Raw genomic sequence first — 57,671 nt, 5'->3', positions numbered from 1 at the left:
CGTGGAGCTGGGCACCGCCGGCGATGGCGAGCAGTGCCGCCTGATCGTCGGTCGAGAGCGGTCCCTTGTCGGGCGTCGATGGTGCGGCGGCCTCGATGGGCTCCAGGGCTGCGAGCACCCTTTCGACTGCGGCGTCGCGCGCGTCGGCGGTTTCCTCCAGCTGGTCCACAGTGCGCTCGATGCGTACGAAGAGAGCACCGTCGACAGGGAATTCACCGCTCGTGAGCCGGTTGAGCAGCTTGAGGTAGAAGGTGACGCCGATCTGAGCGCTGGCCAACGTGCGATGCCGGTCGACCAGTTGGGCGTGCGGTTCGTCGAGGACGCCGCGGTCGCGGTAGGCCCACAGAGTGTCGATGTCGTGGCCGGTGACCGCTTCGATGCGGTGGTCAAGCTGCGTGACCGCACGCCGCACTGGTGTCGGCGCGGGTTGAGGGGGCATAGGCGACGCTCCGTGTTCAGCGGGTTCGATGATGTGCGGGGTTCTGTGCAGGACGGGGCAGACCCGGTGGTGTGGTGGCCGGCGGGCCGGGCCGGGGCACGGGAGCGCGGGTGGTCAGCTGCGGCGGGCGGGAGCGTGCCGCGTGGGTGCGGGCACTCAGCGGCCGACGGGCCATCCCCAGGCGGCGGCCGACTTCGTCGTAGACGTCGTTACCCGCACGCGGCCGGACCGCGACCACATGGATCTCCTTCGGGTGTGCGGACTCCGCGGGTGCCGGGCGGACGCCGTAGACGACGCGCCATTCCTTACGCGCGTCCACGAAAAGCTTCCGGAATCCCTGCAGGTCACCGTCGAGGCGCAGCCCGAAGCGCTGGGCGTTCACGACTTCTTGCAGGTAGCCGAGGGTGAGGTCGCGAATGTCGCTGGGGGCTTGGATGAGGTCGGTCAGGGCCCGCGGGTCGAAGCTCAGGCCGAAGGCGGGCTGCCCCTGTCCCGTGCTCATGACGTCGGGTCGTCCGGCTCGGCAGGCCCGGCGGTCTCTGCCGCGCCCGCCGTCTCCGTGCGCACGGACGGCGGCGGGCCCGGCAGGAGACGGTGGGCGGGACGGTCGGGTGAGGTCATGCACGCCGACAGCGGGCCGCCCGGGGCGCGGATCGCCGCGACAGCGTGGGTGAGGAAGTCCCGGTGCCACACGAACAGGCCGGAGAGACCGGCGTCGGGTTCCTTGTGCTGCTGGTAGGCGAGCCACAGGGCGTGGAGCCAGGCCACGACATCGTCGTGTTCCTGCCACTGCAGGCACCAGGGTGCCGCGGTGGTGACCTCCGAGCCGTAGACCGGGAGGAAGAAGTCGTCGACCCAGTCCGACAGGGCGTCGAGTTCGTCTTCCCGTTCCTCCCCGTCGAGTTCCAGAATCGGGCGGGTCTCGGGCGGGGTGGCGGGAGGCAGCCCGCCCAGTCCTGGCATGCCGAACGCGGCGAACGGCGATCCGCCCGGCTCCGGGGCGGACGCAAGGTGGTCGAGCTGCTGCGCCTGCTGCGCCGACTGCTCCATAAGCCGTCGGACGCTCGCCTCGATTCCCTCCAGCTGCGGATCCGGAACGCGAACCGGCTCCAACTCCCCGTCGTCTGCGGGCTTTGTGGATTCGGGCATGAAAAGTTTCGGCCTCCTACGGGACGCGGAAAGAGAGAAGGACGGAGGGGGCGACGCACGGACCGGACAGTGAGATACAGGCTCTGCTGTTCCGGGATTCCGCCAAGGCACCAGTCGCCTCGACCGGAAGCGCGGTCGCGGCTCAGACGGTGAGAACCACGTCGTCCTGGGTGAGGGTTTCGCGGACTGTCTCGGTGAGCCGGTCGGCCGCGATCGACGCGTAGTGCTCGGTCTTCTCCACACCGATGAAGTCCCGGCCTTCCAGCAGGGCGGCGACGCCCGTGGAGCCGGAGCCGGCACAGAAGTCGAGCACCGTGCCACCCGGCGCGGAGATCTTGACCAGCTCGCGCATCACCTCGACCGGCTTCTGCGTGATGTGCTGGCGATTGGACCCCGAGGGCTGCGACGCCGAGTACATACCCGGCAGGTAGACCGGGTTACGGGAACCGTCGATCGGCCCCTTGGACCCCCAGATGATGAACTCGCAGTTCTGGGTGAACCGGCCCTTCTGCGGCCTGGCCTGCGGCTTGTGCCAGGCCAGCACGCCCCGCCACAGCCATCCGGCCGCCTGGATCGCATCCGTTGTCGTGGGGAGCTGGCGCCAGTCGGTGAACAGCAGCGCGGTCCCGCCGGTCTTCGTCAGACGGTGCGCTTCGGTCATGATCTGCGTCAGCCAGAACCCATAGCTGCGCTGGTCCATGTTCTCGCCGGTGAAGTCGGCGAGGTCGTTCTTGGAATCGGCGGAGGTGTACTTCTGCTTGGCGGAGCGGGTGGTGCGCTCCTTCGCGGTCCGGCCCCCGGAGTTGTACGGCGGATCGGTGATGACGGAGTCGACGCAGTCATCCGGAAGGCCGGTGAGGACGCTGAGTGCGTCGCCCTGGTGCAGGGAAAAAGGCAAAGAGGAACCCCTATTCGGGTGTGGGAACGCGGAGCGAGATGGGACTCACGACCTCACGCAGTAGTCCTCGCGGGCTGGAATCGGGCATGCAGAAGCCCGGAGCCACAGACCGAGGAAGGTGAGGGGGAGTCCAAAAACTGTAGAGGCGAATCCGCCGACGACCAAGAAGTGCTCCGTTGAGGTATCGGATTCCGATACCTCACGCCGACCTTTTTGGTCAACGGCCGATCCGCGCCTACTGTTTTTGAACCGCCCGGCGCATACCGCCGCTGGTTACACCCCTCCGTGCCTCACGGAGGTATTCCCGCCCCTGGAACACCTAGTTCACGGACCGGCCACGCGTGGCGAGCGGCAACTCGCCCGTGCCGGCCCGTCCCGATCGCCCACCCCGGCTGCCGCGCCCTTCCACGACGCCTGGCGCACGTGGCACGCCGGACATCGCACCCCTCAAGGACACGTTCATGACGTCTCGCTACCCACCCATGCCCGAAAACGCTGACCGGCGAGCAATCCGCTCCGGTTGAAGGCGCTCGCCGCCGGCATCGGCGTCGTCTTCCTCTCCCCCATCCTGATCGCCGGCACCGGCATGATGCTGGCAACCGCCGCCGACGCCGTGCAGAGCACCGGCTCCCTCAGCAACTGCCTGACGGACATCGACACCGACAAGGTCGCCGAGCAGGTCGGCAAGATCCTCGACGGCGCATCCGGCGAGAACGTCGACATCGAGGGCCTGGACCTGCCTTCCGAGCAGGTTCCCAACGCGCAGACGATCGTGGCCGCCGGCCTCTCGCTCGACGTCCCCACGAAGGGCCAGATCATCGCGCTCGCCACGGCGATGCAGGAGAGCCGGCTGCGCAACCTAGGCTACGGCGACCGCGACTCCCTCGGTCTGTTCCAGCAACGGCCATCCCAGGGCTGGGGCAGCGCCCAGCAGATCCGCGACCCGGTCTACGCCTCCGAGCAGTTCTACAAGCATCTGCTCAAGGTGGACGGCTGGCAGCAGATGACCGTCACCCAGGCCGCCCAAGCCGTACAGAAATCCGGTCTGCCGGACGCGTACGCGCAGTGGGAGAACCTGGCCACCGCATTGCAGGCTGCCATCGCCAAAACCTTCCCCGGCGGCGAGACCGACACGGACCAGGCCATGCAACCGCCGACCCTGACCACCGGCTGCGCTCCGGGCCAGGACGGTTCCGGCTTCGGTCCCATCCCCGAGGGGAGGGTCCCGAAGGGCTACACCATCCCCAAGGACGCCGACCCGAAGGCGCGCAAGGCCATCGAGTGGGCGATGCACCAGCTCGGCACGCTCTACCAGTGGGGCGGGTCCTGCACCAACGCCCACGGACCCGACCCGATGGGCCGCTGCGACTGCTCCAGCCTGATGCAGCAGGCGTACGCCCACGTCGGCGTCCCGCTTACCCGCACCACGTATACGCAGGTCAGCGAGGGCAAGGCAGTATCGCCCGCCCAGCTCAAGCCTGGTGACCTGATCTTCAGCCGCGGCAGTGCCGCACGGCCTGAACACGTCGGCATGTACATGGGCGAGGGCCTCGTCATCGAGGCGCCGCGCACCACCAAGCCGGTCCGCATCACCCCGATCAAGGACTGGACGATTCTCGCCGCCCGCCGCGTCCTCTGACGCTCGCCCGGCACCGCGCCGGGCCGCCGCCGCCGCGGCCACTTCCGCACCCCGAGCGCACATCCGCCTCCGCTTCCCCTTTTCTGCCGGCCCTCGCCTGGCCCGCGTATGCAAGGAGCCCCACCACACCTATGTCCGTCCCTCTCGCAGACCGCGTCATCCACCTCGCCTACGACCCAGGAATCTCGCCCCAGGGCGGCGGGCTGCCCGGCCTCGCCGTGCTGAAGAACGTCGTCAACAGCATCAACATGTTCGGCATCATCGCCGTGGTCGGCGCCCTCGCCGTCTCGCTCGGTGTATGGGCCTGGGGCCACCACACCGGTGGCCATCAGGCCGAGGCCAACGGCAAGAAGGGCGCCACCGTCGCCGCCGGCGCCGCGCTCGGCCTCGGTGCCGCGAACGGCATCGTGGCCTTCTTCTCCAACCTCGGCTCGCAGGTGCACTAATGCGGAAACGATTCCCTTTCGTCTCCCCGTCGTATGGCGCGGGCTGGCCGGCCAGCAAGCGCATCGCGATCGTCGCGTCTGCCGTCGCCGTCCTCCTCGCCATCGCCGGGGTCGTCGCCATGATGACCGGCGGCGGCAACGGCCACCGAGCTGCGGCCCCCGTCGCGCCCGCCTCGACCGGCAGCCCGTCCTCCTCCGAAGCCGCCCCGGAGCCGTCCTCCGGGTCCGGTTCGGTGCCCAAGCCTCTGCAGATCGCCGAGCCGGTCGCCTACGCCAAGGCGGCGGCCCAGATGCTGTGGTCCTACGACACCCGAAACACCAGCCGCGACCAGCAGCTGGCCGATATGCACACCTGGATGACAGACGAGAGCGCGTACGCCGACTGGGCCTCAGTCTCCGGCCAGGTGCCCGATCCGGTGCTGTGGTCGCGAATGGCCGACCAGGAGCAGCACGCCACCGCCAGCGTCACCGAGGGCCACTTCCCCTCGGCGTTCAAGCAGGCGCTGGCCGATGACCCGTCCGCGATAACGAAGGCGTACATCTACGTCGTCACCGTCAACGGCAAGCAGCAGATCGCCTGGAAGAAGGGCGGCGGCGGAGCCGAGGAGCGGGCCGTGACCCTTGCCGTCCAGTGCCGCCCGAACCACGACTGCACCCTGGCCGCCATCGCCCCGAGCGTCACGCAGTGACCCGCGCCTGCAACAAGAACGGAGGGGTAACTCCTCGTGGGCTTCTGTGATCTCCCCCTGGCAGACAAGATGTGCGCCGTCGGCGACGCGGTGGACTTCGCCTCGGACCCCGGCAAGGCCATCGGTGACTGGATGGCAAAGTCCGCCGGCGAACTCGCCGCAGCAGCGGCCGACCTGGCCGCCGAGGCAGTCAACACCACCACGAAGGTGGACCTGAACGCCGGCTGGTTCGTCGACAACTACGAGATGCTGTTGCCGCTGGGCCTGGTCCTGCTGGTCGCCACGTTCTGCGCGCAGCTGGTTCGGGCAGCCATCCGGCGTGACGGGCAGGCCCTGACACAAGCGTTCACCGGCACGATGAGCGGCGTCCTGTTCGCTTTCTGTGCCATCGCGTTCACGACGGTCGCGGTTGAAGTGGTCGACGCGATATCCGATGGCCTGTTCAAGGCCGCGAACCTGAACATCGAGACGGCCGTGCGCCGGATCGTGAAGGTCAACCAGATCGGTGCCCTGGCCGGACTGGGCTGGCTCGTCCCGGTCGTCGCCGGTCTCGGCGCCGCCATCGGAGCGTTCCTCTACTGGTGCGTGATGATGGTGCGCAAGGTCGGCATCCTCGTCATGGTCACATTGGCGATCTTCGCGTCCGCCGGTGGTGGCTGGGAGGTCGCCCGGCGGTGGCGCAAGGGCTGGATCGAGGCCACCGCCACCCTCGTGGTCAGCAAGTTGTTGATGACCGTGATCTTCGTTCTCGGGATCGCCGCCATGGGCAAGACCGAGGCCAAGGACGGCATCGCCGCTCTGGCTGACGTCATGGCCGGGGTCGTGATCACGGTCCTGGTGCTGCTTTGCCCGTATGCGGTCTTCAAGTTCGTGCACTGGGCAGCCGACGGCACCGACGGCGAGTCCATCCACCGTGCCGGCGGCGCGGGAGCCCAGATAGCCAAGGCACATGCCGAGAAGGCCGCCCGAAAGGCCGCCTCGGCTGCGGCAACCGCCGGGACCGGCGGTGCGGCAGCGGGAGCGAGTGCCGCCCCGCAGGGCCCCGACGCCGGGGGTGGAGGGGGATTCCCCGGCGATGTCGCCGCCAACCCGACCGGCGGAGGCACAGAGGGCAAGGAAGGTTCACCATCCGGCGGCTCGGGTGTCTCGCCCGGTGGCGATGCCGTCAAGTCCGGTCTAGAGAAGGCCGTCCAGCCCGCGCCGACCAGCGTGTCCGACGACACCAGCGGCCAGGTGGGCGGGAGCCAAGGGCCCGGCGGATCGGGGGCGAGCGCCACGTCCGGCCAGGGCGACGGTTGGCAGTCCACCCCGCCGACCACGACCCCGCCGCCCCAGGGCGCACCCCCGTCCTCCGGCTCCCAGAGCGCCACGTCCAGCGGGTCGGCCACACCGCCGGCGGCCGGTCTCTGATTCTCTGCCCGACTCCCGGGGGCGGGGCCACGCGCCCCGCCCCCGGGTACCACCCGCGCCTCCAGGAACCGCCCCTTGACTGATCTCTCCGCCGCCCCGATCACGGTGAAATTCCCGCACCGGAGCCGCCGCGGCATCCTCCTCGGCCTCTCACTCCCCCAGCTCTCCTTGGCCTCGTGCACGCTGGCGCTCCTGCTGATGACGGTGATCTCCACGGGCCTGCTGGGCGCCGTCGCCCTGGCCCCGCTGTGGGCCGCCTCCGGTGCCCTCATCGCCATCCGCCGGCACGGCCGCTCCCTCATCGACTGGGCGCCGATCGTCACCCGCTACGCACACCGCCGCCGGACCGGCCAGACACTCTGGCTCGCCCGGCCCGTCACCCGCCCACGGCAGGACGGCGTCCTTCACCTACCTGGCGCCGCAGCCTCCCTCAAGGTGGTCACCCCCGGTGACTCCGCCAACGGCGCTGCGGCCGTGCACGACCCGCACCAGCAGACCCTGACCGCCATCGCACGCGTCACCTCCCGCGCCTTCGCCCTCCTCGACCCCGCCACCCAGAACCACAACGTCAACAGCTGGGGACGAGCGCTGGCAGGCATCGCCCGCACCGGCCACATCGCCACCGTGCAAGTGCTGGAACGCACCGTCCCCGACAGCGGTGACACCCTCACCCGTCACTGGACCCAGAACGGGCGCCCCCAGACCCCGGTCGCCGGACAGATCTACTCCGAACTGGTCTCCTCAGCCGGCCCCGCCGCCGCACCTCACGAGACCTACCTCGCCATATCCCTTGATATGAAGGCCGCCAAGCGGCTGATCGCGCAGGCCGGCGGCGGTTTGCCAGGCGCATTCACCGTCATGGAGCAGACGACCGCGTCCCTCGCCCAGGCCGCCCGGAACGCCGGTCTCATGGTGACCGGGTGGCTGAGCGCCCAGGAGATCGCCGCGGTCATCCGCACCGCCTACGACCCCAAAGCCCTCGCAGCCCTCCAGCAGTGGTCCGAGACCGGCCGCGCCGAAGCGGAACCCGCCGCCGCGGGACCTGTCGTCCAGTTCGAGGAGTACGACCGCCTCGCCACCGACAGCGCCCGGCACGCGACGTACTGGGTGGAGAACTGGCCGCGCACCGAGATGGGAGCGGGCTTCCTGCACGGGATCATGTTCACCGCCGGAGTGCGGCGCAGCCTGTCCCTCATCTACGCACCCCAGGGGCTCGAGTCCGCGCTGCGGGACGTCCAGCGAAGGAAGGCCGCGATCATCGCCGACGCGAACGAGCGCGCCCGCCGCGGCCAAGTCGATTCCGAAGAGGATTCCGTCGAGTACGCCGACGTCAAAACGCGAGAGCGTCAGCTCATCGCCGGGCACGCGGACGTGGCCCTGACCGGGCTCGTCACCGTCACGGCCGAGACCGATGCTCTCCTCGACGCCGCCTGCGCACAGATCGAGACCGCCGCCGTCACCGCCGGCGTCGACTTGCGCCGTCTCAACTACCAGCAGCCCGACGCCTTCACCGTCGCCGCCCTCCCCCTCGCCCGCACCACCTTGTAGCGGAGGAGTCCTCCATGGGCACATGGGGCACTGGCCCCTTCTGCAACGATCTAGCAGCCGACTACGCCTTGCTGCTCGACCGGTCAGACCTACCGAGTTTCTCCTGCGCCACGCCCTCTCCCAGCCGGACAGCACCAGGATCGAGAACTGGGAAGTGACGGTCGCAGCGGCAGCGGTGATCGCCTCGTCTTGTCCCGGTGGTAAGCCTCTCCACCCCGTGTACGGCCCACACAAGCCTCTACCTCCGTTCCCCCACGATCTGCGGGAACTCGCGGCTGCGGCCCTCGTCACCATCCTCAGCCGGCCTCCACAGACCTATGGATGGGTGAGCGAACAGCTCCTCACACACTGGCTCTCCAGCCTCGCCCAACTGCACGGGGTGCTCGCAGCGACGCCAGCCAAGCCGCCCCAGCCGGCTCCAGCCCCATCTCCGGCCTGTCTTCCCACCCCGAAGGCACCCGCTCCGCCGAAGTCATCCGACTCGGGCCCCCGTCGCCGCTGACCTCACCGACCCAGCAAGGATTTTCTTGAACACCAGTCCCGCGCACGAAGCACAGCCCTATCTGCGTGCCGCCACCGCCGGCATCCGCCACCACGCCCGGAGCCTTCCCGCCCAGGACCGAGCCGCCGACCGCGTTCACCTGGACGTGCTGCACGCCCACCTGACCACGCTGCACCAGCTTCTCGACCAGCTCGCAGACACCACCCGGCCCCAGAACCCCGCTGCCGGGCGCCACCTCGCCACCGCGCGGACCCGGCTGTGGCAGGCCGCCACCGAAACCCACGCCGCCTTCCACCAGCTGCCGACCACGACTGCCAACTCCACCGAGTGCCGCCCCGAACAGCTTCCCGAGGGACCGACAGTCCTCACGATCTGCCAGCGCCACCTCGCCGCCGGGCACATCATCCGGCGCAAGACCACCCCCACCGACCTCCGCGCGCACACCACGGCATGCGTGCGATGAGCACCACCCGCAGAATCGAGCGCCCCCGATGAGCCACCGGCCCGCCCGCCGCGCCCGCCGCGCATCCGCCAGCCCGCTGTTCACCCCGCATGGGACCGACCGGGCCAGCCGCAAGAAAGCCCGTCGCCAGCTCGCCGAAGCCACCGCCAAAGCCCGTGCCGAAGCCAGCGCCCACCAGACAGGCACCGCGCCCGCCGAGCACGAGACACCCGCACCGCTCTACCCGTCAAGCGGACGCCCCGGGCCCGCCTCCGCCCGCCAGAACCGGCTGAAACTGCCCGCCCACCGCATGACCACCGCTGTGGCCGCCGGCGCATACCCCTTCCTCGCCGAAGGCGGTCTCGGAGCCGAAGGCATCTACATCGGCCGCGACGTCCACGCCGAGGCCAGCTTCGTCTTCGATCCGTTCGCGCTGTACGGCAAGGTCGAGGGGTTCACCAACCCCAACCTCCTGCTCGCCGGAGTGATCGGCCAGGGCAAGAGCGCCCTGGCCAAGTCCTTCGCGCTGCGGTCGGTGGCCTTCGGATACCGCGTCTACGTGCCGTGCGACCCGAAAGGCGAATGGACTCCGGTCTCGGAAGCCCTCGGCGGCCGGTCCGTCGCCCTCGGCCCAGGACTACCGGGACGCCTGAATCCCCTGGACGCGGCACCGCGCCCACAGGGCGTCTCCGAGGCCGACTGGGTCGGCGAGATCCGCAAGCGACGCCTGCTCCTGCTCGGCTCCCTGGCCCGAACCATTCTGGGGCGGGACCTGATGCCCATGGAGCACACCGCCCTGGACGTCGCCCTCGACGCCGTCGTCACCCGTGCCGCAGGTGCCGGCCACACTCCGCTCCTCGGCGACGTCGCCGCCACCCTCAACAACCCTGACGCCCTGGACGAGGCAGCCGGGATGATGTCAGGACAGCTCGGAGACGCAGCCCGGGACCTGGCCCACGCCATGCGCCGTCTCGTCCACGGGGACCTCGCCGGCATGTTCGACGCCCCCTCCACCGTCGCCTTCGACCCGAACGCGCCCATGCTCACCATCGACCTCTCCCGCCTCGGCGGCTCCGGCGACGACACCGCTCTCGTCCTGGCGATGACCTGCGCAAGCGCCTGGATGGAGTCCGCCCTCTCCGATCCGTCCGGCGGCCGACGCTGGATCGTCTACGACGAGGCGTGGCGACTGATGCGGCACGTCGGTCTGCTGCAACGGATGCAGGCCCAGTGGAAGCTGAGCCGCGGCCTCGGTATCGCCAACCTCATGGTGATCCACCGGCTGTCCGACCTACTCACCGCCGGCGACGCCGGATCACAGGGCCGTGCCCTAGCCGAAGGGCTTCTCGCCGACTGCAGCACCCGGATCATCTACCGCCAGGAAACCGACCAACTCCATGCCGCAGCCTCCCTGCTCGGCCTCACCACTGTCGAGATGGACGCCATCGCCCACCTCAACCGAGGGCGCGGATTGTGGAAAGTCGCAGGTCGGAGCTTCATCGTGCAACACCTCCTGCACAGCCACGAACTCGCGCTCTTCGACACCGACGCCCGTATGCACTGAGGAACAAAAGGCCCGTGACACCCGACATCCAACGCGACCTGATACCGAGCGATGACGCACTCCACCTTATCGGCACGCTCAACGCGATGAAGGACAAACTGCTCAACGCCGCCGAGCAGTGGCAGCTGCTGGACCAGAACGGAGACGTTCCGGCCACACCCTCCTACCCCGCACTGCTCCAGCACGCCGCCGACGCACAGAACCTCTCCCACGACGTCCTCCGGCTGACCGCCGACTTCGCCCGGAGCCCTCACCACACCACCCGTGCCGGCAGCACCGTCCTGAGACATCTCGCCACGGCGGCGACCGTATCGAGCCACGCAGCCCCGCACTTCACCGAAACTGCGCAGTGTGCCCTGGTACTGCCCCGGTCTGCCAACCCGACCGACCGGCACTACCTCAAGAACCGCATGGTCATCGACCATGCCTCAGCCCGCGCCTTCCTGCGGCGCACCTCGGAATCCCTTCGTGACGCGGCCAAGGAACTCGATGACCACCTCGGCTTCCAGCGCTCAGTCGCGCCGCTCACCCGTCAGGAAGACCCGCCGCTGCCTCCGCCCCCCACGCCGGGCGGTCGCCGCCGCTGACCGCACGGAACCCGTAGCCCGATGCACCCACGTACCCCAAGGAATGCCCTGAACCGCCCCGCTCATTTCAGTGACGCCGACTGGGCCGAGTTCCAGCAGTGCCAGACCGAGCACGACGACCTCATAGCGCAGGTCGCCGACCGCGAAACCCATCTGGAACACGACCTGATCGCCACCTACGACGAGTACGAACTCGACTTCACCGCGCTTCCGAAGCTGAAAGCCGGCCCTGCCCGCCGGACACTTCCGCCGCACCGCTCACCGGCCTCCCGCAGGAGGAACCGTGGCCGCTGACGAGGACAACACCCCCGACACTCACCGCGCGACTCCCCTCGCGCCGCTTCCTGACCACCGCAACGTGAACACCCCGTGGTGGCAGGAGCTGTGGCGCCGCCACGCGCACATCACCACACCCCTGCGAGAGCGAGGGCTGGAGTGTGACATCGAGTTCGGTCTCAGCGCCTACATCGTGCGCGTGTCGCTCCCCGACGGCAGTTACCTGATCATCGGCCCGCCGCAAGAGCCGCCGTCCGAGCGCCCTCCCGGAGACCCGGAGGGCTGGATCGTGACCCGTGAGCGCAACAGCGACCGGTCAAGTTATTTCGAGCGCATCTACGACTCGGCTCCCCCCGCATACCCCGATCGCCCCGAGCAACCAGAGGCCCGCCACGGCGGCAGCGTCCAGCCCTTGATCGCAGCCCTCGACCATCACCTCGCGCAGCTCGGGCTGCTGCCCCACGCCGTCGCGCCCCACGAAAGCCCACCCGTGCACGCAGCTCATCTGCCCCACCCGTCCAAGGATCCGGACGTCACCGAGAGAGCAGACCGAACCACCTACGCCTACGGCGACGTGCTCCTCGCTCTCACCGACCAGCTCAACGGGACAAACTCGCACGCGGACGCCGCCGCTCTGCTCCACCAGATCCTGGAGCCGACCCACGGCCTGCTGGAGCGGCTCGGCGAATTCTTCGAGGCAGCCGCGGAGAAGGCGAAGGAAGCGGAACAGGACGACGGCTTCGATCTGTCGTACGACTTCGCCGACGCTGCAGCCGAGATCCGAAACGTCGGAGAAGTCCTGCACGTCGCCGAGGACCGGATGCGGGCACTGGATCCGCAACCGTCGGCACCCCGGACACCAACGGCCCCGCCCCGGACTGCGCCCCTCCCTCCGCCTGTCCTCCCACCGGCGCAGCAGCGGCACACGCGCTGACCTTCCCGCTCGAAGACCATTGGAGCCCACATCCGCATCATCCGTCGCCCCTTGCCGCTGATGGTCGGCGTGGCCTGTCTCGCCTTGGCCATGACTGGCTGCACCGACCACAGTCGCGCCGCCGAGGCCGAACAGGCGCCCCGGGCCAGCACTGCGCCGAAGCCGACGCCTTCCCCTGCGCTCACCCGCGCGCAGGCACGCGAGGCCCTCGCCCGCTACTCGAAGACCAACAACCTCGCTCGCCTCAGCCAGGATCGCGCCCTTCTCGACAGTGTCGAGGGCGGGCCCCGGTACGCGATGTCGCTGGCTGACATCAAGGAGGACGAGGCCCTGCCCGAGGCCGACCGCGAGCCGTACCGACCGTGGTCGTACGACCTCTCGGCCACCGACCTGTACATCCCGCGGTTGAAGGACGGGCAGCAGCGATGGTTCGCTGCCGTCACCCGTGCCGGCAGTCTGCAGCAGTACGCCCACGTCCTGATCATGGCGCAGAGCACCCAGTCGAAGCAGTGGGAGATGGTCGCCACCATCGACCTGGACGATCCCGAGCAGCTTCCGCGGATCGTGGTCGACAAGGACGGGTACGCCACGGCGGTGGACGCCACCTCGTCGTCTCTGGCCGCACCGGTCGGCGTGCTGCGCTCCGCCGTGACCGACAACTACGCCACCGGAGGCGAGCAGACCGGGAAGAGGGTCCTCGCCCCGTCGGAAGCCTCCCTACGGCAGATCAAGATGCACCACGAGACGCAGGGAAAGTTCGGCCCACGAGGTACCACCCGCTTCGCTGCCGCCGACCCGCAGTTCGCCGACGCCTACGCGCTGAAGACCACCGTGGGGGCACTCGTGGTCTTCTCTCACACTCACACCCAGCATGACGCGGTGAGCTCACCGGGCCTGGGGATCGTGCCGGAGAAGCAGGACCGGGCCTGGCTCGGCACCACCCCCGGCCCCGCCTTCACCTACACCTTCACCTGCTCGGACATCGCCGCCGTCCCGAACGTGCCCGAGCCCTCCAGCCTGCTGGGCTACGGCTGCCGCCGCACCGACGCCAAGGCTGCAGGTCCCAGCACCTCCGTCTAGAAGGACCCATGCCCCAGGATCCCGACTTCGAGTTGTACGACAACGTCGGCCGCGACGCCGACCAGATCGCCGCCGCCCGCTACGGCATCGCCACCCGCGGTGACCTGCTCCGGTGGGCGAGGCGGGACGCCAAGCCGTTTCTGGCCGAGCATCCCTTGCCGGACAAGCCCGTGCCGAGCCCTGACCTCGGCCCGTACCTGGCCGCGCTCGCCGCAGCACAGAGTCATGCCGAGGTCAGCGCCGTCACCCAGCACCTTCTGGATGCCGCCGAGCCCGCGCTCCGGGCGGTGAGCGAGTACCTCTACGCCACGGCCCAGTGGCGCGGTCAGCACCGCGGCGCGGTGAAGGGCTCGCCGCCCAAACTGCTGATGGAGGCAGCCAGCCGCAGCCTGTCCGTGGCGGCCATCGCGGACGAAGCCGATCTGGCAACCCTGCGCGCCACATACGATCCGGCGCCGGCGCCACATCTGCCGGAGCGAGCACCGACCTCGACCGGGCTTCCCCCGCGCCCACCGCACGCCCCGCCCGCCGGCCCCGCGCCCGGCCGGTAACCATCCACCCCCTTCGGAGGCCCTCTCTGTCGACCCGTTCCTTCATCGCCCGCCCCACCCCCACCGGCTACACCGGAATCCACGTCCAGCTCGACGGTGTCCCCAGCCACCACCTGCCTCTGCTCCTGGCCGCCTACCAGCACAGGTTCGGACGCAACCTGGAAGCCCTCTCCCGTCACCTCATCGACGACGTCGCCGTCGGCTGGCAGGAGCTGGGCACGGACCTCCTCGACGGCGCCCCGCCCTCGCTCATCACCGCGCTGACCGGCACAGAGCAGTGGCCCAGCCGCACGCTGGACCACCTGATCACTCCGGACGGCTCCCCACCGGTGCGCATGACGGTCACCGACCAGACCGCCGATGCGCAGGACATGGACTGGGGCTACGTCCTGCACCGGCAGGGCATCGAGGTGATCAGCCTGCTCCACGAGAACATCGGCCCGGTCGTGGACTGGTCCACCCACCCACACACCACCTTCAACGACCACCCCGGAGCCTGGTCCTCCCTCGCACCCCCACCGGGCATGCAGCCCGTACGCCGCACCCGGTCCCGGAGCGCTCCCGCCCCGGCCCCAGCAGATGCCAGAGCCACACGCCCCGCCACGGCCACGGACCCCCACCCTCGTCCCGGCAGCCCTTCCGCTCCCGCTCCCCGGCGCTGACCTGCTCCACCACCGACCATGTGAGGAGAACTCCGCCCTCTTGGACCCTGGCACCCACTTCGTCTTCGGTACCCGCAAGGAACACGGCTTCGTCGCCTCTTTCACCCCCTCCGTCTCTCCGCACCTCGCCCACTGGTTCCTGCTCCGCGAGCAGTTCGAACCCGTCCCCGACGAACCTGGACTGTTCCGGCTCAGCGAACCCGAGCGCGAGGGCATCCGCCGCACCCGGCAGGCCGTGCACGACCTGCGCAGCCAGGGATACACCGTGCAGGCCGACATCCCTCTCGACCCCGCCGCCTCTGCCGACCCACCACGGCCCGCCCCGTCGAACGGCCTTATGGAGCGCCGCAGCCGTCTTGCACAGGCCGCCGCCGGCCGGACGACACAACGGGGTACCGCGCCCGCCACCTCGCCACCGTCGGCCCGGCCGATCCCACCGAAGCCCTCCTACGCACCGACCGTCCACCTGAAGGCTTCGGGCGGGGGGCGGTCCCGATGACATCCGTGAACGGCCCCACCTCCCCCAGCCACTGGCCCTCGGTGGCCGACCTCGCGCACCGGGCCCGCGACTTCCGGCTGCGGATGTCCGTCATCGGCTGCGAGACCGAGACCGCACTCGACACCACACGCGACCGCTACGGGCGAACCGTCCACGCAGACACCGCCACAGCCGACCTGGCCCGCCGTGACCAGGCGGCCGTGGAGGCGTACGCCAAGCACCTCGCCCCGTACGCCGGCACACTGCTCGATTCCGCTCGCCACGCGCTGGACGACCTGCCGCCCGCCCGGCACCTCGCCGGATGGCGGACCGTGCTGGATGGCCTCGCCGCCTCCACCGCCGAGATCCGCCGGGCCCTCGACCAGCCCCCCGCTCCTGGCTCGGCAGCAGAACGCGCGCAGCATGCGGCGTTGTGGCCCCACCTCGCCACCTGGGCGGATCACGGTTACATCGCCAGCAACCTCGCCGACCAGCACCAGCGGCCCCACCACAAGACTCCGCTGAGCGGCGAGGAACAGCACGCGTGGACCGAGCGGGCCCAGGCGGCGCAGCGGCGCGGGGAGCTGGAGCTGACCGAGTCGTGGCACGCCGCTGACGGTCAGCCGATCACCCTCGCGTACCTGGTCGAGGACGACGACTCGACGGTGGTCGCCCTGCGAGGTGACCCGGATGCACCGGGCTGGCAGGTGATCGGTCACCACGTTCACGACTACGAGGCCGGGCAGGCGCTGCCCGCCGCGGTCCCGCCCGGTGTGCTGCGCGCGGACGTCTCCCGGTTCGACCGGCCGGCGCCCGCCCCCGAGGTCTCGCTACAGGAACTCGTCCGGGACGTCATCGAGGCCCAGACCGCCGGGGACACGTCCAACGCGCTACTCACCGCCACCCAGCGCGGGTCCAACGCGGGCCCGATGATCCGTCTCCAGGAACTCGTGGAGACCGCGAGCCAGTTCGCTTCCGCGCTGGAGACCGTGCAGGGCCAGCAGATCGCTGTCCGGCTCGCCGCGCTCGGCCGGCAACTCGACTTCCTCACCCGTGAAGTGCACGAGGCCGCCGAGGACCTCGGCGCGACCGTGGCCGTCCTGCCGCCGCACCGCACCCCCGTGCTGCGGGCCCGCCCACGCGCCGCCCCAGGGACAACACTTCCAGCCGCGCCGCCGCAGCGCACCACGCCAGCCGCGCGCCGCCCGTAGCCATCCCCGCACCCAGCCGGAGACACCCTGACTGCCGCCACCGCCCACATCACTTTGTACCTGAGCCCCGAGGACGGGCTCGTCGCCCTGCCCCACGGCCCCGGCGCCGACTGGGCCCGCACCGCACTGGACCTCTCCGCCCTCAACGAGCACCACGAAGGCATCTATGTCCTGGCGCTGAACACCCCGGCCACGGCGCAGAACTCGATCGACATCCTGTACCGCAATGCCCAGCACTTCGGAATCACCCTCGACATCACGCGCCGGCCCTTCCTCGGCGACGCCGCCCGCCGTATCGCCCAGGCACTCGACGGGACGTGGGAGGTGGAGATCGGCAACCTCCAGCTACCCGAGTCCGACGCACGCCAGCGCTTGCGCTGGGCATGGTCCGCACCTGACGACTCGCTGTCCTACACCGTGGGGGCTTACGGCGCGCAGATGTCGGCTGCGGCGTTCCTCTCCCATGAGGACGGGCGGGAACTGGTAGTGGCCGAGCGGCCGTGGGACAAGCAGCTCCTCGTCGGCGCCCTCGCTCCCCACGTCGACTTCCCCTCCTTGGGCGTTCGGCCGCCGGCCAGCATCGTCGCCCCCACCGAGCAGGCAGCACTGGAGAAGATCACCCGCACCCTGTTGCCCTCCTACGACCGCGCCCTGACCGAGGCCCACCTGCTGATGCTGGCCACCACGCTGGCGCGGGCGCGCGAGGCGCACAGCAGTGCGGAGCATGCCGACCTCAAGCCTCTGGCATCCGCTCTCCGCCAGCACGCGCCGTACCTGATCCGGCACCTGCGCAGCACACTTCCCGAACCTCTGGCCGCGCAGTCGGCCGCCGTCCTCGACCGTGCCGAGAAGACGTTCACCCTCGCGCCGCCTCCGAAGGACCAGGCCGCCAGTGAGCTACTCGACCAGTGGCTGGAGCACGGCACGCGCCTGACCGAGATGACCCGTTCGCTCGATCACGGCCTCATCGACCGGCCCTCCCCCTCACCCGCCCAGCCCGTGCTGCCCCAGCCTCCGAGCGGGCCCGCCTCGCCTTCGCCCAACACCCCACCACCTTCTCGCCACCACCGATAGGAGATCCGCCTTGCCCGATGCACCAGCAGAGCCGTTCACGCCGATCCGACACATCATCACCGGCGAGATCACCACCACCGGCTACAACGCCGCCGCCCGGCGGATCCTGCTCCAGGACGGCTTCGAAGAGACGCCAGGCTGCGCCTGCCGAGCGACGGAACCCGGTACGGAGCAGACGCACGAGCCTGCTCGGCAACCAACGAGCTGCTCGTCGCCGGCCACCCCGTGCACCTGCACAGAGCCTTCGGCCGGCCGGTGAGCGCTGGGGTTACACCGCAGTCGGCCCGGTCACCGATGTCGGCACAGTCCGGGATCCGCTCCGAGAGCGGCCCGCCTCTCCAGCGCGTCGTCAACCCCACCCGTATCCACACCTGTTGAAGGGCCCTCGTTTTGACCACACCCGGACCGCCCACCAGTCCAGTGCGCACCAAGGGCGGCGAACTGCGGGCCAAGGTGGCCCGACTGCTGGCCGACCGGCCTGCGGACACCCTCACCATCGGGGACATGGCCAGGCAGCTGGGCCACTCCCACGGCGCCGTCCGCAACGCGACCTTCACCCTGGTGCGGCGCGGCGAGGCCGACCAAGGCGGAACCGGACAACCGTCGTTCCGCGCGAACTCGAAGACCGCCGCAGCCGCGCAGGCCGCTGTGATCAGCCCGCCGGGCACTCATGCTCCCCGCGCCCAAGCGGCCACCGCCCGCACGACCAGCCCCGCAGCAGCCCCGCCCCCGCGGACCGGCCCGATCCGCCGGGCGGGGGGCCAGCTCTACCACCCCCGGGAGCTGGCCGATCTGCCCGACGTCGAGGCGCTGAACCGTTTGCGCGACGCCGACGTGCCGGTGCTGCTCTACGGCCCTCCGGGCACTGGCAAGACGTCTTTGGTGGAGGCGGCGTTCCCGGACCTGCTCACCGTCGCCGGTGACGGCGACACCACGGTCGGGGACCTGGTCGGCGAGTACACACAGGCCGACAGAGGAGGCTACGTCTTCCAGTACGGTCCGCTGGTCACCGCGATGACCGAGGGCCGCGCCCTGCTGATCGACGATGCCACTCTGATCTCGCCGATGGTCCTGGCGGCGCTGTATCCCGCGATGGACGGGCGCAGGCAGATCCAGGTCAAGGCCCACAAGGGCGAGACGATCAAGGCCGAGAAGGGCTTCTACGTGGTGGCGGGCCACAATCCCGGCGTCCACGGGGCGGTGTTGACGGAGGCGCTGTCGTCCCGGTTCAGCGTGCAGATCCAGATCGGCACGGACTATGACCTCGCCAAGGCACTGAGGATCGATGCCCGCGTGGTCCGGGTCGCCCGACACCTTGCTCACCAGGTCGAGCTCGGCGAGCTGGGCTGGGCCCCCCAACTGCGGGAACTGCTCAGCTATCAGAAGACCGAGGCCGTCCTCGGCACCACGGCCGCGCTCGCGAACCTCGTCGGCATCGCCCCTGTGGAGGATCGCGACGCCGTCGCCGACGCCATCATCAAGACGGTCGGCGTCAAGAAGATCGCGCCCCTCACCCTCGGCAAGCAGCTCCCCGCCTCAGCCGCCCGGCAGCCACCAGGCAGCACCAGCTCCGCGCACCGGGGCCGCTCGCGATGAGCGCCCACCACCACGTCCAGTCCTCCGCCACCACGCCGGACGACGACGCCAACCTCGCGCGATGGGACGACGACGGCGCCCCGCCCGCGCAACCCCGTTCCTCCCCACACGCGTGGCTGCGCGTGGGAGCCGAACTCGGCGACCGGCTGGTCGCCCTCTCCGGCCGCCAGGACCTCCTCGTCACCTGCCGCCCCGGCACGCGCAGCGGCGCACCGGCCGCCTATTTCCCCACCCTGGGCGAGGTCGAGTTCGACGCCCGCCTGTTCGAGCCGTTCCAGCCCCACGAGATCCATCCGCAGATCGTGGGCGACGAGGAGCGGTATCCCGCCGCCTGGGGAGTGTTCGTCCACGAGGCCGCGCACGCGGCCCACTCCGTCTGGACGGCGCCTGCCGGAGCGGACCCCCGGGTCGTCGAGGCCGCGCATCTGCTGGAGGAGAGCCGCGTCGAAGGCGCACACCTGATCACGCGGCCCACGGACCGCACGTACCTGCGCACCAGTGCCCGAACCCTGGTCATGCCCGACATCGCCCACCCCACCCTCCAGGGCATCGAGCACGCCGCCGGCGTGGCGGCCCTGGTCCTCGGCCGCCGTGACGTCGGCATCCTGGACGCCGGCGAGACCCGGGCCGTCGCCGATCTGTGCGAAAAGGTACTGGGCGCAGACCTGCTGGCCACGCTCACCCGCATCTGGACCGCAGCCCACCAGTGCGCCGACCACGACGCCACGGCCATGCTCGCGCACGGTCAAGCGTGGTGCGACGCTCTGGACGCCGCGGCGCCCGCCCTGCCCGTGCCGGAGAACCTGGCCAATCTGCTGTCCGGCGCGGTGGGGGTCGTCATGGACAGCACGGCCGCCACCGACGCAGCCGACCTCGCGGCACAGGCCGCAGCGGCCACCGCCAAGGCCGCGCAGTCCAAGGCGCAGGCTCAGGATCGTGCCCAGCGGGCCGGCCAGCGACGCAAGGCTGCCGCCACCGCCAAGTCGGTCTTCAACGCCCGTGGCACTGTCAACCCCGACGGCACACCAGCTCCCCGCAGCAGCCCGGTCACCGGCACCCGCAAACCCACCGCCGCCGAACAGAGTGCCGCCGCTCGCCTGAGCCGCGCCCTGCGTGCCGCCGCCTACCGCGAGCGGACCGAGGAGCGGACCTCCAGCCCCACCCCGCCCGGCCGCCTCAACATGGGCCGTGCTCTCGCCCGCGACGCTCAGCGCGCGGCCGGGTCGGTCCCCACCGCGGAACCGTTCACCCACACCCGCCGCCGGAACTCCCCCACCCCGCCGCTGCGTGTGGGTATCGCCGTCGACGTCTCCGGCTCCATGCGTGCCGCCTGCGCGCCCGTCGCGTCCGCTGCCTGGATCGTGGCACGCGCAGCAGCCCTGACCGACCCTGACTCCCTTACCGCCACCATCGCCTACGACCAGCACCTGACCGCATTGATCCGGCCCACCCACCGCGCACCGGAGCGCGTGACGACGTTCGATGCCATCGGCGGCCACCACAACCTCGGCGACGCCATCGACGCACTCGACCACGGCCTCGAACTCAGCCGCCCCGGCGCCGGCCGCCTCCTCGTGATCGTCACCGACGCCCGGTACGTCAGCGACGAAACCGCCGCGGCCGTCGCCCGCGTCAAGCGGCTCTCGACCGCGGGCTGCGCCGTACTCCAGCTCACCCTCACCGCAGAGTCCCGCCACTTGCCCGGGACCACCTTGCTGCACCTGCCCAAGCCCTCCAGCGCTCCCACCGCCATCGCCACAGCGGCCACAGACGCCATCCGCAGGACACGCTGAGACGACGCGGGCCACCACACCACACCCCAACAGAGAGGCTCTCGATTTGAAGCCGCAGAACAACCGCGCGACCTCGAACGCAACGCCCGTGAAACAGAATTACCCGGGAGTCCGCACGGAATGGACCATCGAGCACCTGTGCGGTGACTCGATCGTCCATGATCTGTCCGACCGTCCCGCCGACCGCCGCGCCGGCTTCGCCCGATGGCTTGCGGGCAGGAACTGCGCCGAATGCTGGAAGGCGTCGCGCGACAGCGACACCGAGTCCAAGGAGAAGTGGCTCGCCACCAAGCGCGCCGAGGAGCAGCAGGCCGCCGCCGAGTGGGCCGAGAAGTTCGACATGCCGCCGCTGGAGGGTTCGGAGCGGGCTCTGGCGTGGGGCGAGCGGTCCCGCCACCAGCTGATGACGCTCGCGCACACCGTGCTGGTCGTGGAGGGGAGTTGGGACGAGGCCGATTGGGCGGAGCTGGAGGAAAAGGCCCGGTCGATCACCCGGGCCGGGTGGTGGATCGACCAGCGCGACGCCGAGGGCACCGACGTGCCCGAACTCCTCGACGCAGCTGCCGAGACGGACCGCGGGACGGAGAACCCCTTCCGCTGATCGCGGGGAACATAGCCGGGAAACGCCGGTTAGCCAAACCGGCGTTCCTCCGGACCATTGTTCCTCCCACCCCGCCACCGATTGCGTGGAAGGAACCGCATGTTCCAGCCCCCGCCCACCTCGGCCTTCGCGCCGACCCCCGACCCCCTCACCCCCGACCGAGATATCACTCATCAGCATTTCCAGGCCGGCGACACCGTCGTCGTCCTCAAAGGGGTCGCCGCCGGTGAACTGTGGGGAGATTCGATGCGCGTCGTCGCTCCGTCCTGGCATACCCCGACCGACGAGGACGGATGGCGACTGCATGATGCGACCGGCGGCGCCCAGTCCTACGTCACCGCCCACCCCCGCTATCTCGTGCACCTCTCACGCCGCTGCCCGGACTGCCTGATCTACCTCCGGGCCATGGAGGACGCGCTCCTCGCGCGGTTCGCCGGCCGTGACGATCTGATCGACTGCGGCTGGTACACCACCACCGCCCTCGGGCATCTCGTCCACATCGCCGACGTCCGGAGTGGCCGGTGATCCCCCGCCTGCACGGGCGCTCCTACACTCCGCACGACCCGCTCGAAGAAGCGCTGGCGCGTCCCCTGTCACCGGACGAGAGTCTGCCGGATGCACGATCGTCGCTCGCTGGCCCGGTATGGACCGCTTCATCGCGGATGACGAGCAGAGGACCTGGACGTCGCTGCAGTAGGCCGATCACGTCGAAGAGGCCCTGTTGGAGCATCCGTTCGCCGCCAGCCCCGGTGACGACCGGGCGGCGATTCTCCATCTCGATGTCCGTCTGCACCCGGATGACCGGGACCTGACCGGGCTGGAGTGGGCCGAAGTCGCGCACCGGCTCGCGCGGACCGCCGGCATCGAGATCCCCGGCAAGGAAAGCGGCTGCGCGTGGATCGCCGTCCAGGCCCGGCCCGGGCGCCTCGACCTGATCGCCAACCTGATCCACCTCGACGGCGCGTGGCACGCTCCGCCCACCGACGTCCTTCGGCGCCTCGTGGACGAAGCCCGCCGCATCGAACAGGACCTCCACCTGATTTCCCCGGTACGCACCGGGCCCACAACGCGGCCTGCCCTCCGGATGGCGCCGACGGCTTCGGCCCAGCTCGCGAGCGTCCTCACCCAGCTCGCCGACGAACAGGCCGGTCCGCTGGCCGCAGCCCGCGGACTCATCGAGCACACCGCTCACCGGTTCGCCCGCCAGTCCGAAGCCGTCGACACCGCTCACCGCCTGGAGCTGCTCGCCCGCCGCCTGCTCGCCCTCCAGCAGGACCTGCACACCACGGCCGCTCAGGTGGCTCAGGCCCGGATCGCCGCCGTGCCACCCTCACCCCCGCGCAGCGTCCACCGATCACCGTAGGACGCGACAGCCGAGGCCACCGCCGACTTTCACGACGGGGTCGGCCAGGCAGCCGACCCCACGTCGCGCAGCGGGTGCGCTACCTCGCCGAGGGGCACCTGTGCGTCTTCCGCACCGACCTCTCTCCGACACCCGCAATGTTCTCGCCGACCGGCACGAGCCACACCCCGGGCCGCAACACCTGTAGCGGAGAGGTCCCCGCCACCGAAAGCGAGCGCTCCGCCGTGTGCGCCAGCCCGCCCCCGCCGCGCGCGCTACCTGCCCCACCGCCCCCGGTGGCCGCCGGACTGCGCCGCTGACTCCCACCTCGCCCAAGGACACCATGCACGACCACGACACCTCCGAGCGCCTCGCCTCCTACGCCGACGTCCTAGCCGGCGAACTCCCCGACACCTGGATCAGCTCCCCCGTCCCGGCCGACGCGAACAACAACCTCGCCGACCGGATCTGGGACCTGGACCTGATCGCAGACCTTCTCGCCGAACACCCTCTCCAGCAGGCCGCCGTCCTCAGCCGCCCGGACGGCGCCCAGCTCGTCGTCCTCGACCGGCATGACGAGCGCAACGGATTCCTCATCGCCGCAGTCGCCCCCAGCGCCCTGCCCGACGAGGCGTACCGCGCCGTGCCCGAACCCAACGGCATCGCCTTGACGGACGACCCGTTCCTGAGCGCCGAGCAGGTTGCCGGCGACCTGCTCCCCCGCTACGACACCGCGCTCGCCCAGGTGCGGCACAACGCCCTGGGTGGCATCCAGCACTCCCAGGCTGACCGGGTCGTCCTGACCTGGCAGCCGGACGGCAGCGTCGCCACCGCGCCTGTCGACGACCGTGCCGGAGCGGTCCTCACCGCCAACGGCTTCGTCCAAGACCCGCAAAGCGGCATCTACCGCCTCAACAGCGACGATACCCAGGCGCAGGCTCGTGCCCTGCGTGAGATCGGCCCGCAGCTGGAGGCGATCGGTATCGGGACCGCCCTTCAGCATCTCGCAGGCCGGGCCGCACCCACGTCCGCTCCGGCCGCCGTGCCGCCGGTGCCGGCAGGTACCCGCGCGCCGGCGGGCCGAGGGCGATGAAGCAGACGGCGGCCTCCACACCGCCGAGTCCCACCCGACCCCCAGCCTCCCGCCGCCGTTGAGCCCGGTACCAGCCAGCGCCAACTCCCGCTCGCACCGGCCCGTCGCGCACCCCGCAAAACCTGGTGGCCCGGCACGCTCCGGGGCCACCCAGCCTCGCTCGATTCCCGGAGAAACCCGTAGCCCGCACGCCCCCGCCCATCAGCCACCGGCTCAAGCCCCGCCTCGCAACCGCTCTGTTCCGCCGCTACCTGCGCGCCTGCATCCTGGCCGGCTCCGACCGCGCTTCTCCCGTGGCCGGCACTCGCCCTGAGACCGTCCTCGCCGAGACGCAGCGCGTCGGACAGCGCCACCACCACTGACCGTCCACTGACCCGGAGGAGCATGTCCCACCCCGCCCCCTACCCGGTCGAACTGGCCGACGACATCACCCGCCGGCTCGGCCAGCTCGCCGACCAACTTTCCCAGCTTCCCCCGCACCAGGCCGCGCAGGTCATCGCCCGCATCCTCGATCCGGATGCCGGAGTGCTCGGCGGCATCACCCACCTCGTCACCACCGGCAGTGTGTTCGCCAAGGACCAGGCCGAACGCGGCCTCCTGCCCCCGGAGGTGTGGCTCGCTCTGGGCCGCGCCTCGAACGAACTGCACGACATCACCCTCGACCTGGACGAACACCAAGACACCTTGCGGCAGGTCGGCACCCAGCCCTCCACTACTGCGGCAAAGCCTCCGGCCCCCGCACCGCTCGTGGTGATGCGGCGCCGGTGAAGAAGAGGAAGCAGTGGTCCGGCTGGGGTCCGGGTGAGCAGGCCGAGCAGCATTACCTGGTCCAGCCCCGGGCCCTGGCCGGCGGCGGTGACGTCCGGCACGTCTCGGAGTTCCTGCGCGCGTCGGGGTGGCGGGACAAGTCCAAGACAGGCGGCCCTCTGCACATGGAGAGCCCGGACCGCGCCCTTCGTGTCGCCTACGACCCCTACGTCCTGCCCGGGGGGTGGACCATCCACGGCAGGGCGGACGGGGCGAACGGGGAGTGGGCGGCTCACCTGGGCCGGCAGACGCCGGTGGAGATCGTCGCCGGTCTGACCGACGCGCTCACCCGTCCCCGCTCCGCCCACGCCCCCAACGTCTGGGCGCCTTTGAAGGAGCAGGAGTGGGACATGGGTTTCCAGGGCGAGCACTACATGGCCACCAGCCCCGACGGCACCGCGTGGATGCAGTACCACCACAGCCCCGACGGCTCGGCAATGTGGTGGACCGGAGCAAAGGACCAGCAAGGCAACGGCTGGACGGCCACCTTCACGCCGAACACACCGATGCACCTGGTGCAAGCCTTCTCGGCCGAACTCGCCGGGCCCGATCCCGTGATGCGCCCGCGCGGACGCGTCCCCATGAGCGCGCAGATCCGTACCTGGTCGGTCTCCGTCAAGCCCTCCCAGCTCAGTGCGTGGCAGCAGGCCCGCGTCACGGCTGCCCGCGCCGCCACCTGGGGCCGCAACAGCGCGCAAAGCACCCGGCCCCGCACCAACACCCGCCCGTACGCCCCGGCCGGCGGCGCCCGGATCCGCCGCTGACCCAACTCCCCGTTTGAAGGAGCCCGATGCCCGCACCCACCCCAAACACCATCCGCACCCTGACCGAAACGCTCGCCGACCTTACCGACTTCCTGCGCGATGACCCCGACCCCGAGGAAGCCCTCGCGCTCGTCGAGCCGCTTCTCGACGAGTACACCGGCGTCCCCGTCCAGCTCGCCGACGTCCTGCGCGCCCTGGCCCGCGCGGTACAGAGCCACCCCGACGACTCGCGCATCGCCGACACCGCCCTCCTCGTGGCAGAGCTGCGGACCGCCGCCTTGCAGCAGTCCGACCAGCACACCCTCCACTACATCGTCGATGACCTGCGTTCCCTGAATGAGGCGTACGACAGCGAGCAGGGGTGCAGCTGGTGCCGGTGAGCGAGCGGCAGCTCGCCGCCTTCACGCACAAGCACGCCACCCAGCTTCCGTTCGACACCAGCCCGCGTCACCTGGCCGGTCCCGGGGACGCCCGCCACGTCACCCACGGCCTCGCCGCCGCCGGATGGACCTGCACGTCCGACCCGCTCAGCCCCGAGATCGTGCTGCGCAGCCCGGATCACCGCTACAGCATGCAGTTCGACCCGCAGTCCGCCACCTCCGCATGGTGGCGGCTGCAGGCCGAACCCACCCGCACCGAGCGGGGCTGGTACGCGGAGTTCGGCGAACTCGTCCCCGCTGAAATCCTGGGCCGTCTCACCGACGCCCTCATCGCCCCGACGCCCACGGAGCACGTCGATCCGTTCCAAGTTCTGGAGTCGGCGGGATGGGTTCTCGAATCAGCGACCACAGCCCGCTCCCCCGACGGAATGTGCCACGTACATCGGCCAACGGACGAAGGCGTATGGCGGTCGTCCTGGCGGGTGGAGACCTGCCAGCCGGGATACGAGACGCCGATGGGCCCCCGGATCTGGCACGCCTTCATAGACGAGTCCATGCCCGAACACCTCGTCGGTGCCTTCGCCGCGGCACTCGCCGACCCAGCCCCGCTCCAGCGCGCCATGTACGACCGGACCGCCCACTACAGCGCCGAACAGAGCCTGAGCCGGTACACGCCCGAGGACGTCGTGGCAGCCCACAGCACCCGGCTCGACGCCATCCGAGTACAGGCCCGCACCGCCCGCCGCCAGCAACGGACCCAGCCCGCAGTCACCCCGGCCACGGCCCGTGCCGTTCGCCCGGCCGTTCGCCGCTGATCCCGACAGGACCCTCACCATCTCCGCCGACCACACCGCACACCGCAAGCTCCTCCGTCACCTCGACCACTACCTGAGCGACAGCAAGAAGATCCTCGACGCGTGGGACGTCTACTCCGACGAACACACCGACCTCGACGGCTGGCCCCACGACGACCACGCCTACGGAATGCGCGCCAGCCAGCGCGACGCCGACACCGCCGAAGCGTTCGAGGACATCCGCACTGGCGCCCGCCACATGCTGGCCACGGCCGAAGTGCAGCTCGGAAACCTCCCCCCCACCGCGGTGCAAAACCGCTGGGTCTACCAACTGGGCGTCCTCCAGACCGCACTCGACCGGCTCGACGAGCTGCACGAGCAGTGGCTGGAAACCCGCGACAGCCTCCCCGCCAACGCCCAGCCCGGAACCCCGGTCTTCGATGACGCACTCGCCGAGCACCACGCCGAATCGTGGAGCTACCTCGACGACTGGGCCAATCACGGCCAGACCCTGCGCGAGATCAACTCCGCCGCCCGGCACACTTCTTCGCCCCTGGCTCCGCCTCCGACCACGGTTCCCGCACCCGGCCGGCGAACCCCAGTCCGAAGGTGAGCGTGTCCCCGAGTCCCGAGACCGTCGAGGTCGACTTCGTCACCCCGCGCCACCTCGCCGGCGGCGGCGACCCCGCCTGGATCACCGTCCCTCTCCACCGGTCCTGCGGCTGGAGCTACGGCCACGATCCCCTGATGCCTCGCGTCCTTCTCTCCAGTCCCGACCAGAAGGTCCTCCTGCGCCTGGAGCCCGACCCTGCCGGGCAGTGGTGGACCTTGAGCCACGTCGCGGAGCCGAACACGCCCGCCTGGTATGCGAGCTTCGGCGCACGCACCCCCGTCGAACTCATCTCCGCCATGACCGACGCCCTCACCAACCCTGCCCCGTCGGCGGACGCCCCCTCGGATCCCTTTGAGCCGCTTCGACGGATCGGCTGGTCGCCCTCCTCTACGGACAACGGCCTCGCATCGCCCGACGGCACCGCGTACCTCCAGCGGCTGGGCAGCGCGGAAGAACAGGGCGCCTGGTTCGTCACCGCCGCCCTCGGCCCGGACCGGCCGGTATGGCAGGCCCGCTTCGGTGAGCACACCCCTGCCCGACTGGTCACCGCGTTTACCGCTGCGCTCGCCGACCCGAAGCCCGTGCTTCGCATCGACAGCGGACGCAGTCTCCCGACCCGTAACCCGAACATCGTCACCCGCCAGACCACGGACGTACGCGCCGAACTCCTCGCCGGGGCGCTGGAAGAACGCGTCCGCTCCCTCGCCGCCCGGCAGGCCGCCCCGCCGACGAGTCCGGCCCCCTCGCGACAGTCGCCGGCCACGAAGCGCCGCAGCCGCTGAACCCCCGCCCCCGCCCGGAAGCACGTGCCCCTTGCCCCCTTCCTCCTCCAGCAGCAACACCGACGGGTACGACCTCGTCCTGCGCCTCCTGCTCGGCGTCCTCGCCATCGTCGTTCCCCTGGCCCACCTCGCCTGGCTCTGCGGCAACATCACCGCCTACCTCACCAGCACCGCCTGGGCCCCCTACCAGCCGACCGCCTCCCTGCTTCACCCCGAGCAGGTCTGGCCCCACGCGGGGGAAACGTCCCTGCTCATCGGGACCCGCATCGTCCCCGTACTCCTGTTCCTGGCCCTTGGAACGGCAGCGGTCCTCCTATGGGTCCGGTACAAGAATCGAGGCGGCAGCCGGAAGAAGGTCACCGACATGGCCAAGGCCCGGGACATCGAGCCGCTGATGGCCAAGGCGATCACCGACAAGGCCCGCTCCCTGCGCCCGAGCCTGAAGGACGCCAAGCACATCGCCGCCAAGGACACCGGCATCCTCCTCGGCAACCTCCAAGGCAGCCGCCACGAGGTACGGATGGGTTTCGAGGACGTCGCCGTCGCGATCATGGCCCCCCGGTCCGGCAAGACCACCTCGCTCGCCATCCCCTCCATGCTCAGCGCACCCGGCCCGGTCCTCCTCACCTCGAACAAGGCCGCCGGAGACGCCTTCACCACCGCTTACGAGGCCCGGGCGGCGGCGGGGACGGTGTGGACCATGGACCCGCAGCAGATCGCCCACGCTGCCCGCGAGATGTGGTGGAACCCCCTCGCCAGCGCCACCACCCTGGACGGGGCGAACCGGCTCGCCGGACACTTCCTCGCAGCCTCGGTGGACGCCTCCCAACAGGGCGACTTCTGGTCCAAGGCTGGCAGCAACATCCTGTCCCAGCTGCTCCTGGCCGCGGCACTCGACGAGCGGCCGATCACCGACATCATGCAGTGGCTCGCCTTCCCCGCCGACCGCACCCCGCTCGACATCCTCCGCGACCACGACTTCGCCGCCGTCGCCGCCCAGCTCAAGGGCACTGTCGAAGGGCCGCCGGAAACGCGCGACGGCATCTACGAGACCGCCCGCCAGTACGCCGCCGCCCTACTCAACTCCGAGATCGCCGCGTGGGTGACGCCACAGAAGGACGTCGCCGAGTTCCGGCCCGCCGACTTCGTCACCTCCACCGACACGCTGTTCCTGCTGAGCAAGGACGGCGGCGGCGGGGCCTCGGCACTGATCGCGGCATGCGCGGACTCTGTGATGCGCGCGGCAACCGCCCAGGCCGAACGCGCCGGCGGACGCCTCGACCCGCCGATGCTCGCGATCCTCGACGAAGCCGCCAACGTATGCAAAATCTCGGACCTTCCGGACCTGTACTCCCACCTCGGCAGCCGCGGCATCATCCCCCTCACCATCCTCCAGAGCTACCGCCAGGGCCAGAAAGTCTGGGGCGACGCGGGCATGGACGCCATGTGGAGCGCCTCCACCGTCAAGGTCATCGGCTCCGGTATCGACGACCCCGACTTCGCCGACAAACTCAGCCGTCTGATCGGCGACCACGACGTCGAGACCACCTCGACCTCGCACTCCGAGTCCGGCAAGTCGACCTCGGTGTCGATGCGACAGGAACGGATCCTGCCCGCCGACGCGATCCGCGCCCTGCCCAAGGGCACCGCACTCTGCTTCGCCACCGGCATGCGCGCCGCCATGCTCGACCTGCGCCCCTGGTACCAGGAACCCGGAGCGGAGGAGTTGTCCGCGGCGTCCGCCCGCGCGTCGAAGGCGATCACCGCCCGCGCCGTCGCGAAGCACGCGCCAGCACAGGCCGACTTCGGGAAGGCCGTGTGAGCGATGCCCGGCTGCATCTGGTACCGGTCCGCTCACGCCAGGCGAAGGACTTCGTGCGCGCCTGACGCCGTCATCACCCACCGCCCGCAGACCAGATCTTCGCCGTCGACGCCATCGTCGGCCGGCCCGGCAAGCCCCCTGAACCGCACACCTGGAGACCACCTGCCCACCTACGGACCCACCGACCTCGACGCAACGTCCCCGCGCCAGGCCCTGGACGCCGTGACCGCAGACATCCGCGACCACCACATCACCGCGGACAGCACCGGCCTGTTCAACACCACACGGCACATCGGCCTGCCCTGCCATCTGGCCGCCCGCATCGCCGCCGATGCCGAGTACCAGCTCGCACCCGCTGCCCGGCGCCGCATATGACGACACCGCCGGACGGCCTCCTGTTCGACGTGGCCACCCCGCCGACACCGGTTGAGCGCCTGCTGCTGCTCGCTGACCAGTACGTGCAGCACAACGACATGCTCGACCGTCTTCTGCGGTCCGGTTCACAGGCCGAGCCCGACACCGACGTTGCCTCCGCCCAGCGGCTGGCCTACGCGACGCGCACCGCCATCAAGACGATCCTTGACGAGCGTCTCTTCGAGAGTCACGAGCTGTCGGACACGGTGGTCCGCCTGCAGCAACTCGCCTTCCTGAGCGGCGCTTCCACGGAGCACCCGCTCCCCACGGCCCGCATGCTGACGTCCCTGGCTCCTGAAGCCACCGTGGGCTGCGCCGACAGGCTCGCTGGCGAGATCCGACGCCGGCGCTGGAATACCACCGACGCTCCAGTCCACCAGGTGAGCCCCACACAGCGCACCGCCTTGTGGGAGATCGCCTGCGGGAACGTCGTGGCCACCAGCTCTCTGGGACGGCAGTACGTCCACTGCCGGGACGCCCGCGTGCTGATCGGCACGCTTCGGTCGCTGGAGGCCAACGACCTCGTCGAACGAGTTCCGCAGTCCGCATCCCCCGCCTTTGTCGGAGGGCCGCTGCAGGACCGAGTCCGTCTCACCTCGGCCGGAACCACCGCCCTGGCGTCCGCCCTTTGCCTGCCTCCAGCCGCCGGGAGCCCGCCGGCAACAACACCGCCCACCCCTGTCAGCACGCGGACGGCCACCCGAAGCCGCTGACCGATCCCCCAGCGCCGCCCATTTCGAGGTCGCGCTGATCCGCAACTCACCGGAGCCCATCATCACCCTGCGCCACATCGATCTGCCGCTCCAGATCGACCTCCTCCGCGAGCTCGGAGCCGACTTCACCACCCTCCATACCAAGGTCACCGCGCTCGACCCCGAGCCGGGCAGTGAACTGCTGCGGCAGGTCGGCCCGCAGATCCTCGCCATCCACGACCTCGTGAACCGGTCCCTGGTCCGGCTGTCCGTCCTGGACGGCAGTCAGTACACCGCCGTGCCCGGCAGCCGGGTCACCCTGGACACTCTCAGCGGCATCACCACGTCCGCTTCGATCGCCGCCTCCCAGCTGGCACGAGCCATCGGCGACAACCCGCTCGACGGCGCGGCCTTCGCCGACGGCCCGCCTGCCGACGAGGAAGCCCTGCGCCAGACGCGGCACACCGAGGCCGCACCGGTCCTGGCCAAAAGCCTGGCCACCGCCGCCCAGCACCTCGAACTGAGCGCGACCTGCTGCCAGTACACCGCATCAGCCATCGTCCGCGACCTGACAGAGCACCCAGAGCACCGGCCCGACCTGCCGGAGCTGTCGCCCGCCCAGTACGCGGTGCTGGAACGAATCGCCCGAGGCGGCACCCGGCGATACGCACCGCTCAAGAATCCCGTCCGCATCACTGACAGCGAGGGCCGGACCATCCGCCCCAAGCCCTTCGGCATGCTGGAGAAGGAGCGCCTGATCCGTGTAGCGCGGACTTCCAGGCACGTGAGTCAGGACGTCGTGGTCACGGCCGCCGGACAGCTCGCGCTGGACTTCCAAAAGCCCCACCGCTCCCAGGCACCGTCACCGGCCAAACTGCCGCCGGCACCCCGCAACACGGGCGGCAGGCAGCCGTGAACACGTTCGCCCCGGACGATCTGGTCCTCGTCTCGCCGCGGTACCTGGCCGGCGGCGGCATGAACAAGATCAACGACGTCATCGGCCCTCTGATCCACCTGTTCGCGTGGCCCTACGAGCACAATCCGCGGACCGGCCGCATCGACATCGACAGCCCCTGCGGCAGCGTGTTCCTCGACTTCGACCCCAACCGCCAGGACGGCGTGTGGTGGACCATCGCCCACCACGAGCCCTACTGGAGGCTCTAGTTCAGCCGGCAGACGCCGAACGAGGCCATCGCCTCCGTAACCCAGGCCCTGCCCCAGCTGCTCGGTGACCGCCGGCATGCCGAGCGCATACCCCTGGCGACCGAGTCGGTGGCCCACCTCGCCAAGACCAGCGGCTGGGAGGCGTCCCCGATTTCGTCGGGGGTGGCGTGGGCCTCTCCCGACGGCCACTGCACCGTCGAGCACAGCACGGACCCCATGCACCCGTGGCGGATCCAACACTCCGTGTACGACGGCTTCGACACGCACTGGAGCGCCACCTTCACCCCGAAGGTGCCCGAGCCTCTGGTCGCCCAGTTCTTCACCCACCTCGCGACCACCTCCCCGGTGGAACGTCTCTTCCGCGATGTCCCGTATTTCGTGCAGAAGCTGGACGAGGTGCTCATCACCCCGGCCCGTGGAGCCGCTGTGAACCCGCACGTCGCCCACGCCGGCGCCCAGCTCGGCCGGGCCGTACGCCACCGCTGACCTCGCCGCGGATCTCCGCGATGTCGCCTGAGCAGCCCTGCTCAGCGCCCTGGCGGACCCCCGCACACAGGTCCTTCGTTTCCCACAGCAGAAAGCTCGCTCATCAATTCGTCCCCCTCCCCCACCAGCACGCGCCGCGTGTCTCTGCCCGACGGCGCTGAACTGACCGCCTACCTCGACGGGCCGGCCGACGCGCCCGTCACCGTCGTCCTGGTCCACGGGCTGTCCGTCACCGCGGACCTGTGGCGCCTGCACACCCTGCCTCTCGCCGCACAGGGCATCCGGGTCGTGCGCTACGACCAGCGCGCACACGACAGTCCACCCGGGGAACAGCCCCGATCAGGCTCGAAAAACTCGCCGATGACCTTTCCTTCCTCATCGACAACTGCGCCCCGCACGGTCCGCTGGTCCTCGCCGGCCACTCCATGGGCGGAATGATCCTGCAGACCCTGACGACGATGCGTCCGGACCTGCTCCCCCGGATACAGGGCCTCCTGCTGATCTCCACGCCCGACGGACCGGTCACCACCCGGCCCGTGCCCGGGCTGCGGACCCGGCTCCTCAGCTGGGGCCGCGGCCTCCTCGCACACACCTGCACCCACGCCCCCGCGGTGGTGGACGCGATGCGGCGCCGCCTGCCGCGCTCCAGTCCCTGGGCCCTGTCCACCGCCGCGCCCGAGAGCGGTGGCACCAGCGTGCCAGTCGCCTGTCGGCGCGGCCTGCACCACACCGCCACCCGTGACATCGCCGCGTTCTGGCAAGCACTCGCCATCCGCGGCTCCCGCCCGGTCGACGGGCTGCGCACCCTGGGTCCGCGCCTGACCCTCCTCGCAGGTTCGGCTGACGTCCACGTGCCCGCCGGCCACACCCGGGCTCTCGCCCTCCGCCTGCCCCAGGCGCGGTTCGTGGTGACCGACCAGGCCACCCACACGCTTCCCATCCGCCACCCCCATGCCGTCGTGGAAAGCCTGACCCACCTCCTGCCCAGCGCCCGAAACCACTGACCCCCCGTGGAAAGGAACATCCTGCTCGCCGCTCAGAAACTCGACACTCTCCTCGCCCAACCCGCGTGCCGACTCGGTGTTTTCGTCCCCGCCGGCCTGCATCCGCAGACCGCTGAGCAGCTCCACCTCGACTGCCTCGCGCAGGCCGGCGCCGACTTGTTCGAGATCGGCTTCCCTCATACCGCGCCCTTTCTCGACGGCCCCGTCATCCAGTCCGCCTACCGCCGCGCCCTTCGACACGGCCACCCTCTGGATCACACCGTCCGTGCGGTTGAGCACGCCGCACGCCTCCGGCCGACCGTCGTCATGGCCTACTGGGATTCCGTCAGCCGCTACGGCCCCGAGCACGTGACCGGCCTGTTCGCCGACGCCGGCGCCGCCGGGGTAATGGTCGTCGATCTGCCCGCGCACATGGCCGCACGCTGGCATCAAGCCGCGAGCAGTGCGGGCCTGGTCACGCCCAGCCTCGTCCCGCGCCACACCCCCAACTCGGGTCTGCCTGCGGCGGTCGCCGGGGCGTCGGGATGGTTGTACGCGCCCGCCAGCACGGCCCTCACCGGCCACCAGGGCGCAGTGGACCTCCCCGCGCTCGCCGGCTTCACCCAGCGTCTTCGGCAGGCCACTTCGGTCCCCATCGTCTCGGGAGTGGGAATCTCCACCCCGGCTCTCGCGGCACGCATAGCTCCGTTGGTGAACGCGGTCATCATCGGTACCCCTGTCGTCCGCGCTCTGCTGACGAACCCCGGCCAGGCCCCTGCCGTGGCCGCCTCGTTCGCTCAGGCGCTGCGCCCGACCTTCAGGGAGCACCGTGTCTGATCTTGATACGCCGACCAAACCCCTCTCACACCTGCGCAGCGAGGCACTCGCCCTGCGCCGCGCCCTCGACGCCGCTGGCACGGGCCGCGACCTCCGCACCCTGGCCGGCTGGATCACCGATGCACAGGACCTCTCCCGCAGCACGTTGGACATCCTTCTCGACCACACGCCAGCCCGATCGCGCACCACGGCCGATGACCTGCTGTCCCTCGAACGCCTCACACAGATCGCCAAGGCCGCCCAGGACGCCGGCGCCGAACTGACTGCGGCCCTGGCCCGCGCCGTGGAGAACCAGCGCCGCTGCGCCGCCGCCTCGTCGGGGCGGGTTGTTGTCATCGGCCCCTCGCCCCAACAGCTCATCACCTCGGCCGTCGACCTCCTCGGCCGTATACCGGCCCTCTGCCAGGCGATACACCGCGACCGGCTGGTCGAACGTACGGCACCACAGCCCGATCCCGGGCTGGCCTCCGCTCAACAGCAACCGAAGGGAACGACCTGACATCCCCGACCCAGCACCTCCCCGTCGAGACAGACATCCACCAACAAGTGGCCCTCCTCGCACGCGCCTTGGGGCTCACCGCAGACGAGACCATCGCTCATCTGCTCCGTCTCTACGCCCAGCCCTCGTCCGAGACACCGGCCCACGCAGACATACTCACCCCCGTCTACGCCATCTATCAGCGCAGGCGCATCGATGGGTACTTCGACCGTTCCACCGGTGCCTTGAACATCCCAGCCGGCCCCGGGGCGGGGCAGTACAAGACCCCCAGCGGCGCCGCTCGCGCCGTCATCACGGCGCTACGCCCGCAGGTCTCGCCCGTCCGTACCGGATGGACGTTCTGGCGCCTTGCCGAGACTGGCGCCCACCTCGAAGTCCTCCGCGGCGCCGCCACTCACACACGCACCACCACGAGCCCGCCCGCCAGCGCAGCCACGCCGCGCACCCGCTGACCCCCGTCGACCCACCCCGGGCACGCAGGTCCGCCGTCTCCGGCGGCCCGTCCGGTCCGCGACGTCACACCCCCGTCCTGACCGGCCTCGGATGCCGCAGTCGCCCACCCTCGCGCGAGCTGCCCCGGCGCCCCGGCTGCCACTTCACCTCGCGGATCACCACGCACTCACCCCTGGAATTCTATGAGCACCCCCACCCTGAAAGTCCTTTCACTCGGCGCCGGAGTTCAGTCCAGCACTCTTCTAGCCCTCTCCGCCGACGACATCCTCCCGAAGGTCGACTACGCGATTTTCGCCGACACCGGATGGGAACCCAAGGCCGTTTACGCACATCTGGACCGCCTCGAAGAAGAGGTTGCAAAGCCCGCCGGGATTCCAGTTTTTCGCGTCTCGTCGGGCAACATCCGAAGTGATGCGTTGAATCCGGATCACCGGTTCGCCTCGATGCCTCTCCATATTCTCAACAAAGACGGCCGGCCGGGTATGACCCGCAGGCAGTGCACCGGTGAATATAAGATAAAACCAATAAAGCAGAAGGTGCGTGAACTTCTCGGGCACCCCTATCCGTCACGCATTCCCAAGGGCATGTTCGTCGAGCAGTGGGTCGGCATTTCGACCGATGAGGTCCATCGGGCCAAGGACGCCGACGTGCAGTACATGCGCAACCGGCATCCCCTTCTGGACCTCGGCTGGAGCAGAGCGGACTGCGTTCGTTACCTGACCTCAGTCGGGCTGGCCGAGACGCCGAAATCGAGCTGCCTCGGATGCCCGTTCCACGGAAATGCGCAGTGGAGGCATATCAGGGATACGTCACCGTCCGAGTGGGCGGATGTGGTCGAATTCGATGCGGCCATCCGCCAGGGAAACGCCCGCGCCAACGCAGCGGGAAACCGACTGCTCGGAGAGGCATTCCTGCACCGCTCCCGCGTCCCCTTGCATGAAGCCCCAATCGACCACGTCACCGCCGCCGAAAAGGCCACCCTCCAGATCGGGGCGGACGAGGCCGCGGAACTGGAGAACGGCGTCGAGGACGGTTGTTCTCCCTGGGCGTGTCGCGGAGATGCGGAGGCTATGGGGCAGGGCGATTTCGGGCTGGCCACTTGAGTATGGGGAGAGGTCGTGCGCTGATAATCGACCTATTTGCGGGTCCGGGCGGTTGGAGCCGGGCGCTGGGCGTGCTCGGAGTTCGCGACATCGGCCTGGAGTGGGATGCGTGGGCCTGCAAGACGCGTGCGGCTGCTGGGCAGTTGACGGTCCGGACCGACGTGGCGATGTATCCGACCTGGCCCTTCATCGGCCGGACCCGTGGGTTGATCGCGTCCCCGCCGTGCCAGGCGTGGAGCATGGCCGGCAAACGCCTGGGCCTCCTCGACCAGCCGCTCGTGCACGAGGCCGTGGAGAATCTCGCCGCAGGACGCGACACCCGCGAGCACCTCCTCGCCGCCTGCACCGACGCCCGCTCCCTGCTCGCGGCGGAACCGATGCGCTACCTCCACGCCCTGAACACGGTCGGCGAGCCCGAGTGGGTGGTCATGGAGGAGGTACCCGACGTCCTTCCGCTGTGGAAGCAGTACGCGGCCGTACTGCGGCGCTGGGGCTTCTCCGTGTGGACGGGCATCCTCAACGCCGCCGACTACGGAGTGCCCCAGACGAGAAGGCGCGCCATCCTGCTCGCCTCACGGGTCCGTACAGCTCAGCCCCCCGCACCGACACACGCCCAGGTCGGCGAGCCCGACTCGCTGTTCGGCCCGGGCCGCACCCGCTGGGTCAGCATGGCCGAAGCGCTCGGCTGGGGTGCCACCGACCGGCCCGTGCCCACCGTCTGCGCCGGCGGCGGACCTGGCGGTGGCCCAGAACCGTTCCCCTCCGGCTCCCGCAAGACCCTGTCCGACGCCCGTGAGCGCGGCACGTGGATGCCCCGGCCGGACGGGGTGGTCCTGCAGTCCCGCCGCGAAGGCGCGGGATGGGCGGCCCGGCACGGCACCCGCGACAACCGGGCCGCCGACGCTCCGGCGCCCACGTTCACCGCCGAAGCCCACCGCTGGTCCTGGTCCCTGCGCAGCAACAACCAGGCAAACGCCACCATCCGGCCGTTGTCCGAGCCGGCGGGAACGCTGTTCTTCGGACACCGCTCCAACGAATGCACCTGGATCGCCAAGCCTCCCGCCTCTTCGCAGGACGAAGCGGGGTCGGTGCCCGCCCCAAAGCCGATCCGGATCACCGCCCGCGAGGCCGGCATTCTGCAGACCTTCCCCGCCGGCTACCCCTGGGCGGGAAACAAGGGCCAGCAGTTCTCCCAGATCGGCAACGCGGTACCCCCGTTGCTCGCGGCCCACCTGCTCGCCCCTCATCTGGATGTCTCCCTCAGCCCCGACGACTTCACCCTGGCCGCGTAATGCCCCACACGTCCCAACCCGACGAGGACGACCTCGAAGCGATCCCACGGCCGCACCCGGTCTTCCACGTCGAGCAGGCCCTCCTCGGTGCTCTCCTGCTCGAACCGCAACGCCTACGCGAGGTGACCGGTATCGGCCCTGATGCGTTCTCCACGGCCGCGCACCGCGCTCTGTTCGCCGCGATCCGCTCCCTGCCGCCCCCGGACCCGGTCGAGCACGCGAAGGACGCGAAGTGGCTCGACACCGTGCTCACCAGCGCCCGTGAAGAAGCCCGCGGGCTGTCCGCGCCGTACCTGCACAGCTTGGTCCAAATTTGCCCTTTGGCCCGGCACGCACCCGCCTACGCCCGGATGGTCGAGGCCGAACACTGCCGGCGCCGTCTGGCCGCCGCCGCCCAGCGCCTCACGCACACCGCCGCCGACACCTCGCTCCCCCAGCGCGTGACCGCCACCCTGGAAGAGGCTGACGCCCTGGCCATCGTGGTGGACGACATCGCTGCCCGCTTCACCCCGCACCCCGGTTCCCTGCCCCGCACGGCCGCTCCCGCGCTGGGGCCGACCGTGGACGAAGAAGCCGCAGACGAGGAGCGGCTGCTCCTCGCGACCGTGACCGCCAACCCCAGCGGCATCGAGCAGATGCGGTGGCTGACGCCCGGCGACTTCACGCACCCGCTGCATGCCGGGCTGTGGCAGTGCCTGACGGCCCTGGACCGGCGCGGCACTCCCATCGACCCCGTGACCGTCCTGTGGGAGGCGCAGCAACGCGGGCTCCTGCGTCCGGGGGCCGATCCGCGCGAGCTGCTGGGGCTCCTGTCCGGGTCGTTCGGTTCCCCCGAGCACTGGGCAGAGCGCGTCGTACAGCGCTCCGTCCTCACCGCCGCGGACCACGCGGGCCGGACCATCGAGGCATTCACCGACGATGCGGCCAGCACGCCCTACCAGCTTGTCGTCGGCAGCCGCCGCGCCCTCGCCGACCTGTCAGCCGTGCGTACCCGATGGCGACACGCCACCTCCCCCTCTCCTCAGCCGGCCGACCGGACCCCCCGTGCACGGGCCACGAGAGCCGCAGGCGTGCCCCGCGCCGGTCCGCCGCAGACCACGGCTCCCTCCGCCACGCGCAGTCCCCGCTGATCCCCACCCGCCGGTTGTCGGGCCCTTCGCGTCCCGGCAACCGGCAGGAACGAGTCCCCCGCATGACAACTCCCTCCATCGACGCCCATGTCCGCCTCGATGTCCACCCTCACCACTCCAGTGCCGTGACCGCCGTCCTGACCGGTTCCCAGGCCCATATCGCCCACGTTGCCCTGGAGGCCGGCAACTGGAGCGTCGTGGGCCGGAACACCCTGGTTCTGGCCCGCATCGATCACGAGGAGCCTTACTGGGCCGAGTGGGCAGCCGAGCAACTGGCCGCTGACGGCATCACCGTCGAGATCACCCCGAAGCTCCGGGAAGCCATGGACGAGGAATGGACCTGGCCCAACTACCCGATGCACTGGTGCACCCGCAGCGAGATCCGCCAGGTCTCCAACGAGGCCCAGAAGATCCACGACGACATCCGCCACGGCCATCTCCTCATCCACGCCCACGCCCACGACGGCCACACCACCGTCGCAGTCGGCACCTACCTCCACCAGAGCGGCAAGACCGTCTACCTCCACGGCCAGGACCACCTGCGCCAGGTCGCAGACACCTTCCAATCACCCGCCGCAGCCCTGGTCGCCTTCGAAAAGGCCCACGGCGCCGCCATGCGGCCCGGCCCGGCTCCCCTGACCGACACCGAGCAAGACACCGCCCAAGCCCGAACCTCACTCGGCCCGCCTACCGCCGGGGCTGAGCCTCCGCGCCCGGAACCGGAAACCGTCCCCGCATACGCGGCCGACGCCGGCGACCACGACGCCCTCCTGGACACCTTCTTCGAAGATCACCGCGACTGGCAGAAGTGGCGCACCTGGTCCGACGACACGACGCACGCCATCCACGAGGACCAGACCCTGCGCATCGAGCACGTCCACGAAACAGACGCCCACGAAACGGCGTGGACCGTGGCCGCGTACGAGACCCCCGTCTCCGACCGCATGTGGGTCCTCACTGCTACCGGCGCCACCCCGGCCCCCGTGCTGCGCGGGCTTCTGCATCACCTCGCCGACGCTGACAGCTCGGACACCGCTCTCGGCTCCCCCGTGGGCGAGAAGACCGTGGCCGCCTCCACTCGCCCCCTCTCCGAAGCCGGTTGGAGCCACACCGTGGACGGACGAGGGATCCGCTGGACATCCCCCGCCGGAGACGCCGGGGTCCAGCTCGATGCCTTAGCGGCCCAGCGCCCGACTCAGAACCTGGCCACCTGGACCGTCTGGGGTGGCCCGAACCCGGACCGCCCCGCCTGGACCCTCACCGCCTCGGCGTACACGCCCAGCTCGCTGCTGGCCGACCTCTCCGAAAACCTGGCCTACGGAACCGGCACCCGCCAGAAGCCGGCCACGAGCCGCCAGCGTCAAACACGCCCCGTCACCACTTCACCGGCCGTACCTGTCACCACCGGCGCCTGCCACCTACCCAGTCGTACGCGCTGATCCTCAGAGACCAAACGACTCAACCTAGCGCGGAAAATGCCGCCCATGGACCACAGGCCATCGACCGGAGGGATCCCTAGCCCGACCATCCGCGGAAGCGAACACTCGCACCCACTCGTATGAGGCACTCGACCAAACGTGCACGTTCATTGGTGTCCCGTCTCACTCGATCAAGGTTCAGTGAGACGGGACAATTGAGTCCGACCCGCCGCTCGTGCAGAAGGTGCATCCAAATTCGAACACATGCTCTAATTAGAGTATGGCTCCGACACCCCCCTTCCCCTACGATCTCCTGCAAGCCGAGCGTGAGAGGCACGCCGCTTACCTGGCGCTCAGCACCTTCAGCCCTGTCGAGAACACCGCCCTGCGTCGACGGCTGCTGCAGTCGTCCGCGCGGGTCTGGTGGCATCCGTTCTGGGGTACGAGGAATGGCCGGGCCTCGGCAGCCCGGATGGAACTCCAAAGGTCCGCCCGCGCGACGGAGCAGGGCAGACCGGCATGACCGGTGACGCTCCCCTCAGTGCACGGCAGGAGTCCATCCTCCAGGTGATCAAAGCCGCGATAGCCGAGAGTGGTGAGGCGCCTAGCCTCCGCCAAATCGCCGAGGGGGTCGGCCTCACCAGTGCCAGCTCGGTCCACTATCAACTGGGCCGGCTGGAAGAGCGGGGTCTAGTCCGTCGCACATCTGCCCGCTGGCGTTCGTGTCAGCTCTTGACCTGAAGTGCCCACCTTCATGACCGTGATCGGAATCCTGACCGCCCTCGTCGAGTCAGGTAGCCCATATCGGGGCTCCGCGGCCGAGAAGGCAAGGGTCACTGTGGCCAAGGTGTCCGGCGAATGACGCCGGTCACAGCGTTAGGCCGCGTGTAGTTTTTCGATGAAGTCGTCGACGCCGTCCACCTGCCGGTAGGGCTTGAAGGCCGGCGCGAGTTCGCGAACCTGGGCCACGCATCGTTCGGCGCCGATACGACGGGCCAGTTCGAGGGCTTCCTCCGTAACGGCGAGGGCGTGTTCGACGTCGTGGGACCGCAGGAGTCCTCTGGCCTGGTAGGTCAGGAAGATGCCGCGTGTCTTGTCCCGGGCCTTCGGTAACAAGCTGAGGCCCTCGCGCATCTTCGCCGAGGCGTCATCGACCTTACCGAGGTCGAGCAGGCATTGACCGGAGTCGACCGCGAGGTCGGCTGGGCTCATCCATGAGCACCAGTTCGGTGCGGCATCGACGGGCTGCAACGACAGTGCCGTCTCGGCTTCGGAGAGATCGCGGTAGCAGAGGGAGCGTTCGCCGAGTGCGGCGTAGGCTCTGGCCCGGCGGAGGAACAGCAGCGACCGGGCGGTCGGGTGTTTGGTGCCGGTGATCGCGTGGCCGAGTTGGTCCACAGAGACGTTCGGTTGTCCGAGCCAGTTGGACTGATAGGCGAAATCAGATAAGACGCCGGCTCCGAAGTCGCGGTCGCCTGCGGCATGGGAGGAATGCAAGGCTGCCGTCCACAGCTTTCCCGCCGCGTAGTGCCTCCCTTGGTCGAACCGGTACCAGCCGCATGTGGTGGACAGGGATGCGGCAAGGCTGTGCAGCCGTTTCGTAGATGTCCCGGTGTGGCGTCCGCCTTCGATCAGGTCGGTCACGGTTTCCAGGTGGGCGTCCATCATTTTGATGGTGTGCTGTCGCTGTTCGGTGGGGAGGCCGGTCAGTTTCCGGCTGGTTTCCTCCAGCCAGTCAATGAGTTCGTGGTCGGCTGTCGTTCTTCCGCTGAGTGCGGAGGTCAGGTGGTCCGGTTCGATCGAGACCCATTGGGCTCCGAGGCCGGCCAGTGCTGCTGCGCTGTAGGTCATGAAGGTGCGGCGATCCATAGCGGCTTTCTGTGCGTCGCGAAGGACTTGAACGGTGTACCCCGACCCCAGCGGCAGCGGGATCTCGGAGCCGGGCAGCCAGTCCGGCCAGCCGTACCGGTCCACGTTGGCCACAGGCACGTCGAACACTTCCGCATCGGCCATGAGGAGCTGGGTCTCGCGGTTCGGCCGCTGCAGCCAACGCTCGTACCGGCTGATGGTCGTCTTGTCGGCGCCGGAGCGCAGCCCGCGCTTCCGGGCGGCCCGGTCCAGGAGATGGGCCAGCTCGTTCTGGGACAGATCGTTGACTTCTCTGGCATAGGCAAGCGGGTGCCGGATCGGGTTGTCCACGCTTCGATTCCATCATCGACCGTGCCGGCGACTCTACCGTCAGCGACGGCGAATCTACCCCGCATCTACAGGCAACTCCTGTCGTGTTGACGGAGGTTGGGCTGTACTCGACGCACATCGAGCAGGTTCCGCTCGAAGCCGGAAGAAGTCCTCCAGGAAACGACAGCCGCAGACATCAGTCGGTGGCTCGCGCGCTCCCGGGTGACAGCTCGATCCGGACGGTTCTCCCTCTGCGCTCCCATGTCGGAGCGCGAGATCGTGAAGGGACACCCATGCCCAGACTCTCCGCTCCCCCGTCGGGGGACGCCGCTCGCCGCAACCGCTCTGTCCGCTGCCTCGCTGGTGGTGCCGGCCGGTCGTCTCGCCGGCCGCGCATCCTGATCGACGGACTGGACCTGTCGGGTAAGACGACCCTGACCGACGCCCTGCTCACCATGTGTGCCGCGCAAGGGACGGCGGCGGTACGCCACCGGGGGATGCTCGCTGAGCACCACCCGCTGGAGAAGCTTTTGAAGCGGCTGCCGCTGGCCCACCAGTACGAGTCGAGCGGTATCACCACCGCCTATCTCGTCGGGGGGTTCGCCCTGGACGCCCTGCTGGTCCGCGTCGACCCGCCGCAGTGCGGCGACGCCGTCCTGGTCCAGGAAGGCTACGTGGATCGCACTATGGCCGTCGGGCTGGCCGGCGGCCCCTTCCTGTCGGCCGCCCTGGCGCTGTGGGCCGCGCGCTACTTCGCCGCCTTCGACGTCGCTGTATACGTGCACGCATCCCCCGAGGCGCGCCGCGCCCGGATGCTGCGTCGCCAGCGCGTGGACGTCGGTGACCGTAACAGCGTCGAGGAGGGCTTCGCGGGCCGTTTCAACTCGGCGCTTCTGCACTATCTCGGCCGCCGTCACCACACGGTGCTGGTCTTCGACACGGAGCAGTACACCCCTCAGGAGATGGCTCGGCAGATCCTCTCGGTCGCGGGACTGCTGTCAGAGGAGACGCAACGGCCCAGCGGCGACGGCTTCGAACTCGTCGGACCCGCGACGCCAGCGTCCTGAATTCCGTCCGGCAAGCGAGTGCGTGAGCGAGGAGGACTGTCATGCCCGGATACCCCGCCCGAGCGACACCGGATCTGAAGGCGTGCATCGATCTGATCGTCCGTCCCGGCCGGCATCCTCTGGCCCCTGACTTCACCGAGGCCCGGCTGGCGCGCGTGGCCGGCGCGGCGTCCGGGCGGCTCGGCAAGGACACGGTCACCAGCCCGGACGCGCTCCGCCGGGCTCTGCTCGGGGCGCAACGGTTGGTTCCGTACCCGTTGTTGGTAAGCGTGAACCAGGAGGGGGGCCGGCTCAACGCACTCGACTGGCCGCAGGTAGCGCAGCTTCCCGCCAACCTCGCTCTCGGTGCGGTCCGGGACCCGGAGGCCGCCGAGCTGGCCGGGTCGGTAGTCGCGGGCCAGCTGCGGGCTGCGGGACTGACGTGGAATCTGGCGCCGGTGTGCGATCTGGCGACGTGGCCGTCCGTGCCCGCGGTCGGAACGCGATCCTACGGCTCGGACCCGGAAGCCGTGGCCGCTATGGCGGCGGCCTACGTCCGGGGCCTGCAGGGCGGCAGAGTCGCAGCGACGGCCAAGCATTTCCCGGGACTGGGCGGGATCGCGGTGGACCCCCACCGCGATTCCCCCGTCACCGAACGGCTCCCCCACGGAGCGCTGCTGCCTTTCCGGGCTGCTGTGGAAGCCGGAGTGGCGTGTGTGATGGCAGGCAGCCACACGGTGCGGGCCCTTGATGACCGGCCCGCGCTCGCGTCGCCGCGCGTCCTTGGGCTGCTGCGAGACGATCTCGGCTTCACCGGTGTGATCGTCAGCGAGAACCTGTCGATCCCTGCGGTGCACCAGCCGTTCGGCGGACTCAGCGAAGCAGCGGTGGCAGCCGTTGCCGCCGGCGTGGACGTCGTGACGCTGGACTCCGAGGTCTCGCGCGGTCACCAGGACTTCGCCCAACGAGCGGCCGGCGTGCGGCGCCGCGCGCTCGTCACCCGGGCCCTGTGGGACGCGGTGCGTGAACACCGGGTGAGCCAGGACCGGATCGAAGAGGCCGCGGCCCGTGTGCGGGCGCTGCACCACGCCTACGGTCTCGGAGCCGACGCCGTCCTTCCGTCGTGGGTAGAGGCGAACGCGGCGGCCGAGCACGCTGCCCGGCGTATCGCGGGCCGGTCGGTGGCCGTGGTGCGCGGTCGCCGTATCCTCCCGCTCTCCTCCACCGAACCGGTGATTGCGGTGCGCGTACCGAACACCGGGGAGCGCCGGGCCGACAGTGCCCGCTGGGCACCGGATCATCTGCCCGACTCCCTTGCCGGGCACCGGCCCGTGACCTCTCTCAGCCCGGGTGCGGCCATACCGTCGGGCACTGGCACGGTCGTGGTCTACGGGTACGACGCGGGCAGCGCCGCGGCGGCCGAGACGGCCCGGTGGGTCGGTGCCGGGCGTGTGGTCGTCCAGGCCGCCCTCGGTGATCCGGACGACTTGGCCGGCTCGTCGGCCGATGTCCTGGTGGCGGCGTTCAGCCCGCACCGCTCCAGCGCCGAGTCGGTGGCGGACCTCCTGCTGGGTGGCAGGGCTCCCGGCCCTGCCGCTGTCCCCGTTGGAGGCACGGCATGGCAATAATTGTGCGCCCCGAAGAACTGACCGACTACCTGATCCGCCTGTACCTGGCGGCGGGAATGACCAGGGGCGGAGCGCGAACGGTGGCCGCCGCGCAGGTAGAGGCCGACCTCCGGGGCGTTGTCGGCCACGGCAGCAGGCTCGCTCCTGGGTATGTGGCCAAGCTGCGCTCCGGACGCCTGACAGCCCAGCCGAAGATGACCCGCCGACCGGCCGGGGCCGGCTGCCTGGTCATGGACGCGGACCGGGCACCGGGACCGCTGGCCGTGGAACACGCGGTCTCCTTCGCGGCCACCGGGGCGCGCCGCCAGGGCGTCGCGCTCGTCATCGTGCGCAACGCCGGCCACGCCGGGGCGCTCGGTGTGGGAGCCGCGCAGCTGGCCCGGCGCGGGCTGGTCGGGGTGCTGGCCGCCCAGACGTCCGGGCCGAGCGTGGCCGTACTGGGTGGCCCGGGGACAGCGCTGCTGGGCAACTCGGCGCTGGCGGTGGCCATTCCCGGTACCGACCCGCAGCGGCCGGCGCTGCTGGATATGGCCGCCGGGCCCATGTCCTGGGGCCGCCTGCACGAGCATGCCCGCACCGGTCGTCAGCTGCCCGAAGGCTGCGCGCTCGACCAAGCTGGGCAGCCGACCCGCGACCCGGCGCGGGCCGCCGTCCTACTTCCGTCCGGCGAACGGGCCCAGGCGCTGGTCATCGTGCTGGAGCTGCTGGTCGGCGCGCTGACCGGAAGCCCCGCACTGCCCTGCGGGGACGAAGGCCGGGGTCTGCTGTGCCTGGCCGTCGACCCTGCCCGTCTCGGTACCGGCGGTCAGCTCGCCGGTGCCGTCGCCGAGGTCGCCCTTGCCCTCAGCGAGCACGGCGCCCGGCTGCCCGGCGAACGCGCCGGGGCCCATTACGACCACGCCGCCACCCAGGGCATCAGCCTGGCCGAACCGGATCTGGCCGCGCTGATCGCCGCCGGCGACCCGCACGTGCACCCACCGCCCGCCTGGACCACCCGCCAGAACGACCGCACCGACAACTCCAGTGAGGTACTGCTGTGACCACGCACGCCACACCGCCCACCACCGCGGCCATGGCCCGGCTCATCGACGTCGGCCCCCAGGTCCTTCACGACCGAGGACTGCGCCCGGACGCCGCCCAGGCACTACAGAGCGCCCTGGACATCGCGGACCCGTACCCGGTGGTCACCACCGCTCGCCGCCTGTGCGACGCGGTGCTGGAACTCGCTCTCGCCGACGTCGTCGACCAGCGGCTGCTCCACGAAGTGACCGGCCGCCGCATCCCGTTGCAGGAACTGCCCTCCCGGACCTTGCGCCCGCTGACCGCCCGCCACCGACTCCGTCCGGAACAGGTAGACGCGCTGCACTTCGTGCTCCGCTGCACCTTCGCCTACCCCGGCATCGTCGGCACCCCCGACGCGCCCCTCTCGCTGAAGACCACGCTGCCCGACGGCTTCCAGCCGGTCGCCACCCCCCAGGAGATCGCCGCCACCCAGGCGATGGCCGGCCCCGACGGCCTGAACACCAGTTACATGGTGTCGCAGATGAAGGGCGGGGTCTCGGTCGACTTCGGGATCGGCTGCCCGCTGATGTGCGCCTATTGCTACCGGCGCGAGGGCGACACCGTCGACGGCTACCTCGGCTCGTGGGAACCCACCGGATTCCTGACCGCAGACCAGGCGGTCGAGCGTCTGCTCGCCCACCCCTGGTTCACCCCGCACGTCACCCCGATCGGTCTGCACATGTCCACCAGCGAGGCGTTCCTGCCCAAGCTGTGGCCCAGAACGTGGGCCGCCCTGCAGCTCCTGGACCGCCTAGGACTGACCAACCGCGTCTCCTGCATCACCAAGTACACGCTGTCCGACGAGCAGATCGCATGCCTGGAGTCCCTCGTCAACGTCGACCTCGACGTCAACGTCTGCTACGCCGCGATGCCCGAGGCGATCGAGCCGCCCAACCGCAAACGGCGTCTGGACTTCCTGCGCCGCATCCTGACGTCGGACCGGATCAACACCCTCGCCTACTACCGGCCCATCGCCGAAGGCATCAACACCACCGACGCCCACCTGCGCCACGTCTGGGAGACCTTCAGAGAGGCAGGTGCCCGCACCATAGTCCTCGGGGGCCTCAAGTTCGGTGACGACCACGTCCACTCCTTCATGTCCTACGGCCTGCCCCTGCCCAGCGGGTCCTTCACCCCGGGCAAGAAGCTGCTGACCGGCGCCACCGAGAAACGCATCATGACCGCGTTCGACGAGGTGTACGCCGATGTCCCCGCGAACGAACGGCCGGCAGTCCTCAAGCGCTCCTCCTGCGGCCGGTCGGTCGAACGCGGCAGCCACATCCCCGACTACAACGGCCACTACGACCTGCCCCGGACCAACTGCCGCCTGCACTGCCCCACCTCCCAGCACGACGTGTGCGCGGTCAGCCAGAGCCCTGACGAGGAGACCGTCCGCCAACTCCTGGCCCGCATCGACCGGGAAGGGACGCCGGTCGACATCACCCCCTCCACCGTCGTCGTCCACGCCGATCTCAGCCCGTTTGAGCGCACGTTCCTGCGCCAGAACCTCCTCCACCCCGTCCACACGGCCCGCCAGGCCGCCGAACTCGTCGCCGGAAGGCTCTCCGCATGACCACCCTCCCCGCACCGCGCACCTACCTGCCGCTGGCCCAGTCCCCGCTACTCACCGGCCGGACGAACCGTGCGGACGCCGAACTCGCCATCCGGCTGGCCCATCAGGCATTACCCGAACCGGCCACCATCCGCTCCCTCCTCAGCGTTCGCACCCCCGAGGCTGCCGACCAGATCACCGCCGCCCTGGAAGCCCGGACCGACCTGCCCCCTGCAGCACTCGCCCTGCTGGTGGCCCACCGCCCAGCGTCCAAGCCGGCCACGTCCCGGCTCAAGAACCTGCTCTTCCCCGGCCCGGCCGCTGGGTGTCACACCTTCGCCCGCACGATGGCCCAGCTCGCCCACCGCCCCGAAACGATCGACCACCTGTTCCTGGCCAGCCCCCGCTTCGCCGAAGCCGCTGCCACCGTGAACCCTCAGGCGCTGAACGACCTCCTCGCGCCCCTGCTCGCCGCCCCCGTCCTGACCGGGCCCGCCGACGCGGCCCTGGGGGCCCTCATCCAGGCCCGCAGCGCGGCGCAGATCCCGGCGAGCGACCTCGACCAGGCCGCCGCCCGCGCAAGAGAACGCACCCGGCGCAACCGGATCGGCACCGAGCTCGCCGCACGGCGCGAGGAAACGATCGCCGCTCTCGCCCAGCACACCAGCGGTCTCACCCTGGCCGCCACCCTCTGGTTCGGCGCGCTCGCCGAGGCCGCCGACACCCCGCAGAACGCCGGACGCGCCCTGGCGGTAGCCCTCCTTGCCCCGCGCACGCTCGCCGCCGACGCGGTGCCCGACTGCCCCTGGCCCGCCGTCCAGGCCCGCTGGCAGCAGCTTCGAGCCGCCGCTCGCGCCGCGAGCCGGCACCCCCAGGTCTGGTCACCGGCCTGGCAGAAGGCCGCCACCACCACAGACGGGTCCACCTGGGACCCCAGCCAACGGGCGCTGATCGCCGGCTACGACCTTCTCGCTGAGCACGTCGGCACCCACTACACCGGGGACACCGCTCCCACCCCCGAGCGGTGCTGGGCCTCCGACCCGGTAGGACGTGCCCTGCTGCACACCGTCGCGGACCACCTCACCGGCCACCTCGGGCACAGCCCGCTGCCGCACTTCGATGACGCCCTGCTCATCACCTTCGTCCAGGCCCACGCCAAGAACAGCCGGCACAAGATCCCCGGGGCCCTGCACATCCACGGCCTGATCGCCGCGCTCAAGGCAGCCCGCTCGAAAGCGGCGCTCCTCAGCCTCACCCAGACACCCGACGTCGGCATCGTCATCCCCATGCGCTCCGAAACCGGCCGGCTCGCCCCCGCCTCACCCGACAACCCCGACGGACTCGACGCCCTGGCCGCAAAGACCGCACAGCTCGCCTGGCTCCTCGAAACCCGTCCCGACGCCCGCGCGCACCTGCTGCTCATCGACGAGGCACCTGACAGCGCCTCCGCACAGGCCGCCGCGGCACTGACCGGCTCCCACCCCCGGATCAGCATCACCATCGCGCACCGAGCGGCAGTAACCAGCAGCAAGGGCGGAGCGGTGCTGTGGGGCCTCAACCAGCTGCACGCCGCCGGCCACACGACCCTCGCCTACACCGACCTCGATCTCACCTACCCCCTCGACCAGCTGGGCCTGCACCTCGAAGCGCTGACCCGCTCCGGAGCCGGGGCGGCAATCGGGTCGCGCCGTAGGCCCGACTCGCACGGCTACTACCCGCCCGCCGGCCCCACGCCGGCCACCCTGCTCTACACGCAGGCGGCCAACGAACTCCTCAGCCTGCGCGTCACCGACCCCCAGGCCGGGTTCAAGGCGTTCACCCGGACCGCCCTCGCCGCAGCCCTGCCCCAGGTCACCGATCACCGGCTGTCCTTCGACACCGACCTGCTCGGCGCCCTCCAGCACACCGGCAATCACGTCATCGAGGTCGGTATCGCCGCCCTGCACCGCTACGTGGACGGCCAGGTCGGCACGCCCCGCGACTACGACACCATGCTCGCCGCAGTCCACCAGCAGGCAGTACGCCACGGTCTCGACCCCAGCAACCGGGCCACCCCGATCTGGGACCGGATCCGCGAGGCCGGCTCCCTGACCGCCGCCGCGGCCCGTGAACCCCTCTCCATTTCGATCACACCCCCCACCCGCTGATCCAGAAGACGCACTCCGCCGAGCCGCCTCGCTCAACAGCGATGGCGGCTCGGCCAGTTGAGCGCCACCGCCACGGACTGCGGGTTCACGGAAACCATGCACGGTATGCGTAGACTGTCGCGCCTATCCCGCCCCGCCGGGCCCTGCCGGAGGACCACAGGCAGAGCCCGCACCCATCCGAAGGGCCCGCGTGAGTCGCGCCGTCATCGCCGTAGCCGGCATGGGAACCCGCTTCTTCCCCATCGCCAAATCGGTCAACAAGTGCATGCTGCCGGTACTCGACCAACCCGTCCTCGCCTACGCGGTCGCCGACTGCCTGGCAGCGGGCGTGCGCGAGATCGCGATCGTCACCTCGCAGGGCGAGGGTGGACGGCAGGTCCGCCACTACTTCACCGAAGACCACGGCATGCGGGACTACTTCGCAGCCCGCGGCTGGCAGACGAAGTACGAACCGATCGCACACCTTCACGACCAGGCGGACTTCCACTTCATCGAGCAGCCCCGCGACGGCGACCGGTACGGAACGGCCCTGCCCGCGATTCTGGCCGCCGACTTCATCGGCGACCAGGACTTCTTCCTCATCGCCGGCGACGACCTGCTCCTGCGGACCGACGGCGGATCCGACCTCGCCGACCTGGCCGCCGCCCGCGACGCCGCCGGCACCGCGGGTGCTGTCGCCGCCGCCACCGTCCCCGGCAGCGACGCTCACCGGTACGGAATCCTGAAGCCCCGAAACACGAAGGACGGTCAGCAGGTAATGGACGACCTGCTGGAAAAGCCGACCGCCTACGGCGCACCGACGGCCTACATCAACATCAGCCGCACCCTGCTTCCCGCCGAGGCCACCGCCTACTTCGAGAAGCTCACCCCGGCCGCGAACGGCGAGTACCAGGCCACCGACGCCATCACCGCCTTCGCCCGCGACCACAACGTGCTCATCCACCCCGTCACCGGCCAGTACTTCGACTGCGGCAACCCGACAGGCTGGCTGGCCGCCAACAACGCTGCCGCCCTCCAGCCGCGGACGGACTCATGACCACGACAGGCGACGTTCCGGCCATCGCGATCCGCACCTGCGCAGCCATCATCGAAAGCGACGAGATCTGCCTGATCCGCCGGGCCCGCCCCGATGGAGACCAGTACTCACTGCCGGGCGGACTCCTCCACCCGGACGAGGAAGTACCTGTCGCCCTCGCCCGCGAACTCAAGGAAGAGCTCGATCTCGATGTCACCGCCCTCCCCGACCGTCCCCGGTTGCGCTGGGCACAGGACCAGATCACGACACGCCCCGGCAGAACCGGCACGTTCCGCCGGCTCCACCTCATCCATCTTCTGGCCATCCCCCGCCACGTACGGGCCGCCCTCCCGACAACCGAGCAAGACGCCGAAGACGTCACCAGCGTGGTCTGGGTTCCCCTCGCGCAGGCCGCCCGCCGCCACCTCTACCCCGCCGTCGGCAACGCGCTCAGTGAGCTGACCGAACCCACCGACCCGCCCAGCGACGTACTGCTCCCCCCGATCACCGACCAGACGTACACCTGGCGCTGACCCAACGGTGGGAGCCGCCATACCGCGCAACAGACGCGAAGGCCGCGCCCCTTCAGCCGTCAAGGCCGTCACGCGACCGCCCCTACGGCCCGGCCCGCTGGGGCATCGCCATCCGACCTCTTGATCGCTCGGTGCAACGCCGCCAAGGCGGGTGCTCTACCTCGTGACCATCCACTCCCACGCCGCCTTCCCAGCCTGCGTAACGAAGCCGCCAACCGCGGACAGCGCGAGAAACAGGCCAGCGCGCAGGGAGAGGCGAACGAATCTTGCGTCATTCGATAGCCGCCGCCCAGCGACCGCGCAACATAGCGCGGGATCGCCGGTTAGCCAAACCGGCGATCCCGCGCATCATTGACAGTCCACCGCCACGCCCCACCCGCACGTCGAAAGGCTTCGCCCTCACGACCACAGAACGGCCACGAAGCGGCCACGACCGAGAGGCCGGCAGGCGATCACGCTGCTGCGAAGCTCGTCCGGAACAGCTCCTGTGCCCGCTCCACGTCCCGTGGGGTACGCAGCTGCACCTCTAGGTCGCCCGTCCCGTGGTGGCCCAGCCCGGACACGTCTCGGGTGAATCCCGGCACGAGGTCGACGTCCTTCGGATCGACCTTCAGATAGACCAGCACCTTGCTCCGCTGCGGCGGACACAGGCAAGCAAAGTTCCGCAGCCGCTGGTAGGCCCGGTACGTCTTGCGCTCGACACGCTTCACGCCGCCCCCGAGCCCGAGCAGCGCCTCGTCCACCGCATCCGCCAGCTTCACCATCGACGCGCCCTGAACGTCGGCCGCTGCCCGAGCGACCGCCTGTCGACGCGCCCGACGGGCCACCGGCATGCCGCCGCTCACCGACGCCACGGTCTCAAGGCCGAGCAGGTCGCCGCCGAAGAGTCGGTAGCGGACCAGGTCGATCGACCGACGGTGCTCGCGCACGGCATGCACGTCGTAGCGGGTGAAGTCGCCGGCGATACAGATCAGGCGTGGGCCGCTCCACAGGACTTGGGCTGCGGCCGTCACCCCGAGCCGGTCGCGGACCAGGTGCTCGAACTCCGCCCGGTGGTCCATCAACCACGAGAGATAGAACAGCCCCTGGTTGATGACGCCGGCGTCGACACCGCGCTTGTACTCAATGAGGACCGGCGACCCGTTCTCGTCCAACCCCAAGGAATCGATCCGGCCCCCGTGCACCGGACCGGTGCTGTACTCGCTCGCCAGGAACCGCACCCCCAGCAGCGTCTCCATGTGCGCCTCGACAAGACCCTGCACATCGGCCTCTACCTCGGCAAGACGCGGCACGACCTCGGTCATGCCGCCATTCATCATGTCCATGCGAAACAACTTCAGGCTCGACCCCTCCTCGGCTCGGAGATCATCAACGCCGAGAAGGTGCGGGTTTGTTTCCGCGAGAGGCCATGAGGACGTAAAGGAAATGTGAGAACCTACGTACGGGTCGGCCGGAGAGCACTCGCCTCCCCCAGCCACCGGGAGTCAGCGATTCCCCCATGCGTCCCCCGCCCCTCGGGGGACAGCACCCGGAAGCTGCGTTTACGCAGGTCAGCCCCCGTAGCTCAGTGGATAGAGCAGGCGCCTTCTAAGCACCTGCTCTGAGGCAGGCCGCTAACGCAGGCGAACTGGCCGTTCCGGGGACATGTTGTGTGGGCGCATTCGAGTGGGACTTCTCATGAGGTCGGTGGTCATGTCACGTCGGAATATCCGCGTTCTTTCCACCCTGGTACCGGATGGAGCGATCTCGGCGGTAGCCATGCTGACCTCGACCAACCAGGCACTAGGTTTCCGAGCAGTTCCTCACGAAGTCAATCCGCCCATCACGCTCCAGCAGCTCGTTAGGTTCCGGTCGGGGGCAGCGGCCGCCGGGGGCGGCACGACTGCGCGCAACTGGATTGGGCCGCAGCCCCGGCCGAGCCCCGGTAGCCTTCCTGTTGCTGATCAGCAAGTAGGGAGACTCCACAATCATGTACGAACGCGGGATGCGAGTCCGGCTCCGAGACCGTCTGTGGGAGGTCGAAGGGGTCCGTGGGGCAGGCAACGAGGCGTTCCTCGATTTGCGCCGTGCTGATGAGCGCCCGGGCCCGCGGCGTCTGACGGTGTTGCCGAGCCAGGAGCCGACGCTCCGTCCCGAAGCGGCGACCCGATTGCGCTTCGAGCCCGGCAACCCGATTCGACTTAACGAGCTCCATGACGCCCTCGCACTCACGATGGCCCATGGCCGCGGCGACCTACTGGCGGTTGAGCACGGTCGGATCGACGTCGAGCCTTACCAGCTGGTCCCCGTCCTGGTAGCAATGCGCCAGCCGCGTGTGCGCCTGCTCGTTGCGGACGACGTTGGTCTGGGCAAGACCATCGAGGCTGGCCTGGTGCTGATGGAACTGGCACGCCGTGGGCGTGCCGACCGCGTCCTGATCGCCTGCCCGGCCGGTCTGCAGGACCAGTGGGTCGAGGAGATGCGGTTCCGTTTCAATCTTGACTTCACCAAGGTCAACAGTAGGAAGTGGTTGGAAGTCCGCCGCGACAATCCCACTTCGGTCAGCCCGTGGACTGCCGTGCCTTACGCAGTGTCGTCCATCGATTACTTGAAGAACAATCTCACCGCGATTCAAAGCGCTCCTCCCTTCGACGTAGTGATCATGGATGAGGCGCACCATGTCGCCCGCGCGTACGCCGGGGAGGGGCGCTCCAGCGCCACCGACCGCAGCCGTCTGGCTCGTGCCCTGGCTGACCACAGCCGGGAGGTTCTGCTGCTGTCGGCCACACCTCACAACGGTTACCAGGAGTCTTTCGCTAGCCTGCTGCAGCTCCTTTCCCCGCACCTGGCCGCCGATGACGGCCGGCTGGACCCCGATCTCGTCCAGCCATATATCGTGCGCCGTCTCAAGGACGAGGTCACCCGTGGCGAGCCGCCGCAGCCGATCAGCCGCCGCCTGCCACCTCAGCCCATTGAGGTGCGTCCGACCAGCCGGGAGAAGGAGATCCACCAGCGGCTGCGCGGGCACAGCAAGCGAGTCCTGCACGCCCTGCGTGACACCGACTCCTATTACGTTCAGGCGTTTGCTTTGGAAGTGCTGCGTAAGCGGGCTCTGTCCAGCCCGTACGCGCTCTTGCAGAGCCTGCGTCGCCGGGCGGCGAACCTCGGCATCCCGCCCGTCGAGCACACTGGCCGGCATCGCATGGACGTCCTGCAGCAGTACCGAGGAGACATCGCGCTGCCCGAGGAAGACCTTCGGGCCGCCGAGGAGCTCGCGCTGGAGGGCGTGGCCGCCCACCTCCCGGAAGATGACCTGCGCGAGGAACAGCGTCTAGTCAGCAAGCTTCTGGAACAGGTCGAATCCCTCAGCCCGGGCGATGACAGTAAGCTCACCCGCTTGCAGGGCTGGCTGGAGGGCTTTCGGGCAGGACGGCGCGGCGAGCGCGTCATCCTGTTCACCGAGTACCGCGACACCCTGGACTACCTGGAGAAGAACCTAGGCCACGGCCCCCTGCTACGGGTCGACGGCACCATCCCCTTGGCCAAGCGCCGCGAGGTGCTGGAGCGCTTCTCCCGCACTCCAGGGGCGATCCTGCTGGCCACCGACGCGGCCGGCGAGGGTCTGAACCTTCAGGACGCCTGCCATGTCGTGGTCCACTACGAACTGCCCTGGAATCCCAACCGGCTGGAGCAGCGCAACGGCCGCGTCGACCGCTACGGCCAAGAGCACGTCGTCGAGATCAGCTACCTCTACCTGGCAGAGACCCGCGACGAGGAGATCCTCCAGCGGCTGCGCGACAAGCTCTCCACCATCACCAAACAGCTTGGCTCCAGCAGTGACGTGCTGGGAGTAGCGGGCCGCAGCGATGTCATCGACGGCCTTCTCGAGGACGCCTCGACCCAGGATCTGGAGGAACGCCTGGAACACGCGGTCCAGCAGGTCCGCGACTACCTCGAGCGCAGCGGCGCCCTCGTCCTGATGCAGAGCATGCAGAACGAGAAGCAGGTCGAGGACGAAACCATGGTCGCCCGGGAGCAGGCTGGCTGGCTGCTCCCGGACTTCGAAGAATTCCGGCAACTAGTGACCTCCGTGGTCCGCCAGTCCGCCGGTCAGGTCACCGGCAACGGCGACATCGTGACCATTGAGCCGGGACCGCTCCTCAAGCAGTACCCCCTCGTGCCCCAAGAGGCATTTCAAGCCACATTCAACCGCTCCGTCGCTCTGGAACCGGAACACCGCGGAATCGCGTTCCTCACCCCCGCCCACCCCCTGGTGCGCGCGATCCTCCAGCGCGTCCGTACCCGCCTGTACGACGACCGCGACGGCGGGCGAGTCGCAGTCCGACCTGTCGTCGAAGGCGGCGGTGGTTGGCTGTTCACCTACGTAGGCCGCATCACCTCTGACGACAACCGCGTCCTCGAAGAGCCTCTGGTCCCCGTCTTCGTCCCACGCACGGACGCTGGCGCCCCGGCCGCCCCCAGCCAGGACGCATCCGCCGACCTGCGCCGACTGCGACAGCGCCCCGCCCCCACCGGCAGCCTCGACCCGGTCGAAAAAGCCCGCCAGGAACTGTCCGCCGGATTCGAGTCCGCTGTCCTGTCCGGACAGCAGGAAGCTTCCCGCCGCATCGCCGAACGAGCCGACGAACTACGAGAACAATTGACCGCCGAATCCCAACGCCTCCACGCCGACCTGGACCGCTGGCACGCCGCCGAACTCGCTGAAGCCGAACGTCGCTTCGCCACCGGAGCCGGTGACACGATCCAGCTCGGTCTCTTCGCCGACACCGGACACGGCGCCTTCCACACTGTCGACGAAGCCCGTGCCGCCGTCGACGCCGAATTCGACCGACGCCGCAAGGCGCTCAGCCGCGGCTTCCAGGTCGCCGAGGTCACACCCGGCGAACCGGTGGGCTGCATCGTGTGCGTGGAGGTTCCGGCATGCTGAACATCACCGTCGCCGGCACCACCCTGTCGACGTACTACCTCTCCGACCCCGCCCTCTTCCTCCGCGAGCAGCGCGACCGCATCGGAGCCGAAGACGCCACCGATGGCATCCGCCATGCCAAGCGCGAACTGCGCCGCCTGGTCGCCGACATCGACGAGACCAGTGCCACAGGTGACACGCGCAAGCGGATACTCAGCTGGCTCTCCTGCTTCGGCTGGACCTTTCCCGGCAGCCTCCCTGCCATAGAGGAACCTGTCCTCGGCCGCACGCACGACACGAACCATGAGTCTGCGCACGGGGACCTCGTCTCCGTGCTCATCACCCCGCCTGGTCAGCACCTGGACGCATCCCCCGCCGGCCGCCGGACTGGCAAGCTGCGGCCCCAGCGCCAGGCCGAAGTGTGTGCGCGCGAGCACCGACTCCCCGCGGTCCTGCTCAGCAACGGCACCGAACTGCGGGTGATCCGCCGCGACCCGGGGCTCGGCGGCGAGGCCAGTTACCTTTCGGTCGATCTGGCCGGCCTGGCCGAACTCGGCGATGACCACGAGTGGCGCATCCTGTGGGCCTTGCTGCGCCCCGAAGCGTTCATCCCCGATGAATCGGGCGAATTCCTGTGGAAGCGCGTCGAGGACGCCAGCTCCGACGCCGCCACCGCCGTCAGCGAGAACCTCTCCGGCGGTGTCCGCAACGCCATCAGTGCCATCGCCAACGGCGCCCTGCACCACTGGCGACAGCACGACAAGTCAGTCCCTGAGCCTCGTCCCCTCTTCGCAGACGCCCTGAAGATCGCCTACCGACTTCTATTCGTCGCGTACGCCGAAGACCGCGGCCTCCTGCCCATCGGCACACCTTCGTACGACCGCGGATACTCGCTGCGCGCCCTCCGCAAAGACATCCTCACCGCCGACGCAGCCTGGGAACCCGACGGCGGCTTCCTCTGGAGCTCTCTGCGTGCTCAGTGGGCCCTGTTGCGCGACGGCATCGACGCCGGCGAACTCCAGATCACGGGCTTCAACGGCGGCCTCCTTGACCCGGCCAAATGCCAACTGCTTGACGACCCAGACCTGAGCGTTGGCGACACGTTCGTCCGAGACGCCATCGACGCTCTCTCCTGGACCGAAGTAGAACGCAGCAAGAACAAAGCCT

General features: G+C 69.9%; 60 protein-coding genes (2 of these 60 cut by a window edge). 53 read left to right on the top strand and 7 right to left on the bottom strand.

Features of this window, described 5'->3' with window-relative positions; genetic code table 11:
* The 4 genes from ACIRJR_RS33030 to ACIRJR_RS33015 all read right to left on the bottom strand — a co-directional run.
* Positions 1–439 carry the 5' portion of a hypothetical protein gene (locus tag ACIRJR_RS33030; protein ID WP_403787588.1) on the bottom strand. 257 nt of this gene lie to the left of the window's left edge, so the window shows 439 of its 696 coding nt (coding positions 1–439); its start codon is at positions 437–439; its stop codon lies beyond the left edge, outside the window.
* Between the two features lie 16 nt (positions 440–455).
* Positions 456–941 carry a hypothetical protein gene (locus ACIRJR_RS33025; RefSeq protein ID WP_403787585.1) on the bottom strand — a complete coding sequence of 162 codons (486 nt, stop codon included), beginning with the start codon at positions 939–941 and terminating at the stop codon, positions 456–458.
* Positions 938–1,489, bottom strand: a complete 552-nt coding sequence (locus ACIRJR_RS33020; RefSeq protein ID WP_403787648.1) for a DUF4913 domain-containing protein — start codon at positions 1,487–1,489, stop codon at positions 938–940. The genes ACIRJR_RS33025 and ACIRJR_RS33020 overlap by 4 nt, the downstream gene beginning before the upstream one ends.
* A 241-nt stretch (positions 1,490–1,730) precedes the next feature.
* Positions 1,731–2,486 (bottom strand): DNA-methyltransferase, encoded by a 756-nt coding sequence (locus tag ACIRJR_RS33015; RefSeq protein WP_403787583.1) that lies wholly within the window; start codon positions 2,484–2,486, stop codon positions 1,731–1,733.
* A gap of 520 nt (positions 2,487–3,006) precedes the next feature.
* Between ACIRJR_RS33015 and ACIRJR_RS33010 the strand changes: the two genes are divergently transcribed.
* The 32 genes from ACIRJR_RS33010 to ACIRJR_RS32855 all read left to right on the top strand — a co-directional run bounded on the left by ACIRJR_RS33010 (position 3,007) and on the right by ACIRJR_RS32855 (position 31,093).
* On the top strand, positions 3,007–4,125 hold the full coding sequence (locus tag ACIRJR_RS33010; RefSeq protein WP_403787580.1) for a C40 family peptidase: 1,119 nt from the start codon (positions 3,007–3,009) through the stop codon (positions 4,123–4,125).
* Between the two features lie 131 nt (positions 4,126–4,256).
* The gene (locus ACIRJR_RS33005; RefSeq protein ID WP_366533051.1) at positions 4,257–4,571 is read left to right on the top strand and encodes a DUF6112 family protein; all 315 of its coding nucleotides are present in this window, start codon (positions 4,257–4,259) and stop codon (positions 4,569–4,571) included.
* Positions 4,571–5,260 carry a hypothetical protein gene (locus tag ACIRJR_RS33000; RefSeq protein WP_403787577.1) on the top strand — a complete coding sequence of 230 codons (690 nt, stop codon included), beginning with the start codon at positions 4,571–4,573 and terminating at the stop codon, positions 5,258–5,260. The genes ACIRJR_RS33005 and ACIRJR_RS33000 overlap by 1 nt, the downstream gene beginning before the upstream one ends.
* Positions 5,261–5,296: 36 nt before the next feature.
* On the top strand, positions 5,297–6,670 hold the full coding sequence (locus ACIRJR_RS32995) for an ATP-binding protein (RefSeq protein ID WP_403787574.1): 1,374 nt from the start codon (positions 5,297–5,299) through the stop codon (positions 6,668–6,670).
* Between the two features lie 75 nt (positions 6,671–6,745).
* Positions 6,746–8,218 (top strand): SCO6880 family protein, encoded by a 1,473-nt coding sequence (locus ACIRJR_RS32990; protein WP_388206170.1) that lies wholly within the window; start codon positions 6,746–6,748, stop codon positions 8,216–8,218.
* A gap of 527 nt (positions 8,219–8,745) precedes the next feature.
* Positions 8,746–9,183 (top strand): DUF6238 family protein, encoded by a 438-nt coding sequence (locus ACIRJR_RS32985; RefSeq protein ID WP_403787571.1) that lies wholly within the window; start codon positions 8,746–8,748, stop codon positions 9,181–9,183.
* Between the two features lie 28 nt (positions 9,184–9,211).
* The gene (locus tag ACIRJR_RS32980) at positions 9,212–10,726 is read left to right on the top strand and encodes a VirB4 family type IV secretion system protein (RefSeq protein WP_403787568.1); all 1,515 of its coding nucleotides are present in this window, start codon (positions 9,212–9,214) and stop codon (positions 10,724–10,726) included.
* 14 nt (positions 10,727–10,740) lie between these two features.
* Positions 10,741–11,313, top strand: coding sequence for a hypothetical protein (locus ACIRJR_RS32975; RefSeq protein ID WP_403787565.1), 573 nt, complete (start codon positions 10,741–10,743; stop codon positions 11,311–11,313).
* A 21-nt stretch (positions 11,314–11,334) separates the two neighbouring features.
* On the top strand, positions 11,335–11,607 hold the full coding sequence (locus tag ACIRJR_RS32970; protein WP_403787562.1) for a hypothetical protein: 273 nt from the start codon (positions 11,335–11,337) through the stop codon (positions 11,605–11,607).
* Entirely contained in the window at positions 11,597–12,523 is a 927-nt protein-coding gene (locus ACIRJR_RS32965; protein ID WP_403787559.1) for a hypothetical protein, read from the top strand. Before ACIRJR_RS32970 ends, ACIRJR_RS32965 begins: the two co-directional genes overlap by 11 nt.
* 90 nt (positions 12,524–12,613) lie before the next feature.
* Positions 12,614–13,603, top strand: a complete 990-nt coding sequence (locus ACIRJR_RS32960) for a hypothetical protein (RefSeq protein WP_403787556.1) — start codon at positions 12,614–12,616, stop codon at positions 13,601–13,603.
* Between the two features lie 8 nt (positions 13,604–13,611).
* Positions 13,612–14,154, top strand: a complete 543-nt coding sequence (locus tag ACIRJR_RS32955) for a hypothetical protein (RefSeq protein WP_403787553.1) — start codon at positions 13,612–13,614, stop codon at positions 14,152–14,154.
* A 44-nt stretch (positions 14,155–14,198) separates the two neighbouring features.
* A complete protein-coding gene (locus tag ACIRJR_RS32950) occupies positions 14,199–14,816 on the top strand; it encodes a hypothetical protein (protein ID WP_403787645.1) in 618 nt (205 codons plus the stop codon).
* A 40-nt stretch (positions 14,817–14,856) separates the two neighbouring features.
* Positions 14,857–15,315 carry a hypothetical protein gene (locus ACIRJR_RS32945; RefSeq protein WP_403787550.1) on the top strand — a complete coding sequence of 153 codons (459 nt, stop codon included), beginning with the start codon at positions 14,857–14,859 and terminating at the stop codon, positions 15,313–15,315.
* Positions 15,312–16,505: a hypothetical protein gene (locus ACIRJR_RS32940; protein ID WP_403787547.1), complete on the top strand. Its 1,194-nt coding sequence runs from the start codon at positions 15,312–15,314 to the stop codon at positions 16,503–16,505. Before ACIRJR_RS32945 ends, ACIRJR_RS32940 begins: the two co-directional genes overlap by 4 nt.
* A gap of 54 nt (positions 16,506–16,559) precedes the next feature.
* The gene (locus tag ACIRJR_RS32935) at positions 16,560–17,579 is read left to right on the top strand and encodes a hypothetical protein (protein WP_403787545.1); all 1,020 of its coding nucleotides are present in this window, start codon (positions 16,560–16,562) and stop codon (positions 17,577–17,579) included.
* Positions 17,580–17,589: 10 nt separating this feature from the next.
* On the top strand, positions 17,590–17,838 hold the full coding sequence (locus ACIRJR_RS32930) for a hypothetical protein (protein ID WP_403787544.1): 249 nt from the start codon (positions 17,590–17,592) through the stop codon (positions 17,836–17,838).
* A gap of 194 nt (positions 17,839–18,032) precedes the next feature.
* Positions 18,033–19,175, top strand: coding sequence for an AAA family ATPase (locus tag ACIRJR_RS32925; protein ID WP_403787642.1), 1,143 nt, complete (start codon positions 18,033–18,035; stop codon positions 19,173–19,175).
* Positions 19,172–20,968, top strand: coding sequence for a hypothetical protein (locus ACIRJR_RS32920; protein WP_403787541.1), 1,797 nt, complete (start codon positions 19,172–19,174; stop codon positions 20,966–20,968). The genes ACIRJR_RS32925 and ACIRJR_RS32920 overlap by 4 nt, the downstream gene beginning before the upstream one ends.
* 151 nt (positions 20,969–21,119) lie before the next feature.
* Positions 21,120–21,569 (top strand): hypothetical protein, encoded by a 450-nt coding sequence (locus tag ACIRJR_RS32915; RefSeq protein ID WP_403787639.1) that lies wholly within the window; start codon positions 21,120–21,122, stop codon positions 21,567–21,569.
* A gap of 99 nt (positions 21,570–21,668) precedes the next feature.
* A complete protein-coding gene (locus ACIRJR_RS32910; RefSeq protein WP_403787538.1) occupies positions 21,669–22,094 on the top strand; it encodes a hypothetical protein in 426 nt (141 codons plus the stop codon).
* A gap of 196 nt (positions 22,095–22,290) precedes the next feature.
* Positions 22,291–22,932, top strand: coding sequence for a relaxase/mobilization nuclease (locus ACIRJR_RS32905; RefSeq protein WP_403787535.1), 642 nt, complete (start codon positions 22,291–22,293; stop codon positions 22,930–22,932).
* A 322-nt stretch (positions 22,933–23,254) separates the two neighbouring features.
* Entirely contained in the window at positions 23,255–24,004 is a 750-nt protein-coding gene (locus ACIRJR_RS32900; RefSeq protein WP_403787532.1) for a hypothetical protein, read from the top strand.
* Positions 24,005–24,388: 384 nt separating this feature from the next.
* Positions 24,389–24,772, top strand: coding sequence for a hypothetical protein (locus ACIRJR_RS32895; protein ID WP_403787529.1), 384 nt, complete (start codon positions 24,389–24,391; stop codon positions 24,770–24,772).
* A complete protein-coding gene (locus ACIRJR_RS32890; RefSeq protein WP_366533071.1) occupies positions 24,769–25,575 on the top strand; it encodes a DUF317 domain-containing protein in 807 nt (268 codons plus the stop codon). Before ACIRJR_RS32895 ends, ACIRJR_RS32890 begins: the two co-directional genes overlap by 4 nt.
* A 26-nt stretch (positions 25,576–25,601) precedes the next feature.
* Entirely contained in the window at positions 25,602–25,955 is a 354-nt protein-coding gene (locus tag ACIRJR_RS32885) for a hypothetical protein (protein ID WP_403787526.1), read from the top strand.
* Positions 25,946–26,770, top strand: a complete 825-nt coding sequence (locus ACIRJR_RS32880) for a DUF317 domain-containing protein (RefSeq protein WP_403787523.1) — start codon at positions 25,946–25,948, stop codon at positions 26,768–26,770. The genes ACIRJR_RS32885 and ACIRJR_RS32880 overlap by 10 nt, the downstream gene beginning before the upstream one ends.
* Entirely contained in the window at positions 26,742–27,362 is a 621-nt protein-coding gene (locus ACIRJR_RS32875) for a hypothetical protein (RefSeq protein WP_403787520.1), read from the top strand. The genes ACIRJR_RS32880 and ACIRJR_RS32875 overlap by 29 nt, the downstream gene beginning before the upstream one ends.
* A 2-nt stretch (positions 27,363–27,364) precedes the next feature.
* Positions 27,365–28,144: a DUF317 domain-containing protein gene (locus ACIRJR_RS32870; protein ID WP_403787517.1), complete on the top strand. Its 780-nt coding sequence runs from the start codon at positions 27,365–27,367 to the stop codon at positions 28,142–28,144.
* 31 nt (positions 28,145–28,175) lie between these two features.
* A complete protein-coding gene (locus ACIRJR_RS32865) occupies positions 28,176–29,966 on the top strand; it encodes a TraM recognition domain-containing protein (protein ID WP_403787514.1) in 1,791 nt (596 codons plus the stop codon).
* A gap of 222 nt (positions 29,967–30,188) precedes the next feature.
* Positions 30,189–30,341 (top strand): hypothetical protein, encoded by a 153-nt coding sequence (locus tag ACIRJR_RS32860; protein ID WP_403787511.1) that lies wholly within the window; start codon positions 30,189–30,191, stop codon positions 30,339–30,341.
* A gap of 29 nt (positions 30,342–30,370) precedes the next feature.
* Positions 30,371–31,093, top strand: a complete 723-nt coding sequence (locus tag ACIRJR_RS32855; RefSeq protein WP_403787508.1) for a hypothetical protein — start codon at positions 30,371–30,373, stop codon at positions 31,091–31,093.
* Positions 31,094–31,139: 46 nt separating this feature from the next.
* Here ACIRJR_RS32855 and ACIRJR_RS32850 read toward each other — a convergent pair whose 3' ends face one another.
* Positions 31,140–31,310 carry a hypothetical protein gene (locus ACIRJR_RS32850; RefSeq protein ID WP_403787505.1) on the bottom strand — a complete coding sequence of 57 codons (171 nt, stop codon included), beginning with the start codon at positions 31,308–31,310 and terminating at the stop codon, positions 31,140–31,142.
* Positions 31,311–31,316: 6 nt separating this feature from the next.
* On the opposite strand from ACIRJR_RS32850, the gene ACIRJR_RS32845 reads away from it, so the two are divergent.
* The 12 genes from ACIRJR_RS32845 to ACIRJR_RS32790 all read left to right on the top strand — a co-directional run bounded on the left by ACIRJR_RS32845 (position 31,317) and on the right by ACIRJR_RS32790 (position 41,178).
* On the top strand, positions 31,317–31,988 hold the full coding sequence (locus ACIRJR_RS32845; RefSeq protein WP_403787502.1) for a hypothetical protein: 672 nt from the start codon (positions 31,317–31,319) through the stop codon (positions 31,986–31,988).
* Positions 31,985–32,236 (top strand): hypothetical protein, encoded by a 252-nt coding sequence (locus ACIRJR_RS32840; RefSeq protein ID WP_403787499.1) that lies wholly within the window; start codon positions 31,985–31,987, stop codon positions 32,234–32,236. Before ACIRJR_RS32845 ends, ACIRJR_RS32840 begins: the two co-directional genes overlap by 4 nt.
* A 108-nt stretch (positions 32,237–32,344) precedes the next feature.
* The gene (locus tag ACIRJR_RS32835) at positions 32,345–32,722 is read left to right on the top strand and encodes a DUF317 domain-containing protein (protein ID WP_403787496.1); all 378 of its coding nucleotides are present in this window, start codon (positions 32,345–32,347) and stop codon (positions 32,720–32,722) included.
* A 242-nt stretch (positions 32,723–32,964) separates the two neighbouring features.
* Positions 32,965–33,726, top strand: coding sequence for an alpha/beta fold hydrolase (locus ACIRJR_RS32830; protein ID WP_403787493.1), 762 nt, complete (start codon positions 32,965–32,967; stop codon positions 33,724–33,726).
* Positions 33,727–33,732: 6 nt separating this feature from the next.
* Positions 33,733–34,542, top strand: coding sequence for a tryptophan synthase subunit alpha (gene trpA, locus ACIRJR_RS32825; protein ID WP_403787490.1), 810 nt, complete (start codon positions 33,733–33,735; stop codon positions 34,540–34,542).
* Positions 34,535–35,041, top strand: a complete 507-nt coding sequence (locus tag ACIRJR_RS32820) for a hypothetical protein (RefSeq protein WP_403787487.1) — start codon at positions 34,535–34,537, stop codon at positions 35,039–35,041. The genes trpA and ACIRJR_RS32820 overlap by 8 nt, the downstream gene beginning before the upstream one ends.
* A gap of 47 nt (positions 35,042–35,088) precedes the next feature.
* Entirely contained in the window at positions 35,089–35,493 is a 405-nt protein-coding gene (locus ACIRJR_RS32815) for a hypothetical protein (RefSeq protein WP_403787484.1), read from the top strand.
* 183 nt (positions 35,494–35,676) lie between these two features.
* Positions 35,677–36,597, top strand: coding sequence for a hypothetical protein (locus tag ACIRJR_RS32810; RefSeq protein WP_403787481.1), 921 nt, complete (start codon positions 35,677–35,679; stop codon positions 36,595–36,597).
* Positions 36,598–36,599: 2 nt separating this feature from the next.
* Positions 36,600–37,889, top strand: a complete 1,290-nt coding sequence (locus ACIRJR_RS32805) for a DNA cytosine methyltransferase (protein WP_403787478.1) — start codon at positions 36,600–36,602, stop codon at positions 37,887–37,889.
* Positions 37,889–39,019: a DnaB-like helicase N-terminal domain-containing protein gene (locus ACIRJR_RS32800; RefSeq protein ID WP_403787475.1), complete on the top strand. Its 1,131-nt coding sequence runs from the start codon at positions 37,889–37,891 to the stop codon at positions 39,017–39,019. Before ACIRJR_RS32805 ends, ACIRJR_RS32800 begins: the two co-directional genes overlap by 1 nt.
* A 62-nt stretch (positions 39,020–39,081) precedes the next feature.
* The gene (locus ACIRJR_RS32795; protein ID WP_403787472.1) at positions 39,082–40,458 is read left to right on the top strand and encodes a DUF317 domain-containing protein; all 1,377 of its coding nucleotides are present in this window, start codon (positions 39,082–39,084) and stop codon (positions 40,456–40,458) included.
* Positions 40,459–40,956: 498 nt separating this feature from the next.
* Positions 40,957–41,178: a helix-turn-helix domain-containing protein gene (locus tag ACIRJR_RS32790; RefSeq protein ID WP_403787469.1), complete on the top strand. Its 222-nt coding sequence runs from the start codon at positions 40,957–40,959 to the stop codon at positions 41,176–41,178.
* A 135-nt stretch (positions 41,179–41,313) separates the two neighbouring features.
* Here the strand turns inward: ACIRJR_RS32790 and ACIRJR_RS32785 are convergent, their stop codons facing one another.
* Complete coding sequence (locus tag ACIRJR_RS32785; protein WP_403787466.1) at positions 41,314–42,636, bottom strand: XRE family transcriptional regulator; 1,323 nt, start codon at positions 42,634–42,636, stop codon at positions 41,314–41,316.
* 272 nt (positions 42,637–42,908) lie between these two features.
* Here ACIRJR_RS32785 and ACIRJR_RS32780 point away from each other — a divergent pair, with 272 nt between their 5' ends.
* From ACIRJR_RS32780 to ACIRJR_RS32750, 7 genes are all read left to right on the top strand, one after another.
* Entirely contained in the window at positions 42,909–43,682 is a 774-nt protein-coding gene (locus ACIRJR_RS32780) for a hypothetical protein (protein ID WP_403787463.1), read from the top strand.
* Between the two features lie 41 nt (positions 43,683–43,723).
* The gene (locus tag ACIRJR_RS32775) at positions 43,724–45,289 is read left to right on the top strand and encodes a glycoside hydrolase family 3 N-terminal domain-containing protein (RefSeq protein WP_403787460.1); all 1,566 of its coding nucleotides are present in this window, start codon (positions 43,724–43,726) and stop codon (positions 45,287–45,289) included.
* Positions 45,280–46,329 carry an Ldh family oxidoreductase gene (locus tag ACIRJR_RS32770; protein WP_403787457.1) on the top strand — a complete coding sequence of 350 codons (1,050 nt, stop codon included), beginning with the start codon at positions 45,280–45,282 and terminating at the stop codon, positions 46,327–46,329. The genes ACIRJR_RS32775 and ACIRJR_RS32770 overlap by 10 nt, the downstream gene beginning before the upstream one ends.
* Positions 46,326–47,924: a hypothetical protein gene (locus ACIRJR_RS32765; RefSeq protein ID WP_403787454.1), complete on the top strand. Its 1,599-nt coding sequence runs from the start codon at positions 46,326–46,328 to the stop codon at positions 47,922–47,924. The genes ACIRJR_RS32770 and ACIRJR_RS32765 overlap by 4 nt, the downstream gene beginning before the upstream one ends.
* Positions 47,921–50,050 carry a hypothetical protein gene (locus ACIRJR_RS32760; RefSeq protein ID WP_403787451.1) on the top strand — a complete coding sequence of 710 codons (2,130 nt, stop codon included), beginning with the start codon at positions 47,921–47,923 and terminating at the stop codon, positions 50,048–50,050. Before ACIRJR_RS32765 ends, ACIRJR_RS32760 begins: the two co-directional genes overlap by 4 nt.
* A gap of 190 nt (positions 50,051–50,240) precedes the next feature.
* Positions 50,241–51,086, top strand: a complete 846-nt coding sequence (locus ACIRJR_RS32755) for a sugar phosphate nucleotidyltransferase (RefSeq protein WP_403787448.1) — start codon at positions 50,241–50,243, stop codon at positions 51,084–51,086.
* On the top strand, positions 51,083–51,598 hold the full coding sequence (locus tag ACIRJR_RS32750; RefSeq protein ID WP_403787445.1) for an NUDIX domain-containing protein: 516 nt from the start codon (positions 51,083–51,085) through the stop codon (positions 51,596–51,598). Before ACIRJR_RS32755 ends, ACIRJR_RS32750 begins: the two co-directional genes overlap by 4 nt.
* 452 nt (positions 51,599–52,050) lie before the next feature.
* Here the strand turns inward: ACIRJR_RS32750 and ACIRJR_RS32745 are convergent, their stop codons facing one another.
* A complete protein-coding gene (locus ACIRJR_RS32745) occupies positions 52,051–52,923 on the bottom strand; it encodes a DUF5655 domain-containing protein (RefSeq protein ID WP_403787442.1) in 873 nt (290 codons plus the stop codon).
* A 644-nt stretch (positions 52,924–53,567) separates the two neighbouring features.
* Between ACIRJR_RS32745 and ACIRJR_RS32740 the strand changes: the two genes are divergently transcribed.
* Complete coding sequence (locus ACIRJR_RS32740) at positions 53,568–56,525, top strand: helicase-related protein (protein WP_403787439.1); 2,958 nt, start codon at positions 53,568–53,570, stop codon at positions 56,523–56,525.
* Positions 56,519–57,671, top strand: partial view of an Eco57I restriction-modification methylase domain-containing protein gene (locus ACIRJR_RS32735; RefSeq protein ID WP_403787436.1) — the 5' portion only. The gene runs 2,693 nt beyond the window's last position; 1,153 of the gene's 3,846 nt are visible here — the first part of the coding sequence; its start codon is at positions 56,519–56,521; its stop codon lies beyond the right edge, outside the window. Before ACIRJR_RS32740 ends, ACIRJR_RS32735 begins: the two co-directional genes overlap by 7 nt.

This window comes from Streptomyces sp. NPDC102402 (genome assembly GCF_044765765.1).
Lineage (GTDB): Bacteria > Actinomycetota > Actinomycetes > Streptomycetales > Streptomycetaceae > Streptomyces.
The sequence above is the reverse complement of the archived record's forward strand: the minus strand, read 5'-3'. Positions and strand labels throughout refer to the sequence as shown.

Excerpts from the sequence above, each read along its gene's own strand:
- ACIRJR_RS32910 (WP_403787538.1), top strand. The coding sequence starts at position 21,669 with ATGTTCCAGCCCCCGCCCACCTCGGCCTTCGCGCCGACCCCCGACCCC.
- ACIRJR_RS32970 (WP_403787562.1), top strand. The coding sequence starts at position 11,335 with ATGCACCCACGTACCCCAAGGAATGCCCTGAACCGCCCCGCTCATTTC.
- ACIRJR_RS32770 (WP_403787457.1), top strand. The coding sequence starts at position 45,280 with ATGGCAATAATTGTGCGCCCCGAAGAACTGACCGACTACCTGATCCGC.
- ACIRJR_RS32955 (WP_403787553.1), top strand. The coding sequence starts at position 13,612 with ATGCCCCAGGATCCCGACTTCGAGTTGTACGACAACGTCGGCCGCGAC.
- ACIRJR_RS32800 (WP_403787475.1), top strand. The coding sequence starts at position 37,889 with ATGCCCCACACGTCCCAACCCGACGAGGACGACCTCGAAGCGATCCCA.
- ACIRJR_RS33020 (WP_403787648.1), bottom strand. The coding sequence starts at position 1,489 with ATGGAGCAGTCGGCGCAGCAGGCGCAGCAGCTCGACCACCTTGCGTCC.
- ACIRJR_RS32775 (WP_403787460.1), top strand. The coding sequence starts at position 43,724 with ATGCCCGGATACCCCGCCCGAGCGACACCGGATCTGAAGGCGTGCATC.
- ACIRJR_RS32960 (WP_403787556.1), top strand. The coding sequence starts at position 12,614 with ATGACTGGCTGCACCGACCACAGTCGCGCCGCCGAGGCCGAACAGGCG.
- ACIRJR_RS32940 (WP_403787547.1), top strand. The coding sequence starts at position 15,312 with ATGACATCCGTGAACGGCCCCACCTCCCCCAGCCACTGGCCCTCGGTG.
- ACIRJR_RS32745 (WP_403787442.1), bottom strand. The coding sequence starts at position 52,923 with ATGGACATGATGAATGGCGGCATGACCGAGGTCGTGCCGCGTCTTGCC.
- ACIRJR_RS32895 (WP_403787529.1), top strand. The coding sequence starts at position 24,389 with ATGTCCCACCCCGCCCCCTACCCGGTCGAACTGGCCGACGACATCACC.
- ACIRJR_RS32810 (WP_403787481.1), top strand. The coding sequence starts at position 35,677 with ATGAGCACCCCCACCCTGAAAGTCCTTTCACTCGGCGCCGGAGTTCAG.
- ACIRJR_RS32920 (WP_403787541.1), top strand. The coding sequence starts at position 19,172 with ATGAGCGCCCACCACCACGTCCAGTCCTCCGCCACCACGCCGGACGAC.
- ACIRJR_RS32805 (WP_403787478.1), top strand. The coding sequence starts at position 36,600 with ATGGGGAGAGGTCGTGCGCTGATAATCGACCTATTTGCGGGTCCGGGC.
- ACIRJR_RS33025 (WP_403787585.1), bottom strand. The coding sequence starts at position 941 with ATGAGCACGGGACAGGGGCAGCCCGCCTTCGGCCTGAGCTTCGACCCG.
- ACIRJR_RS32750 (WP_403787445.1), top strand. The coding sequence starts at position 51,083 with ATGACCACGACAGGCGACGTTCCGGCCATCGCGATCCGCACCTGCGCA.
- ACIRJR_RS32760 (WP_403787451.1), top strand. The coding sequence starts at position 47,921 with ATGACCACCCTCCCCGCACCGCGCACCTACCTGCCGCTGGCCCAGTCC.
- ACIRJR_RS33000 (WP_403787577.1), top strand. The coding sequence starts at position 4,571 with ATGCGGAAACGATTCCCTTTCGTCTCCCCGTCGTATGGCGCGGGCTGG.
- ACIRJR_RS32900 (WP_403787532.1), top strand. The coding sequence starts at position 23,255 with ATGCACGACCACGACACCTCCGAGCGCCTCGCCTCCTACGCCGACGTC.
- ACIRJR_RS33005 (WP_366533051.1), top strand. The coding sequence starts at position 4,257 with ATGTCCGTCCCTCTCGCAGACCGCGTCATCCACCTCGCCTACGACCCA.
- ACIRJR_RS32780 (WP_403787463.1), top strand. The coding sequence starts at position 42,909 with ATGCCCAGACTCTCCGCTCCCCCGTCGGGGGACGCCGCTCGCCGCAAC.
- ACIRJR_RS32795 (WP_403787472.1), top strand. The coding sequence starts at position 39,082 with ATGACAACTCCCTCCATCGACGCCCATGTCCGCCTCGATGTCCACCCT.
- ACIRJR_RS32790 (WP_403787469.1), top strand. The coding sequence starts at position 40,957 with ATGACCGGTGACGCTCCCCTCAGTGCACGGCAGGAGTCCATCCTCCAG.
- ACIRJR_RS32980 (WP_403787568.1), top strand. The coding sequence starts at position 9,212 with ATGAGCCACCGGCCCGCCCGCCGCGCCCGCCGCGCATCCGCCAGCCCG.
- ACIRJR_RS32885 (WP_403787526.1), top strand. The coding sequence starts at position 25,602 with ATGCCCGCACCCACCCCAAACACCATCCGCACCCTGACCGAAACGCTC.
- ACIRJR_RS32740 (WP_403787439.1), top strand. The coding sequence starts at position 53,568 with ATGTACGAACGCGGGATGCGAGTCCGGCTCCGAGACCGTCTGTGGGAG.